Below are 47585 nucleotides of genomic sequence, written 5' to 3'. Positions count from 1 at the left end.
AGCTGGAATATTAGAAATTAGCAATAGCTGAGCAAATAAGTGGATCAATATTAAAACGGTGAATTTTTAAAAAAGTGGATCAGATTTCAACTGGTGTTGACAGATGATAACAAATTTTATTATAAGGATGGAGATTTGCCGTTAATTCGATTGAGTTTATTGGCGTTTTATATAGTTTGTTGATTTAAGTGCTTTAGCTTTAAACAAATTAACAACATGACTAAATAGATAACACTGCCGCCCCAAACGACACTTTGCCATCCACCGTGTTGCCAGCAATAAATAAGATAAAAACCGCCTAAGCTTCCACCCACATAATAATGGACAAGATATAAAGCAGTCGCGCTGGCTTTGGCTATTTGTGCTTTTGAGCTAACCCAAGCATAAGCTAAAGAATGAGTGAAAAATGCACCAGAACTGATGAATAAGAGGGCGATTAGCATGGCGGGTAACGTCGGAATGAGGGCAATCAACATACCAGTCAAACTGATCACGGTGCCTAACACCATTCCTTTAATCGAAGAAAAGTATTGCACCCAGACGCCACTTAATCGCGAGGTGATTGTTCCGGTTAAGTAACACAAGAAAATTAGAGACACTAAACTTACCGGCAAAGAAAAAGGTTCGGCAACTAAGCGAAAGCCCATTACCGTATATAGATTAACGAATAAGGCAAAGTTAAGCCCGCCCAGTAACATGGCGAACCAAAGGATTGGGGTTTTAAAATGATGGAGCGTATCTTTAGTGTGGGTGACTAAACTAGTATTTTTGACTGTGAAATTTCGTTGTGCCGGAACAAGTATGGTTACCACGATGGCAATAATAAGGCTGAGTATCACCATGCCAATTACGGCAGCTTTCCAGCCCCAGTATTCACCGACCATACCGCCGAAAATTCTACCCGTGATCCCGCCTAGCGAATTGGCACTGATGTATGAGCCAACGGCAAGCATGAAAATTTTAGGTGGAAATTCTTCTGCCATGTAGGCTACCGCCACGGCAATGAATCCAGCTAATGCTATACCCATTATGGCTCGGGCGGCGATCAGTACTATAAGTTGATCTGAAAAAAGTAATAGTAAACCGACAGCAGGAGAGGCATATAAGCTGATGAATAGAACTTTACGACGCCCAATTTTTTCAGAGTAGATAGCCCAGGGCACTAATGACAATGCCAAGGTAAAAGTAGCGGCTGCTAACACCCAGTTTACTTGGGCCGCAGAAACAGAATAATGCTCGGCAATTAAAGGTAAGAGTGGCTGGAATAAATACAAGTTACAAAAAGAGATAAAAGAGCCGATAAAGAGCCCGAAGGTTGCTTTTCTAAATGGATTATTATCCTTTGTCGTCATATCAATTGCTTAGTCCAATACATATTAATAAATAGAGTAACAACTGTTGACTTAATACACCAATAGATCTACTCAGCCATACCCAAAGTAATTGAAGTTGCAGTGAGGCGACAAGCAAGTGAAGCCCCGTGAGCTTAGTTCACTAAGTGAGTGGGGTGAGCGAGCGTAGTCAACAAAGCTGCAGCTTTAAGTAATACGGGGATATAATCGTTTTTAGTTTTTTAATACCATATTTATGTGATGTAGTGTTTATGAACACGGCGCGTGATCCCGGTAAACAAGGTATACGCGATCGTATCGCAATGTTCGGCAACTTCAATCGCGAGAAGGTGTTTTCCCCACAACTCTACCGTTGAGCCTATTTTAACATCGGTAACATGAGTTAAATCGACGGTGAGCATATCCATCGATACCCGACCAATAATGCGAGTACGCTGTCCATTCACCATCACTGGAGTGCCATCTTTTGCATGACGCGGATAACCATCGGCATAACCAATTGCGACCGTACCCACTTTGGTTGGGGCTGAGCATACAAAACGTTGACCATAACCAATTGCTTCATTAATCGGTACATCATGTATTGCAATAATTTCAGAATGTAAGGTCATCACTGGCTGTAGCTGATCAGCCAAAGGATGAGATTCACTATAAGGTGACGCGCCATATAGCATAATTCCAGGTCTTAAATATTGTTGCCTTGCTTCGGGGTAACCTAACGTTGCAGCGCTATTGGCAAGGCTAATGTCGGCATCGAGTTGATTAAATATCGACTGGCAAAGTTGTATTTGCTGGTGGGTAATATTATCAGGTGCAAAGGCGGTATCTGCGCTGGAGAAGTGACTCATACAGACGACTTTTTCAACCTGTGGAAGCGCTTTTAATTGTTGATAAGCAAGTTGGTATTGCTCGGGAGGAATACCAAGTCTATGCATCCCACTATCCATTTTTAACCAAGTTGTGATAGGGGACTCTAAATCCGCATGGGCAATGAATTCAATTTGCTCGAAGCTGTGTACCGCGCACCAAAAATTATTGGCAGCAATCAGCGGAAGTTCATCAGTGCTAAAAAAACCTTCGAGCAATAAAATTGGCTGAGTAATGCCGGATTGGCGTAGTTCTAGTGCTTCCTCAATACAAGCGACACCAAAAGCATCTGCGTCATCTTTTAGTGCATGCGCCATTTTTACGGCACCATGCCCATAAGCATCCGCTTTGATGATCGCAACCGCATGTTGTCCATTAGCCAGTGTTTTTGCCAATTGGTAATTATGACAAAATGCAGTCAAATCAATGGTTGCAGTGGTTGGTCTAGCCATAATAACGCTCGATAGACAAACCTTCAGGATCGATGTCAGGTTGTTTCTGATTAATAATATCACTCACAAACTTGGCAGAGCCTAACGACATCGTCCAACCTAAAGTGCCATGACCGGTATTTAAGAACAAATTGGAATACTGAGTCCCACCTAAAATTGGTGTGCTATCTGGCGTCATTGGACGAAGACCAGTCCAAAACTCGGCTTTCGCTACATCAGCAGCACCGGGGAACATATCTTGCACCACAAAATCAATGCTGGCGCGGCGTTTTTCCGGTAACTCAAGATTATAAGAGGCAATTTCTGCCGTACCACCAACGCGAATGCGATCGTCAAAACGGGTGACCGCAACTTTATAGGTTTCATCCATAATGGTGGATTGTGGCGCGCGCGACTCATCTTCAATTGGAAGTGTGAGAGAGTATCCCTTGATTGGATAGATAGGCACTTTAATACCAATAGTGCTCAGGATTTGAGGAGAATAACTTCCTAATGCACACAAATAAGTATCACCAATGATCTCGCCTTTATCTGTCGTGACACTGATGATTTTCCCATTCGATTGATTGAGTTTTTTAATCTGAGTATCCATCATAAAGATGACGCCCATTTGTTCACATTGTTTAGCCAATTCCGTCGTAAACTTGAAGCAATCGCCCGTTTCATCACCAGGCAGATGCAACCCTCCCACAAATTTATCTTTTACATATTGCAAGGCAGGTTCATGTTTAACGCAACCAGCCATATCTAACGCTTGATGCTCAATGCCCAATTGTTTTAATACTTCAATATCTTTTTGCAGAGCATCAATTTGTTTCTGCTTTCTAAACAACTGTAAAGTACCCAATTGGCGTGCATCATAATCAATGTTGAGCTCACGACGTAAATCGACAAAACAATCACGGCTGTATTCCGCAATTCGCAACATACGCGCTTTGTTAACTTGATAACTTTGAGTATTGCAGTTGGCTAACATTTTGGTCATCCAAGATAAGGTATAACCATCGAGTTCTTTCATGTTGATCATAAAAGGTGATAGGTCTTGTAGCATCCAACCAATTGCTTTAAACGGTACGCCGGGCGCAGCCCAAGGAGAGCTATAACCGGGAGAAATCATTCCAGCATTACCGTGGCTAGTTTCCTGAGCAACAGTACTTTGGCGGTCGATAACGGTAACTTGATGGCCGGACTTCGCAAGATACCAAGCACTTGCCACACCGAGTACACCACCACCTAAAACGATTACATGCATACTTCACCTTATTAACAATAATGAAACATTCGATAGTGCTAATCATATTCCAAAATTAAGAGAATGGTGCTTTGTATTTTGCATTTTATTGGTATTAAACACTGTAATTTATAGTGAAATGCAGAATAAAAATTATTAAATAGTAGTGAAAATAAAAGTGAGATCTTGGTCATATTTTTATTTATGGTATTCGAGCTTTACCGTAATATGGCCACAAGTCGTCTAACGTTAAGTGTAGGAAAGATATGAAGCATTGGTTGTTTTTAGGTATTGCAATTGTTTCGGAGGTAATCGCAACCTCGGCAATGAAATCGGCCGAAGGCTTTACTAAGCTAGTACCATCCTTAATTGTCGTTGTGGGTTATCTGATTGCCTTCTACGGTTTATCAATGACGCTGAAAGTCTTACCTGTTGGGATTGCTTATGCGATCTGGGCAGGGCTAGGTATTGTATTAGTCGCTATTGTTTCGTGGTTCTTATACGGGCAGAAGCTCGATTTCCCCGCGATTTTAGGAATGGCTTTGATAATTTTGGGCGTCATTGTGATCAATGTTTTTTCTAAAACTGGTGGACATTAATAAAGATGAAAGAAAATAAATACGACGATAGTGAATTTTTCCAACAATACAAAAGTATGCCTCGTTCTCAACAAGGTTTAGAAGCGGCAGGTGAATGGCATCAACTAAAAGCTTTGTTTCCTGATGTAAGCGGGAAAGCCGTTCTTGATCTGGGCTGTGGCTTTGGCTGGCATTGCCGCTATGCACAAGAGCAAGGTGCTGCACAAGTTATTGGTGTCGATATCTCTCAAAAAATGCTTACCGAAGCAGCTAAGTTTAATACAAGTGATAAAATTAGTTATATCCAATCCGCGATAGAAGATATTGATTTTCCAGAGAAGAGCTTTGATGTGATCATTAGCTCATTGGCATTCCATTATGTGCAAGATTTTGCTGCGTTATGCCACAAGGTATTTGGATTACTTAAACCTAATGGCGTATTTTTATTCTCGGTTGAAAACCCCATTTTTACCGCGAATGAAAAACAATATTGGCAACTAAATGAGCAAGGTGAAATAGCACATTGGCCACTAGATAACTATTTTCATGAAGGCTTAATCAAAACTGAGTTTTTGGGTTGTACGGTTAAAAAATATCATCGAACTTATACCAATTATATTGCATCACTATTAAATGCTGGTTTTCAATTAAAGGCATTAGTAGAACCAACACCTTCGCAACAAATGCTTAATACGATTGATGGAATGCAAGATGAACTAAGACGACCAATGATGCTTATCCTTTCTGCATCAAAAGCATAAAGTAATGAGATGATTTGATCACTGAATTCGAGATAGGAAAAGCCATGACGTACGATGAATTCAATCAATTATGCCGCTCTATGACATCCACTACTTATGTGGTGCAGTGGAATAATGCTCATGTATGGAAAGTGGGTGGAAAAGTTTTCGCGATTGGTGGTTGGGGCGAGAAAAATAAACCGGCGTATGTATTTAAAACATCTGAATTAAATTTCGATTTTTTGAAAGAGCAGGAAGGCTATAAACCCGCGCCTTATTTCGCCTCACGTGGAATGAAATGGATACAGCATTTCGACACCCAAGCAAAAACAGATGAAGAACTGGGCTATTACTTAAAAGAGTCGTATCGAATAGTGTCATTAGGGTTAACCAAGCGTTTGCAAAAAGAGCTTGGATTGAATCAATAATTGTATTCTTTATGCTAGAAACTAGTTAAACATTGTCATTCTGAATAGCGACGAAGGAGTGTAGTTCAGAATCTCCTAAAGCGTGTTACTAACTGTTTTATGCCTAGAAATATAGTCATCCTGAAGAGTGAGGAACTAACGATGTTCAGGATCTCTAATAATGTGTTGGAACTCAATTCGCGGTAGAAGATCTCGTATCTTCTTCGCTTAGGCTCATGTACGAGATGACGTGGTGGAGACTTGATACTTATTTATACCTCGAGGCTAGCCAGAATTTGTCATTCTGGATAGCGACGAAGGAGCGTAGTTCAGAATCTGATAAAGCGTATTATTAACTATTTTTTGCTCCTTTATCATTTAGAGTTACTGTTCATTACAGCTTCATAATTCTATGTTTGACCAAATTCTTAGAATGAATCAATATGTGCCTAATTGATTAATTGCCAAATGAAACCGTATCTACTGATTTGGTGGCTATTCATCAATTTGGGAGCAGGATTGCCCACCATGAGCCCATCTTTGGGATCCTTACTCTTCATCAAATTTACCCGCTAATTATTAAAACAGTGGAATGGCGCTGCAATCACACTAAGCAATAGCTTGACTCAATAGAGTGAGTTACAGAGTTGCTTAGTAAGCCTGTAATATGAGGAGATGCTATAAAATGAATCGTCAATGCCTTTGTTTAACACCCAAAGAAATATAAATAACTACAAAACAAAATATCGGGAGCAATAGCAATACATGTCAGTTAGTTTTTACGATGAACGTATCCTAAACATACGAATCAAAAATAATAGCAAGGGATCTACTTTTTTGTTTGGTGCTGCACTAAGTCAAATAACTGATGGAGTCGGCATTCCAAACGTTGAAAGCGTTCTTGAATTTATTGACGAATATGCAATTGAGCAAGAAGTTTATGACCACTATTTCGAAGAAGCACATAGCTTTTCAGAACAGGATAGATACCAACAAGCTTTTAGCCTAATAGCCGGATTATGTGGTCAAGAGTCGGTAAATGAAATCATTAAGCGGGTAGTAGAAAGTAATATCGACGAGAACGGAAGACATCGAGTACCTAAAGCAATCAAAGACTTCGTTGCTAGTATCAAAAGCGGCAACATCGTAGTAAACAACATCATCACGACCAACTTTGATACGCTACTTGAAGAGGAGTTCAGGAATCAAGAAATTCAGTTCAACTCTTTTAGCGTGGTGGCAGATACTCAGCTCCCCAACGATGTAAACGACAATATCAATATTTATCATTTGCATGGTAGTTGGGAGCGTGGCGATTCAATGCACACGACGAATCAGTTGCAATCAAATAGAGACCGTATTGAAACTTCATTGCAAAACCTCATAGGCAATCAAAGTCTGGTGGTTATGGGGTATGGCGGATGGGATGATAGTTTTACTCGCTCTTTGGCATCTGCAGTTATTAACCCGCAGTTGAGCTACAATATCTTATGGTGTTTTTACGAAGGCAACAGCGCAGTTATAGAGCAAAGAGAAGCCCCGTTATTAAATAGTCTGAACGATGGCATGAGTCGCGGTCGAATACAATTATATAAAGGGATCGATTGCAATAAGGTGTTCGCAACACTGGCACAGGTAAGTGCAATAAAAAAGAGACAAATTGAGCAACGAGACATCGAACAAAAACGTTTAGAAACCATTAACTACTACAACATTCCAGATCGGCATTACAACAGTCAAACCCGTGGGCGAACTAGAAGTAAAGCAATACAAAAGTTGACAAAGCACAACTCATTGTTTGTAAGGTCACCATTAGGTTTCGGTGCATATGACTTCATCTATTCGCTAACGAACGCGGTATCAAGTAAAGACACTCACTGCGTGAGAGTGAACTGCTCAGAGGTTATTTCTCAAGCACAAATTGACCATCAAGTCCTTATGGATTCGGGGCAGCCTTTGTCGCAGCTTTCTTACTTACTTAACTTACGTGAAGATGATGTCCATTTCATTATTTTCGATAAGATTCGTGGTGACATGGATGCGGAAGCTTTGATGTATTTATCTAACCTTCCGAAGAGCCTAAACCTTATACGCAAGAATGTATTTTTCATCTACATGTCAAGTGTTGACATTAAACAATTTGACAAGTTGAAAGTCGAACTAAAAAAACTGGATAGAAACGACACTCAGCTTATTTTAGACAATCGATTTGACAAGCATAGCTTTACACATGCACAAATATCTCAGATATACGAATACTCGGAAGGTGTGGTAGAGAAGCTGGAACTAATAATGGACTACTTAAATGTTAGCTCTGTTGAAGAAGTTCTTTCAGATGCCGAGATGTTCAATGATGCGTTTCACTCAGAACACATTCCTAAAACCACGATGAATCAGATCAACTTATTATTCGATGAACCCTCAAAGGAGCCAGTGTTAAGGTATCTGAAAATTCTTGCCATTCTCAAGAATGGAGAAACATTGACCAATATTCGTAAGGCTGAAATGGGAACAGGTCTACATGCTAGGCATACAATGGAACTCATTAGACTAGAACTTGCCACAACAGTGCAATTAGATCTGGACTCTAAGCTAGTCAAAATTAACCCTATAATCAAAGACTACATGCTGAGTAAAATGACCCGTTCAGAGATATTGCAAATATCCAATGAGTACTTGAATGTTACTCTCATCCGAACGAAAAGGGGTGTAAAGCTCAGCTCTATCAATCGAAAAATCTCACAGTCTGGGTACAATACTGAAGAAGATAATACCTGTACCCTGCTTCGCAACGCGTTCGAAGAGTGTCGAGACAATATTCGTCATGCTGAAGAGACGGGAGAATCAACAGAGCTGTTATTAAGAAGAATGAATAAGCTATGCACTCTAAGCGGAGCGTATGTGTATTTACTTGAAAGTACATCTCGCTTCACGGAAACAATTACAGCTGTAGACAGTTTATTAGGTGTGATTAAAGAAGTCGATAGTGACCAATTGCATCGATATTATGGTCTAATGTCCAGCGCGTATAGAATGAAAGCCAACTACGATGAAGCAAAGGAGTACTTAGATTTATGTGAAGAGTTATGCCCAGAGTCGGATAAACAGACACAGGATATGATCTATAGGGAAAGATTGTACTTGCTTGAAAAAACGAACTGGGATATGGCGATTAAGCTCGCAAAATCACGAAAAAATGACTTCCACAGACATTCTGTTGAGAACATTATAACCGAAGCTCTGCTTGCAGAAAGTAAACCATCTGACCTTCATTTCCAAACCCTAGTTAAATTGGAGAAAAAAGCAAGAAAGCTTGGTCACTTTACAACGGCAAATAACATCTTGTTCACCATTAATCGAGAACGTACACATAGTGAGAAGATTAATAATCTCAATAAAGCAATACAATCAGATCAAAGTGAATATAACATTTGTCGCGCTAAGATATATAAACATCAAGCATATATTGAAATGGGACTTTTTGAACGCATTAAAGATAACGATATAAATGAACTTCTAAATATCTACGATTACCTATTCAGGCAAAAGTTTGACTCACTTTTCAATCAATGTCACCAGTTGCTCTGGGAAATAGCTGAACACAGGCAAATGCACGATGTGATCTTTTTGATATTTTTTAAAGGTACAATTGTGTGGCGTTTAAATTCTGACAATGAAAATGAAATGAAGTACAGAACTAAAATCAAAGAAATCCCGCAACCAAGGCTTCTGGAATTTCAACCATAAAAAGTTATACCATTACTGACAGAAATGACTAAAGAAGAACGTCACCCGCGTCGTTTGATGTTATCGCCGTATGGCATAGCGATGATCTGCTACAAAAGTGGGTTGTTTCTCTGTTAGAGGAAAAATACCTCACATAGGTTGCTTCGGTATCGCTCGCGTAACGCATTTTTGTCCAATTCACGCTTAAAAACACTAAACCTTTATTACAACAAAACAGCCCTGTGAGCAAAACTCACAGGGCTGTTTGAATACATCTAGATATTAATTAAATAATACGAGCTCGGAAGGTTTTACCTTTCATTTTACCATTTGAAATGATTTTAAGGGCTTTCTTGGCAACATCTTTTTGTACTGCTACATAAGCGCGAATATCGGATAAATTAATCTTACCGACTTGGCTACCTTGGATGCTTTGCTCGCCACCGGTTAATGCACCTAAAATATCACCTGCACGAACTTTTTGTTTCTTACCGCCATCAATTTGAATGGTCGCCATTTTAGCCACGAAAGGCGCATCAGATAACACATCAGCAGATGGCAGCGTCGATGGTGAAATCGCGATATCCATGTACTCATCAATTTGTGCGACTTTAAACATTTCTTTAGCAGAGAATAGGCTAAATGCCATGCCTTTGCTGCCTGCGCGGCCAGTACGACCAATACGGTGAACGTGAATCTCTGCATCACGAGCCAGTTCGAAGTTAATCACAGCATCTAAGTTTTCAACATCCAAACCACGAGCTGCAACGTCGGTTGCCACTAAAATTGATGAGCTTTTGTTAGCAAAACGGACTAGAGCTTGGTCACGATCGCGTTGCTCTAAATCACCGTGTAGAGCGATGACATCAAAGCCTTTGTATTCTAATTCATCGGCTAATTGTTGTGTCTCACGCTTGGTATTACAGAAAATTACAGATGACTCAGGCTTATGAGTTAACAGTAAAATTTGAGTGGCGCGTAAACGTTCTTCAAAGCTTCCGGCTTCATAGAAAAACTGGCTGATACTGGTGTTAGTATGTTGGCTTTCTACTTTTACTAGCTCTGGATTGCGCATGATGCGATCAGCAATTTTTTTAATCTCTGGTGGGAAAGTGGCACTAAAGAGTAAGGTCTGACGCTCTTTTGGTGCTTCCGCAATAATGGCATCTAATGAGTCTTGGAAACCCATATCTAACATGCGATCCGCTTCATCAAGAACTAGCGTATTTAGCTCAGACAAGTCAATACGACCTTTATCAAGGTGATCCAAAATACGGCCTGGCGTACCAACAAGGATATGAGCGCCATGTTCAAGCGAACCAATTTGTGGGCCAAATGGCATGCCGCCACATAAGGTCAATACTTTGATGTTATGAATGCCACGAGCCAATTTACGGATCTCAGTCGCGACTTGGTCGGCGAGTTCACGGGTTGGGCATAATACTAAGGTTTGTACACGGAAACGTTTCACATCTAAGTTGGCTAATAAACCCAAACCAAATGCGGCTGTTTTACCTGAGCCAGTTTTACCTTGCCCAATTACATCTTTGCCAGCCAGCATTAATGGTAGGCTGTCGGCTTGAATTGGTGTCATCGATTGATAACCTAAACTGTCTAAATTCTCGATTAATGCGCTATCAAGGTTCAGGCTATTAAATGCTGTGTTAGAGGTCGTTGAAGTCAAAGTTTGTTATTCCTAATAATAAATGCGCTCGTTAACCGAAGTATTACGCTTAACGAGTTATCAAATTGGTTGTGATTTTTGTTTTCTCATCATCACGTCATGTTAGCTGTTATAAATCTTATCAAAGTTGGCGGCGTTCCATCCCGCCATCATGCGATCGCCAATTTTTAGTACGGGAACACCACGCGCGCCCATAGCTTCTAATTCTTTACGGCCGCGTTGCAGTTGAGCATCACACAAACGGTACTTAATGCCCTTTGAATCTAAATACATTTTTGCGGCTTTGCAGTGTGGGCATTTTGCTCCCACGTATAAGACAACTCTTTTCATCGCCATAGTGATCTTTTAATCTTTATTGTTAAATAGGTAAGGGAACAATTTCTGTTTTTCCTGTTCGCTTAACGCCTCGACGCGAGCAATATTGGTATCGGGTATTGCTTCCGGATTAGGGTAATGCTTAACGGCTTTTGCCATGCTGTCTTCACGAATTAAGTGTAGAACAGGATAGGGGGCGCGATTAGTTAAATTTTCCGCATCATCTGGGCTTGCGCCTGCAAAACAATAATCGGGATGAAAAGTCGCCACTTGGAAAATACCTTCCCATTGTTCTTGCTTGAGTAGAGCATCTACCCAATCTAAAAAGAAGTTGTAATTATCGAAATCACTGAGCATTTTCGGGATCACGACTAAGGTGGTTTCTAATTCTTTCACATCGGTTTGTGCTAAACGAGTGAACTCTTGAAACACATCTTCGAGTAACGTTTCTTCTACTTGAGCATCGGATACAAAGATACGAATTTGTTCATTTCGTTGCGGCTTGGCGGCAAAAGGACATAAATTTAATCCAATTACGACATCGATCAGCCATTGTTCTACTTGAGATTCAATCTCTGCAAAAGTAGGAATAGACATGTGAACCTCAAATAATTAATCGCGCCGTATTCTAGCATAGTTAACCTCATCTATTGATCTTAATAATCTGCACCTTGCTAAAAATTACAGGTATAATTGCCGACAGAATATTTTCAATTAAGACTTAGAGAGCACCTGAACTCATTATGGCTAAATTAACTCTTCAAGAACAAATGCTGAAAGCTGGTTTGGTGAACAGCAAAAAATTGGCAAAAGCAAAAAAAACATCTAAAAAATCACGCGTCCAAGCACGTGAAGCGCGCGAAGCGGTTGAAGTGAATAAACAAGCGCAAATTGAGCGTGATAAAGCATTAAGTGCTCAGCAAAAAGAAGCCACACTGTCGAAAGAAATGAAAGCGCAAGTCAAACAGCTTATTGAGATGAACCGAATTACGATTCGTGATGGTGAGATTGGCTATAACTTTACCGATGGTACTACAGTTAAAAAGCTTTACGTTGATAAAGAAACGCAAGCAGAACTCACGAAAGGCCGATTGGCGATTGCACGTTATGTGGCAAAAAGTGGTGAAGAAGAAGAGTACGCGATTATTCCAGCAAGCGTGGCGGATAAAATTGCCCTGCGCGATGAAAATACGATTGTGCTGAACAATGTATTAAGCAAAGAAGAACAAGATGAAGACGACCCATACGCAGATTTCGTCGTACCCGATGATTTGATGTGGTAATTCCTTAAACAGATATATACCCGTCTTACCTGAAGCTGCAGCTTTGTTGGCTACGCTCGTTCACCCCACTCACTTAGTGAACTAAGCTCACGGGGCTTCACTTGCTTGCCGCCTCACTGCAACTTCAATTACTTTGGGTATAAATAAATTACATAAATGAGCCTCAGTTATCTGAGGCTTTTTTGTGACTGATTATTTTTGATTAAACTTATGCACAAACTCAAGCGCCTGAATGATGATCTCATCACTTAAATTTAGAGCATTATCGCCAACATACCATTCAAAATAACAGCTATTTGGTAGCTGCCCGACCTGAAAACCATTACACAACCAAATACCCAGCTCATGAGCTAATTTAGAACGCATTTTTTCTGCTTCATCTACATTCATCGATAAATGAACATGTAGTATATTGGATTGTGGTGCGCTCGGATTGAGCTGCAAGCTTGGACTGTATTTTTGTAGTAATAGGTAAAGCTGTTGAGTCCGGTCAAATAAAGCAGGCATTTGCTCTAATCGTTGCTCAAATTGCATCATTGCTGAAAAAGCATAAGGCGAACGTTTAAAGACATTGCCACCTTCGCGTTTCACTCGAATGCGAGCTTTATCAATCAAAGTCTGCTTACCGAGTAACATTGCGCCAGCAAATGCACCAATGCCTTTATAAAAAGAAACATAAACAGATTGAAATCCATCGGCGATTTCAGCATGAGTTTTGCCATAATAAGCGGCAGCCTCCCACAAACGAGCGCCATCCATGTGTAAATGAATGTCATGTTGCTGGCAATGGTCTTTTATATCTTGAAGTTGCTCCCACTGTGGTAGTTGACCACCAATTTCGCGCATAGGTAATTCATAAACAGCAGCAGTAATATTATCGGCGTGGCTGGCTAAATCTGAAGTTAGCCAAGGTTGATACGCATCACCAGTTGGGAGTGCAGTGAAGCGTCGTAAGAATTGAAAGTTTTGGGCTTCATGTTTATTGATATGACAGCTAGAATGCATTGCCACTACAGGGTTCGAGACTTGCTCACATACCGCATCTAAAACCACCGCTTGTGCCATGGTTCCTGTGATCACAAATAATCCTGCTTCAAAGCCAAGCAGTTGTGCAATTTCTTGTTCGAATGCCTGTAGAGCCTCTCCGCTACCATACACATCATGTTCAATATCATTTTTTTCACACCAACGAGACAGTGCCAAAAAATCTTGAGCCGCGGTTTTGGTTGCATGACCCGCTAGAAAATATTGGCAGCTATTTTTATCGTCGCTCATCTAATAATCCTTATTTTGAATGACTTATATAGGGAGTTTATCCGAATAGCTGTAAATAATCACAAAAACAAAGCATCATGCTAATGACGATTTTATGGATATTCTCATTAACTCGAACTGCATTGTTAACCCTTACATCATTGCAATGTAAACGTTAACATTTAGGTGAGTGTTTGTGATGAACCGCCAAGAAAAAAACGGAAGATAAGATTAAGGTAATGGGATCTCAACAATAACTGGAGCAATCATGTCTTATATCGCAAACCCTGAACGCTATACTTCAATGCAATACAATCGTTGTGGGAAGAGTGGTTTAAAACTTCCGGCGGTATCGCTAGGTCTTTGGCATAATTTTGGGGATATTAATCAGTTTTCAAACAGCCGTGATCTTATTTTACATGCCTTTGATTTAGGTATTACTCACTTTGATTTAGCCAATAACTACGGGCCGCCACCGGGCAGCGCAGAAGAAAATTTTGGTCGTGTTTTGAAAAAAGACTTACGCCCTTACCGTGATGAATTAGTTATTTCTAGCAAAGCGGGTTACACCATGTGGGATGGTCCTTATGGTGATTTTGGCTCAAAAAAATATTTAGTGTCGAGCTTAAATCAGAGTTTGAAACGTATGAATCTCGATTATGTTGATATTTTCTATCATCATCGCCCAGATCTTGATACGCCATTAGAAGAAACTATGAGTGCATTGGATTTAATCGTGCGCCAAGGCAAAGCGCTATATGTTGGTATTTCAAATTACCCTGCGGAATTGGCACAACAAGCAATTGAAATGCTAAAAAAAATGGGAACACCGTGCTTGATTCATCAGCCTAAGTTTTCGATGTTTGAACGTACTCCAGAAAATGGTTTATTGGATGTTCTAGGCGATAATGGAGTGGGTTGTATTCCATTTTCTCCATTAGCGGGTGGACGATTAACCGATCGTTATTTGCAAGGTATTCCAAGCGATTCACGCGCAGCAAGCAGCAGTATTCATTTGAATGTTGAAACTGTTGAAGCGGAGCGAGGTAAAGTTCTTCAGTTAAATGCTATCGCCCAGCAACGTGGTCAAACGATGGCACAAATGGCGTTAGCTTGGGTGCTACATCATAAAAGTGTAACTTCAGTTTTAATTGGCGCAAGTAAGAAGCAGCAAATTACCGATGCGGTCCAGATGCTTGCTAATCAAGAGTTTAGTGTACAAGAACTTTCTCAAATTGAAGGAATTTTACGCGGTTGATTTCTAATTCTGTTATGCTTGGTTGTGAAACATTTCCATTCAAGAAAAGGATGCTATAAGAATGAAATTATACGAGTTTGCACCAAACCCAAGTTCTCGTCGTGTTGGAATATTTTTAAAAGAATTGGGTGTTGAACTGGAAACCGTTCAGCTTGATGTTAGAGCAGGCGAAAACCTCAATGAAGAATATTTAGCCAAAAGTATTACTGGCAAAGTGCCTATGCTGGAGTTGGATGATGGTACTTGTATCAGTTAAACGATCGCGATTTGTCGCTATCTTGCTGAGAAAAAAGGAGATTTAACGCTTTTTGGCAAAACACCTGTTGAAGCCGGTTTAGTTGAAATGTGGCAACGCATTGTGGAGTTGGACGGATTATATGCGGGCTTCCAAGCATTCAGAAATTTATCGGGTGTTTATAGTGACCGTGAACGTTGTGTGAAAGCGTGGGGGGTTGAATCAAAACTTCGTGTACAAGAATTTTTGCCAAAGCTTGATAAGCAGCTATCTTCACACCAATTTATTGCTGGCGATAAGTTAAGTGTTGCAGATATTACGGGGTTCTTATTCGTTGGGATTGTATGTTTGAAAGCTTTAGAAATTGATGCTTTAAGCGATTACCCGAATATCACACGTTGGTTTGAACAAGTATCACAACGTCCGGCTTTTCAATAGAAGTAGCTTTGCAATAGAACCTGTTTTTAAATAAAAAGAGCCGTTGATATTCAATATCTCTTTTCTCGGTAATAATAGATAAACAAAACCACCGTCATTTTGAAGTGACGGTGGTTTTTTATGTCACATACAAACCTGATTATTCAATAAACTACGTATCTATAAATCATGCATCTATAAACTATGTATCATTATGTGCTTTCTTTAATGCTGTTTCTTGATTGGTTTTCCACTGGTGAATCGCGTCTTGCATTTCACGTTCATTTTTTAAAATTTGGCCTAAAGCATCATTTGGCTTTTTCGGCAGTGTGAGACCACATGAAATAAGTGTTGCGGTCAGTTGCTCAACGGCAAGGTGTTCGATATGTTGTAAATCTTCCACTTTTTCAAAGCGCACATAGCCATTTGACAGGTTGATAGCTTGAGGCACAAAAACCACATGATAACCTTCTTCAGGTAATGGGTAACATTTTCCATCATCGGCTAAGAACATGTCGCCATTTTTATTCGGTATGATCCAAGTTGGGCCTAAATCAAACACTATTTCTCGTGAGTTTTCCCCTGACCAAGATCGGCAAAATGCAGGTTTTTTAAATGGTGATTCATCGGAGGTCAATGCTTCCATGATTTGTTTGGTTGAATTATGGATAATGCCAAATCCCGGAATACGATTGATGGTTTTATCTGATAACCATTCATAGAAATTCCGTTGAAGTTTACCGTCAAAGATAATACCAATGATGAGCATTAAAATGAGCGCAGCAATAAAGCCAAAACCCCATACTGTCGTGAATTGATTGCGATATTCATCAGGAAGAAGATAACCAACGGTGCCATCCATAAACTGGACAACAGCGTTCACAACCCAGCTGGCGATAACCAAAGGGATAATAAATAACATTCCAATTTTTATCTTTCGAACGATAAATTTTTTCATAGCGAGAAGCGACTCCTTTATAGTGCCAATACTCTAAACGTTTTAGTCGAGCATACAAGCAATTATATTGACATGATTATCTGCTAACAAAACCTTGCGTGTAGGCAAAAGCTCTGCATTAATAGAGAAAATATATTTAATATGGAAATCACAATGACAGACAACTTTCTGATTGATCAATGGTATTTTGATGATGGCGAATCGCAACAAATTAAACCCGAGAATGTACATGAATCGAAAATTCAGTCGGGCAATTGGTATCATTGTCATCGAGAGGCTGCGTCTTTGCGAAAATGGCTGCAATTTAACCAAATTGAACCGAGTATTATCCATAGTTTATTAAGGGACGACACACGCCCTCGATTTGAGCGCTATGACGATGGCTCTTTTTTGCTGATTTTACGCGGGGTAAACCTAAATGAAGGAGCAAAACCAGACGACATGCTTAGTATTCGCATGTTTTGGAAGGATAACGCTCTTATTAGTACCAATAAAATGTCGTCACGAACCATTAACAGTATTCGTAGCGCGTTACTAAAAAAAGAAGGGCCGAAGCAATTACCTGATCTGCTCATGGGAATTATTGCAGGGTTAAACCTCAATATTGAGAAGTTTTTAAATCAAATAGAAGCCCAGTTATTTGAGTTAGATGACTCTGATTATGATGGCAGTGAATTACAAGTTATCCATAAACGAATTTTGAAGTTGAGACGTTTTTTGAAACCTCAGCAATATGCTATAAACGATTTAGTTGAAGCTGATATACCAGAGATTAGCTCAGTGGAAAGTCACAGTTGGAACGTACTTGATACCAGTACTCGGGTAACGGAATCGATGGACTTTTATTTAGAACAGATTCAAGTTATGAAGTCCGAGCTTGAGCAAGAGCAAGCTGAAAAGATGAACCGTAATACTTATTTATTTACGATTGTTGCGGCAATATTTTTACCGTTAGGATTTTTAACGGGTTTGCTTGGGATAAATATTGGCGGCATGCCGGGAGTCGATAGCCCAACTGCATTCGGTTTCTTTTGTATTGGCTTGGTGATCACTCTGGTCATTGAACTTTGCTTACTCAAGTGGCTGAAATTTTTCTGAGTATTTTTGATAACCTCTTTAAATTTGGTGATTATTAAAGATGGCATCTAACGTAATCTTATAATGCAAAAACAAGTCAGAGATTGGCTTGTTTTTTATGATTGTTAAGTTATGTTGTCTTATTATTTTTAAATCAGAATTCTCATGAAAGCTCAAAATAACAACACATTAGGTGCGATACTTATTTTGATCGCGACGTTATCATTAACGCTGAAAGACAGTGCAGATAAATATCTAATCTTACATGGCTATCACCCGATTCAGATGGTTTTTTTCCGCTTTGCTATTCCATTTCTATGTATGCTGATTTTTATGCCGAAGCAAACTAAAACGGCAATGTTGGCTACCAATAAAAAACTGTTGCTACGTTCAGCACTGTTCTTAGTGTGCGCTATCACATCGGTAATCTCTCTGAAATATATCCCACTAAATGTTTATATTATTATCGCGCAAATGGGCGGTATCGCTTTTATGTTGGGTGGAGCTTTCTTTTTTAAAGAACAATTAACACCGACGAAAATTGTTGCGACCATTCTTGGCTTTATTGGTGTGATTGTAGTGATGAACCCGACCAGTGAGGGTGGGATGCATGTCATTTATCTCTTACCGCTTGTGATTGTTTTTGCCAATACGGCTTATAACTTAGTCACCAAAACCATTGATGCAAAAATCTCTTTTTTGTCTATTTTCATTAATACGTTCTTTATTTTAGGAATGGTCGCGACAGTGTGTTTAGTAGCACAACCACAAATGTGGAAGACTCCTAGCATGGAATCGATTCCATATTTTATTACGATTCCAGTGGTCACTATCGTGTCACAACTTTGTCTGATTAAAGCGATGAAAGTGGCAGATGCTTCTCACGTCGCACCGTTTTTCTATTTTCAAATTCTTTTTGCATGTGTGATTGGATATTGGTTATTTGATGAAGTGCCAACGCGCTATAGCTTAGTTGGTAGTGCATTTATCATGTCGGCAGGTTTACTGATTACTTTTATGAACTATAGAAAAAATCGTGCTGAAAGAATGGAAGTGTTAAAAGATAAAGCTTAAATAATACGCCTTGAGGCTCATTTTTAATTTGTCATTTACGTTTCGTTTTGCACTCGCTTCGCTTGGGGAGTAGAAAGGAAGATAACTAATAAAGGAGTATGTCTGTATGAGTGGTATTTTATATTCATCGATTGAGCTATTAGCCAGCTTAATTCTTATTTTATTGGCAGTTTTTGCTTTAGTTGTAGTCTGTTTTTACGTGCTTGATAAGCGACAACATAAAAATGCGATTCGACATAATTACCCTGTTGTTGGTCGATTACGGACTTTCTTTGAGAAGCAAGGCGAGTTTTTTCGTCAGTATTTCTTTGCTATGGATAGAGAAGAAATGCCATTTAATCGTTCGGAGCGTAATTGGGTAGAGCGAGCAGCCAGAAATGGTGATCATACGGTTGCATTTGGGTCAACGCGTAACCTCGATCCTACTGGCACTATTTTATTCATGAACTGCGCATTTCCTACATTGGACGAAGATGCGGCACAACCAAAAGAAGTAACAATCGGGCCTTTCGCAAAACATCCATACAAAACGGCATCAATTTTTAATATATCTGGCATGAGCTTCGGCGCGATTTCAAAGCCTGCCGTCCGCGCACTTTCACAAGGTGCTAAAAAAGCGGGTTGTTGGATGAATACCGGAGAAGGCGGATTAACACCATATCACTTAGAAAGCGGCGCCGATATTGTGGTTCAAATTGGGACTGCTAAATATGGCGTTCGAGATGAGCAAGGTCATTTAAGCACGGAGAAATTACAACAAGCCGCAGCACATGAACAAGTCAAAATGTTTGAAATTAAAATGAGCCAAGGCGCCAAACCAGGAAAAGGTGGAATGTTGCCTGGGCGAAAAGTTACAGCGGAAATTGCAGCCATTCGCGGGATTCCGGAAGGGCAAGATTCAATTAGTCCTAATGGTCATGTTGATATCAAAAATGTCTCTGAATTGATTGATATGATCGAATTCGTGCGAGAAACGACGGGTAAACCGGTTGGCTTTAAAGCGGTGATTGGTTCTTATGCTTGGATCGATGAGTTACTAGAAGAAGTGTTGCGTCGAGGTGAATCGAGCGCGCCTGATTTTATTACAATAGACAGCGCAGATGGTGGCACAGGGGCAGCACCGCAGCCTTTGATGGATTATGTTGGCATGACACTTAAAGAGAGTTTGCCATTAGTGATTGGATCACTTGAACGACATGGCTTACGTGAGCGAATTAAAGTGGTCGCGTCTGGAAAGCTAATCACACCATCAAAAGTCGCTTGGGCGGTGGCGCTTGGCGCAGATTTCGTGACTTCTGCTCGAGGTTATATGTTTGCATTAGGCTGTATTCAATCACTTAAATGCAATAAAGATACTTGTCCGACAGGCATTGCAACCCAAGATATAAAAAGGCAAGAAGGTTTGGATGTCACGGATAAAACCGAGCGTGTGGCCAGTTATAACAAATACATTAATTATGGTTTAGGTATGTTGGCGCATTCATGTGGTGTGGCAAACGTTCGCGGCTTAACTCATAAGCATGTACGTATTGTCACTGAAAGTGGCTTGTCGGTAGCATTAGATAAGTTTTATGAAGGGCATCAATAGATTCTTATCTACATAAAATAAGCAGGTAAACGGATCTTTATAAAACTCGATTATTATAAAGATCCGTTGTTATAAACGCGAATCGCTATAACGATCAGTATTACCTGAAAATCCTAGCTTAGTTATTTTTCACGAAAGGGCTGAGTCAACATTTTCCATATACTTTGTTCTTTAGACTGTCGAAACAGAGACAATCCTATCTGCATATCGCGATGACCATCCTTCGGTTGTTCTATGTAACTGTTAAACCAGCGATCCCAAATTGATAAACAAAAGCCATAATTGCTGTTGGTTTCTTGCGGATAGACTGAATGATGAACACGGTGCATGTCTGGCGTCACAATCCATTTACGGAATATTGCATCGACTTTCAAGTGCAAATAGGCGTTGCTGTGATTAAACATGGCGCTAGCGTTTAATATGATTTCAAACAACAAAACTACAATGGGAGAAATACCGAAGATTATAATGGCGGCGATTTTAATCCACATCGATAACCATATTTCGATAAAGTGAAAACGTGAACCTGTGGTGATGTCGATATCTTGATCGGCGTGATGTACCCGGTGTAAACGCCACAGCCATGGAACGAGATGAAAAATACGGTGCTGCCAGTAAATGAGGCAATCCAGTAATAGCATGGATAATAGACACTCAATAGGCTCTGGAATATTGAGGAGATTGAATAGCCCCCACTGATGTTGTTGAGCGAGATAAGCACTCGATACGGCTAGAATTGGCAAGGTAAAGGGGAGTAATAGACCATTAAAGATGGTAACGAGAAGGTTGTTTACCCAACGAAACCCTTTGGGTTGAGTAAGCATTTTTCTTGGATGATGGACTTCCCAAATTCCCATAACAAGAATCACAACCAAAAATACAGAAAGTCTGATCAACATTTGGTTCGCTAACATAAATTCAGTCATATATACCTTTCAATTACAGAACCGTTTATTACTTATTAATCAGATTAATAGCGAGTTTGCTATGCTTAACAGTCGTGGTGAGTTTGTTTAACCACTTTAATTTTTATGTTTGGTGTAAGAACAACATAATAGAGAATACATCGAAAGAGGAAAGCGAGTGATAACTTTAACTACCGAACGTTTAATTTTACGCCCTTGGAAAGAAACGGATTTGGATTCGTTGATTAAACTTAATCAAGATCCCGAAGTTATGCGTTTTTTTCCATCTGTATTATCTGAGCATGAAACTCAAGAAATGTTCAACCGCATCGCGTCATTATTTGACATTAATGGTTGGGGTTTTTGGTTGGCTGAGCACAGAGATACACATGAATTTATTGGCCTCATTGGCTTAAATAAAGTTGAATTAGATATTCCTTGTGCTCCCTTTATTGAAGTGGGGTGGCGAGTGGCAAAAGATCATTGGGGAAAGGAATATGCACCAGAAGGGGCAAGAGCTGCGATTAAATTTGCATTTGATGAATTAGACCAAGCAGCCGTTTATGCTTTCACGGCTAAGCAAAATGCGCCTTCGCAACGGGTTATGCAGAAAATTGGAATGGTGAATACACGTAATGATTTTGACCACCCTAAATTGAAAGCAGGGGATATTTTACAAAGACACTGCTTATATAAAATCAGTCGATGATCACAAATATATAGATTCTTTTTATTAACCGCTAGACGACAGGTTTATCGCTTTACATCTTTCAAGTAAGTCTCTACATTAGCAAACGTATTTAGTCGGGGAGCTGAAAGGCTGAGATCACAAAAGTGAGACCCGTTGAACCTGATCCAATTAACATTGGCGTAGGGAACTAATTTCGAACCACCTTTCTGCTTTTCGTTGTCATAGCTTGCCGCTCAAGTTAGTCACACGGTTTTGACCAGTTAGACTCGAATGTTCTCCTACGCATAAGTAGGAAGTATTCGATATGCCTAACGCTTGTAATATGTCTTCATCATCTTTATTTGAAGGTTCAACTTCGACGCAATTAAGTATTGTGAATATTCTCACGATTGCCGGATCCGATTCTGGCGGTGGCGCAGGTATTCAAGCCGATATCAAAGCCATTTCAGCCACGGGCACTTTTGCTTGTTCGGTTATTACGGCATTAACAGCGCAAAATACGCAAGGCGTCACCGGTATTTTACCCATTGACGCGGAGTTTGTTGGCCAGCAATTAGATGCGGTTTTTTCAGACATTGATATTGCAGCCGTTAAGATTGGAATGCTAAATGACGCCAGTGTTATTGCGGTTATCGCTCAAAAATTAAAGCAATATCAACCAAAATATGTGGTGCTTGATCCTGTAATGGTTGCGACCAGTGGTGACGCGCTTATTGAAAACTCAGCCATTCAAACGTTAGTAAATACATTATTTCCATTAGTGACGGTCATAACACCAAACCTTCCAGAAGCCGCATTTCTTATTGGTACTCAGATGCCAACCCATGAATCAGAAATTGAAAGTTTCATTCAACAATTGCAAGCTCATTCAAACTTAAAATCAATGAAGATTTTACTAAAAGGTGGGCACTTTGATGGTGAGGAAAGCTCCGATTGGTTGATTGATGGTGAGCAAATAACGGTGTTTTCACAGCCTAGAATTAAGACATCGAATACACACGGAACAGGTTGCACTTTATCATCTGCTCTAGCGTCTTACTTAGGGCAAGGCTTTGAATTAGAAGCATCAATATCGAAAGCGAAAGCCTATATATCACATGCCATTATGGCTGCTGATAAGCTTAATGTTGGGAGAGGTTCTGGCCCCGTTCATCATTTTTATGCATCGTCTGTTTTTGATGATATCAGCGTGAAAGGCTGAAATCGCGATGATTAGTATTGAGCAATTCACTTTCCAGTTCTCACTTACGAGCCCTCCTATTTTTGACAAGCTAACCGTCCAATTTGAAACTAAGACTTGGACATGCTTACTTGGAAAAAGCGGCTGTGGCAAAACGACCTTATTAAAACGTATTGCGGGTTTTGATGCTGTGGGTGGTATCCAAACCGGCAACATTTATTTAGGACCGAATAACGATCAATATTCAATAAATCACTTTCCTGTTGCGTATATGGGCCAGCAAGATTTGTTGTTTCCGTGGTTAGACGTATTGCATAACGTGTGTTTAGAAGCTTATTTACGTCACGGAAGCATTACCAAGTCTCAGTCTAAGCAAGCGGCTCAATTATTAAATCAATTAGATTTGCCTAATTGCCTTGAGAAATATCCTTATCAGTTATCGGGTGGTATGAGGCAGCGTGTTGCCATTGCGAGAACTTTGATGCAAGACAAACCGATTGTGCTTATGGATGAACCTTTTGCCGCGCTTGACGCAGTAACACATTACGAATTACAAAATCTAGTATGCCGATTATTGAAGAACAAAACGGTGCTCTTTATTACTCATGATCCCCAAGAAGCATTGCGTATTGCTGACCGTATTGTGCTTATGAAAGGGCTGCCCGCTAAATTGTATGAGGTTGAATTTGAGTCCGAACAATGCGCTCCGAGAAATATGGACGCCGATCTTCTAGAAGCACAACAACAATTGATTCAGCAATTAACCGAGACTCGATTGGAGGTTGTTGAATGAAGAGTTTATCGGTGCAACGAAAAGTAGAATCTAGCCATATCAAAGTGTGGCGATTGAGTCTGCTGATTCAAACTGGGATCACTATCGGCGTTTTACTGTGTTTGTGGCAAGGCATTATTACCCTATTTTCGTTGCCAAATTTTATTGTGCCCGCGCCATTATCGGTTGGATATGCTCTAGTTGGCAATGCAGATGTACTCGCGATGAATACTTGGGTGACGTTGCAAGAGATCCTCATGGGGCTGGCGTTTGGATTATCGTTCGGCACTATTTTTGCGTTGATTTTATTACTCAATAACACTGTTAATCGTTGGTTGTTGCCGATCTTGATTATGAGCCAAGCGATCCCTGTTTTTGCGCTGGCCCCTATATTGATGCTGTGGCTTGGCTACGGAATGGCATCTAAAGTGGTGATGGCAGCCGTGATTATCTTTTTTCCTATCACGACTTGCTGTTATGACGGTTTAAAGAACACACCTAAAGGCTATTTAGAGCTCGCTCATACTTTCCAACTGACTAAATGGCAAACCTTAATTCGGGTCAAATTTCCCTCTGCATTACCTGCTCTTGCCTCTGGCTTACGAGTTGCGGTGGTGATTGCACCAATTGGAGCTGTCATTGGCGAATGGGTAGGAGCAAGTGCGGGGCTCGGTTATTACATGCTGCAAAGTAATGCTCGAATGCAAATTGCAGAGATGTTTGCTGGATTATTTATTTTATCGTTACTGACTATTGGTTTGTATTTCATCACAGATCGTTTACTTAATCATTTTATTCATTGGCCGAATCAAGGCTAATTATTTACACAAAAGGAGTTGTTATATGCATTACTCGACACTTTCCAGACTCAAAAAAATTGGCTTACTTAGCCTGTTATTTACAGTGACTTCTCAAGCGTCGGCTTCTGAGAAATTAACCGTTATGCTCGATTGGTTTGTTAATCCGAATCATGGCCCAATTATTGTGGCTCAGCAGCAAGGATTATTTAAGAAGGAAGGTTTGGATGTCACTATTCAAGAGCCTGCCGATCCTACGCTGCCTCCAAAAATGGTGGCGGCAGGGAAAGTGGATATGGCGGTTACTTATGAACCTAACTTCATTATGGATCTCGCCGAAGGTTTACCACTAAAGCGCTCAGCCACTTTGATTGCGACACCGTTGAATACCATTTTAACGCTTGATAATGGCAAGATTAATTCAGTGAAAGAATTAAAAGGCAAAACAGTTGGCATTGCCGTCGCCGGCACGGAAGATGCGATGGTAGGGACTATGCTGCGCCATTCTGGCCTGAAATTAAGTGATATTAAAATGGTGAACGTGGGGTGGAATTTATCAGCATCACTAGCGTCTGGGAAAGTCGATGCAGTGTGGGGAGGCTTGCGTAATTTTGAACCAAATCAATTGGCATTGGAAAACGTAAAAGTGAAAGTGAAAGCGTTTTATCCAGAGGAACATGGTGTACCGAGTTATGAAGAACTCATCTTTGTGGTTAACCAAAACACCAAAAAAGGTGCAGCCATTGCCAAATTTAATCATGCTTTAACGTTGGCGACTCAATTTATTGTTAACCATCCTGAACAAGCTTGGAATAGTTTTAAATCGTATAACCCAAAAACGTTAGATACTGAATTAAATCAACGTGCATGGAGCGATACATTAACTCGTTTTGCATTACGTCCAACCGCAAGTGACTTACAGGGCTACAAAGCGTTTGCCGATTTTATGTATCAAAATAACGTGATAAAAACGGCCGTTGATCCGACACCTTACTTATATTAATCGTACATGCGCAACACACTTATCAATTAGATAATGGGCATGTCTTAATGCCGTTAGTGACTGGGATGGGGTGCACACATACAGCATTGACTGGCGCGTTTACTGCGATTGATTTTGATAGTGCAGGATTATGTTCAACCGCAATATTGGGAGTGGCTGGAGAGCTTGCCGCCCAGCAAAGCCAAGGGCCGGGCAGTTTACAAATACATTTACTTGATAAGCTGCATCAACTTGATGAGTTAGCGTTAATGAATAATTTACAATGTAGACGGTATGAAACACCGCATCATGTGGCATAGATAAAACTGGCTCCCACGGATGCTCAGTAGGCGATGGCAGTATAAATGTGTATCTGCCATTATCCTTTTTTCGATATGTTTTTATTAAAAGTCGTTATGTTGATGGATCTTATGGATTCAACCGCTTACGTTCTAATAGTTTTGCCCCGCCTCGATACACAAATAATGACCATAAGATCAATCCACAGCCAATTATTTTTCCTACTGGCATATCATCGCCATAGAACAGAACGCTAAGTGAACTTGCCCATACTGGCTCTAAAATCATAATGATGGCGGCATTACCAGAAGAGGTCAGTTTCTGGCCGATAGTTTGCATTACATAACGTAAGCTGGTGGCAATAATAGTGCTACACGCTAGCCAAAACCACGTTATATTTCCTATTTGTTCAGGCCATGTTTCAAGAGAGACAGATGCTACGCCTGCAACCACACCAACAACCGATAACTGAATGCAAGCGAGTGTGAGGCTAGGAACACTTTGTGCGTATTTGGCATTAAAATTGAAATGGAATGCTAAAAATATCGCTGAAATTAAAAACCAAATTTGACTAGGTGAATGATGATAACCATTGGATAAAGATAAGAAAGCCAAACCTGCCACGGCAAAAGGTAATGAGATCCAAAACATGCGAATAGGTTTCTGCTTAAAGAGTGCCCAACCAACTAATGGCGCAAACAACATTGCTAAGCTCGAAATAAAAGCTCCTTCAGCTAAAGTATCGGTGACAGAAATAGCTTTTACCCAAGTTAATAACGCGCATGACATGATGATGCCAACAGAAGCTGCATTGCGTATTTGAGTGCTAGAGAGTGTGAATAATTGTTTATAGCAAAAAGGCAGCAAGAAGATGGATGCGGCTAAAAAACGAATGCTAATAAATGCAAAAGGAGGAAGCTCTGCAATGGCTTGTTTTGAAAATATCCAGCCGAGTCCTGCAAATACAGTGGTGAGTACCAAAATAATGGTGGCTTTGGTTTCCTGATTCATCGTGATCACTGCAAAAGACAAGGTGGCTCGCAGAGTATCATGTAACTAAATATATTTCAGTAGCTTGATTTATTTTAATTATTTGGCTTAGTTCAACCGCTTAGTTTATTTTTATCTATCAGTTTATTGCTGTCATTGAGTACAAAAAAAGGCCTTAACAATAAATGCTAAGGCCTTAGTTTACTCAATCGAATTTAAGCATTTCGTTTTAATGCTAATTCAATTTCACCTGCTTTAGGATCGTTGAAAGCATCAATATCGAGCTCATTTTCAGATTTCGCGACAATACAAGTCACCACACTGTCCCCGGTAATATTAACCGCAGTGCGGATCATATCCAGTAAACGGTCGACACCCATAATAAGTGCGATACCTTCTAGTGGTAGGCCGACTTGGTTTAATACCATGGCTAGCATGATGAGACCGACACCAGGAACACCAGCAGTACCGACAGAAGCTAGCGTTGCGGTTAGGATCACGGTCATGTAATCACCAAGACTTAAATCAACATTAAATGCTTGTGCGATAAACGCCGTCGCCACACCTTGCATGATCGCCGTACCATCCATATTGATGGTAGCGCCAAGAGGAATAGTGAACGAAGCTATTTTGTTACTGACCCCTAAACGATGTGTTGCGGTTTCCATCGTAACAGGCAAAGTTGCATTGGAAGAGGCGGTAGAAAACGCGAACATAATGGCGTCTTTCATTTTCTTCCAGAATACGATTGGGTTTAATCCTGATAATACTTTTAGCAATAGGCTGTAAGTGATAAAAGCATGAATTAATAATGCAGAAACCAATACTAAGAAGTATGCAGCTAAATTTGCGATCGCATCTAATCCAAGACCAGTGAATAGTTTGGCCATTAGGAAGAAAATACCGTAAGGCGCGACTTCCATTAAAAGCGTCACTAATTTCATGATGACTTCGTTAATGTCGCCGAAGAAATCAGCAACACGTTGACCTGGCTTACCCGCAAGACTTATTGCTACACCAAATAATACGGCAAAAACGATAACTTGAAGCGTATTACCTTGAGACATCGCCGCCATTGGGTTACTTGGGAACATACCCACAATAACTTGGCTTAGAGAAGGGGCTTCAGTAGAGCTAAATGAAGCGGCAGAAGTTAAATCTGCACCAGAGCCAGGGTGTAAGAAAATCCCCATAACCAGTGCCAAAGATATCGCTAGTGCTGTAGTTCCAATATAGAAGGCTAGGGTTTTACCACCCAAGCGACCTAAAGTAGATAAATCTTTTAAAGAACTGGTACCGCAAACAAGGGAAACAAAGACAAGAGGGATAACTAACATTTTTAAGCTGGCGATAAATATTTTACCACCGACATCAAATAAGCCTTCGACCAAATATTCATTAATAAAAGCATTGCTACTAAAAAAAGATTGGATTAAAAAACCACATAAAATACCAGCAACCATGCCAATAATAATACGGCTCGTGAGTGAGCGTTTATTTTTCTTGTTGTCGTTCGTCATGAACTGATCTCCATTAAGTTACTTTGTACAACTCTCAAAGTGGCGAGCAGATTATCAGAACAATGTTAAAAGACTATTTTTCAACCTGAAATTAGTGCATTCGTTGTGATCCCTATCACATAAATGGTGGTATTTGTAACTATTTATTAAGTGTGCTAGCAGTCGATTATCATAGCTAAACTATAAAATTGTCATTTTATACCGGATATTGTCGATTAAGCAGTACCTATCATTGCAGGTTTAAACCTCTCCAGTATTTAATAATGTAGGTCTTTCTGATTTTTTGTGGGCAATGTTATATATGGTAAGTAGTGATTTTAATTCGAGACATGATTTTATTGCTTTAGAGCACATTTATCCAAAAGTCGAATATCGCTTAATTGATTTAGGACTAAGCTTTATTCGTTGCATTAATGAATGCAGTTTTACTGCAGAGCGGATAATTAAAGGATTAAATCATGTTTAAAATGACGGATAAAACAAAGCTAAAAGCAAAGACAAAATTTAAGATGAGTATGTTGGCATGTGCCGCAGTTATGGCATTTTCTAGTATTGCTCATGCAGCAGATCCGATTGTGATTAAGTTTTCCCATGTGGTGGCTGACAGCACGCCAAAGGGGCAAGGCGCGTTGCTATTTAAAAAGCTGGTGGAAGAAAAGCTAAAAGGGAAAGTAGAAGTTCAAGTGTATTCCAATTCGTCACTTTACGGTGATGGAAAAGAGATGGAAGCCTTGCTATTAGGCGATGTTCAGATGATTGCGCCATCGTTAGCTAAATTTGGCCAATATACGAAAAAATTACAAGTTTTTGATCTGCCATTTTTATTCAATGATATTCACGCAGTGGATCGTTTCCAACATAGTGATACAGGCAAACAGCTACTTAAATCTATGGAAAACAATAACATTACAGGTTTAGGTTATTGGCACAATGGCATGAAACAACTTTCTGCCAATAAAGCTTTACATGTGCCACGTGATGCTCGTGGTTTGAAATTCCGCGTTCAATCTTCAGATGTGTTAGATGAGCAATTTAAAGCACTACGAGCTAACCCACGTAAAATGAGTTTTGCCGAAGTATATCAAGGGCTACAAACTGGTGTCGTCAATGGTGCTGAAAACCCATGGTCTAACATATACTCTCAAAAATTCAATGAAGTTCAGAAATACATTACTGAATCCAATCATGGCGTATTGGACTATATGGTGATCACAAATACTAAATTCTGGAATGGTTTGCCTACTGATATTAGATCCCAATTAACCGATATTTTAGCGCAGGTGACGGATACGGTTAACGCAGAGGCAGGTGAACTGAATCAAAAAGCTAAGCAATCAGTTATTGATTCGGGTACATCAGAAATTATTGAGCTTAAACCAGAAGAGAGAGCTCAATGGGTCAAAGCAATGAAACCTGTTTGGTCTAAATTTGAAGATCAAATTGGTTCAGATGTGATTAAAGCGGCTCTTGCTGCTAATGATGCGAAATAAGTTTTTATTTTTAATTTCAAAAAGGCCCGTTAAATGAGAGCAGTATATCATTTATGGTCAAAGCTAGAGGAAGGCTTGGTTGCCTTCCTCTTAGGCGCTATGACCCTTGTCACTTTTGTTTATGTGGTTCTGAACAACCTCTATACACCCTTCTATGATTTGTCCGATTGGTTTGCTGATCAACAATACTTGGCGGCCAGTGATTTCTTTTTGGATGTCGGTGATTTTTTCATTGGTCTTGCCCAAGAGATGACATGGAGTACCGCATTAACGAAAGCCTTGTTTGCTTGGTTATTGTTTATAGGTATGTCCTATGGTGTCAGAGTCGGTGGTCATATTGGCGTCGATATGGTGGTTAAATTGTGTTCTAAACCGATTCAGAAAATCATTGCGATTATTGCCTGCTTTGCCTGTTTGTTATATGCCGGCATGATGACTTATGCGAGTTATGATTGGGTTAACACGATGTTTAATGCCAACCTATATGCAGAAGATCTTGAGAAGTTAGGCGTTAAACTCTGGTATGTCGGAATCATCATGCCCTTTGGTTTTACCTTAGTCGGTTTACGATTTCTTGAAGTATTAGTTCGAATTTTACGTGGCTTACAAACCGATCTTGGTAACGCAGATGAAGCCAAAGATGCCATGAGACATGCAATGCAAGAAGCGTTACAAGGAGAGATGACTACAGCTAATAGCTCTAATCTTGGGCACGTTCATAAATCGTCAGAGGGGAAACAAAAATGACCATTTTATTTCTCTTCTTTATGCTGTTTTTATTGATGTTTATTGGTGTGCCGATCGCAATTTCATTAGGACTTTCAGGCGCTTTAAGTATTTTATTTTTTAGCCAAGATTCAATTCGATCTTTAGTTATTAAATTGTTTGAAACTTCAGAGCACTATACTTTACTCGCTATTCCATTCTTCTTACTTTCTGGTGCGTTTATGACCAGTGGTGGTGTTGCTAAACGATTGATTGATTTTGCTAACTCCAGCGTTGGGCATATTCGAGGTGGTCTTGCTATTGCTGCTGTAATGGCGTGTATGTTGTTTGCAGCATTATCAGGATCATCGCCTGCAACGGTAGCTGCTGTTGGTTCGATTGCGATTGCCGGGATGGTTCGTTCGGGTTATCCCAAAGAATTTGGCGCTGGAATTGTGTGTAATGCAGGAACATTAGGCATCCTTATTCCTCCCTCTATTGTGATGGTTGTGTATGCAGCCGCCACCGAAACTTCGGTTGGTAAGTTGTTTATGGCAGGGGTGATCCCAGGGGCATTACTTGGTGTCAGTTTAATGGTGGCAATTTACATTATCGCGCGTAAGAAAAACTTGCCAGCCATGCCAAGAGCGACCCTTAAAGAATGGTGTGCCAGTGGGCGTAAAGCCATCTGGGGATTATTATTAATGGTGATCATCTTGGGGGGCATTTATAGTGGTATGTTTACCCCAACTGAAGCGGCGGCGGTGGCGGCGGTTTATGCTGGCTTTGTCGCGTTGTTTGTTTATAAAGATATACGAGTTCGTGATTGCCCTAAAGTGTTGCTTGATGCCGGTAAACTTAGCATCATGCTGATGTTTATTATTGCCAATGCAATGCTGTTTGCCTTTGTTTTAACCACCGAGCAAATCCCACAATCGATAGCTGCATGGATGATAGGTCTGGGATTAACTCCGTGGGTTTTCTTGCTCATTATGAATATAGTATTGTTGCTGGCAGGTAATTTTATGGAGCCATCAGCGATTATATTGATTTTAGCACCGATCCTTTTTCCTATTGGTGTTGAGCTTGGCATTGATCCTATTCATTTAGGCATCATCATGGTGGTTAATATGGAGATAGGAATGATAACGCCACCGGTGGGATTAAATCTATTTGTAACGTCTGCGGTGACGGGGATGTCGTTAGGTGAAACGATTAGAGCCGCGCTACCGTGGTTAATGTTGTTGTTAGGTTTCTTAATGATCATTACCTATATCCCAGCGGTATCATTGTGGTTACCGAATGCTTTAGGCATGCCGTAATAATTGAAACAACTGAAAAGATATAAACAAAAAAATCCTGCTAAATAAATAGCAGGATTTTTTGTTTTAAGCTTCATTTTAGCACTAACTAAGACGTTAATATTAAAAGAAAAGTGGTGCCCGCTACTGGACTCGAACCAGTGACACCTTGCATGTCATGCAAGTACTCTAACCAACTGAGCTAAGCGGGCAAATTGTATTATTGTTGCTTTTCAATAAAGGAAAAACACTTTCAAAATGGTGCCCGCTACTGGACTCGAACCAGTGACACCTTGCATGTCATGCAAGTACTCTAACCAACTGAGCTAAGCGGGCATTTTGTAAAATATTTTCACGTTCTTAAAAGTCACCTTTCCAGAACGAAGCTGATATTAACCATGCTAAATAGACGATGCAAGCAGAAATTATCGCGAATGAGAGAGTTTGACGCGTTTATCATCTAACTGGTGGTTTTTCATTCATTTATTTATCTTTAATGCATTTATTTTGGTTTATGAGAGGTCCGTTCTTTAAATATGAACTTTAATTAAGGTAGGATTTTATTTATTGTACATAAGGACATGATCATGCATAAATTATTTACCCTTTCGACACTTTGTCTTGCCACCTCTTTTTCTTTCTCCTCTTTTGCAGCAGACTCGCCAAGTTGTGGTGCGGTTTCTATTGCCGATATGAATTGGAGTTCAGCCACATTGATGGCGAATGTTGATAAGTTCATTTTAGAAAACGCATATCAATGTGATGTTAGTTTGGTGCCTGGGGACACAGTTCCGACAACAACGTCAATGGTCGAAAAGGGCCAGCCGGATATTGCGCCAGAGTTATGGAGTAATTCAGCTAAAGATCTTTTAGAGAAAGGCGTTAAAGATAAACGTTTACGCTTTGCAGTTCAAAGTCTGTCCGATGGTGGAGAAGAGGGTTTTTGGGTACCTCAATATATGGTGGATAAAGATCCTAGCCTTGCCACTATTGAGGGTGTTATTGCTCACGTAAAAGAATTCCCTAACCCTGAAGATGACGGCAAATCTGCATTTTATACTTGTCCAGCAGGTTGGACATGCCAAATCTCAGCAGGCCATATATTTGATGCTTTAAACCTACAAAAATCTGGCTTTGAGCAAGTTGATCCGGGGTCGGGCGCTGCATTAGCGGCCACTATTGCCAAAGCGTATGAGAGAAAACAACCCTGGTTTGGTTATTATTGGGCACCAACGGCTGTGTTAGGAAAGTATCCAATGGTTAAAGTCGAATTTGGTCATGGCACCGATGCCAAACACTATCAAGACTGTATTACTCAGGTTGAATGTGCCAATCCAAAACCGATAATGTGGCCACCTTCAAAAGTTGATACTGTTGTTACTGAGTCATTTGCAGAGCGAGCACCGGATGCGATGCAATACCTCACTAAACGCTCCTTTACCAATAAACAAATGAACAGCATGTTGGCATGGATGGAAGATAATCAAGCTGATGGTGAAATGGCGATGGAGGAATTCATGCTCGATCATAAAGATATTTGGTCACAGTGGTTAACGCCTGAAGCCATGAAAAAAGTGGATCAAGCGGTTCAAGATTTATAGCTTACGTTTAAGCCAAGTCTAATTAAACTTGGCTTTGTTTTAAAATCTACCAATAGAATGAAAATTAATAAAATGGAACTCAAATGTCTCAACAGTCATGGTTAACTGAATTTCCGGAGTTAGACCGCCATTCTTTATTGTGGTTACGCCGTACCTTGGATGGTGCGTATCGTGACTTTTCTCGGCATTATGGTGATGCAATTGAAGCATTCTTCCACCCTTTATTGTCATTTTTAGTGGGATTTGAAAAGTTATTATTAAGCTCCCCATGGTGGTTAGTGATCGCTGTACTTGCCGGTTTATCGTATATGGCAAGTCGGTCATGGAAGCTAACTTTATGCGTGATAGTGTCATTTTTTATGATTGGTTATCTCGGTATGTGGGAAGACACCATGCAAACCATGAGCATTATTTTAGTTTCAACCTTTGTGGCGATTTTATTTGGCGTGCCAACAGGCATTGCAATGGCGAGCTCTAATCGAGTGCAACGAATCGTGACCCCTTTACTTGATATTATGCAAACCATGCCCGCTTTTGTTTACCTTATACCAATCGTGATGTTGCTTGGGATCGGTAAAGTTCCAGGGTTAATTGCCGTGGTTGTTTATGCGATTCCACCGGTTATTCGGCTAACCAACCTTGGTATTCGTTTAGTGGATAAAGAGGTGTTAGAAGCATCAACCGCTTTTGGTGCAAATTCTTTCCAGCGTTTATTTGGTGTCCAAATTCCATTGGCAATGCCCAATATTATGGCGGGCATCAACCAAACGATTATGATGGCATTAGCGATGGTGGTTATTGCGTCAATGATTGGCGTGAAAGGACTCGGGCAGCCTGTTCTCAAATCAATAACCAATCAATATTTTACGCTTGGGTTATTAAATGGACTGGCCATTGTCGCGCTCGCGATTATTTTTGATCGTATAACTCAAAGTTATGCTAAGCGTACTCAACAACATCTTACTGGGAACAAATCATGAATGAGGTAATGGAAAGCCCGCATATTCGGATTAAAAACCTTTATAAGATATTTGGCGAAAAATCTAAGACCGCAATTAAACAGCTTCAGGATGGAAAATCAAAAGACCAACTTTTACATGAATCTAATTTAAGTGTTGGGCTTAATAACATCAGCTTAGATATTCAGCGTGGGGAAACCTTTGTGGTGATGGGGCTTTCAGGCTCTGGTAAATCAACGTTAATTCGTCATTTTAATCGTTTAATTGAACCGACAAGTGGCGTGATTGAAATTGATGGTATCGATATTTGTTCTTTATCAGATAAAGAGATTCAAGTATTGCGTCGTCATAAAATGTCGATGGTTTTTCAGAGGTTTGGGTTATTTCCTCATAGAACGGTGATTCAAAATATTGCGTACGGTTTAAAAGTGCAGGGTCTTAGTAAGCAAACTTGTTTGGATAAAGCTCAACACTGGATTGATGTGGTTGGACTGAATGGGTATGAGCAACAATACCCAAGTCAACTTTCAGGTGGTCAACAGCAACGCGTGGGATTAGCTCGCGCACTGTGTACAGATGCGGAAATTTTATTAATGGATGAAGCTTTTTCAGCGCTTGATCCTTTAATTAGAAGCGAGATGCAAGGGGAGCTGAAGTCACTGCAACAAAAGCTCAATAAGACCATTATCTTTATCACTCATGATTTAGACGAAGCGCTGAGGTTAGGTGAGAAAATAGCAATATTAAAAGATGGAGAGTTGATTCAGCAAGGATCACCGATTGATATTCTACTCAACCCACAAACCGATTATGTGGCTTCTTTTGTTAAAGATATTAATCGAGCTCGTGCATTAACGGTTAGAGCGGTGATGACGTCACTAGATGAAAAAGTTGATATTGGTGCATTTGAAACGGTAAGAGAGGACCAAACGTTAGAGGAAGTTACGCCATTGGTGCTAAGAAACTCGACACCTATTGTGGTTATAGACCAAAATGGTAATCAAATAGGTCTTTTAAAGGCAGAGAGTTTAGCCTCTATTTTGTAATGAAAAGAATTAAAAAAGACACGCCTCATCAGAGATAAGATGAGGCCTGTCTTTAGAGTAGATTTACAAACGCCCTTCAAGAGGGATGATTTTTATCATCTCGCCTGTTTTCACCATTTCTACATGTGGTGGAACTTCAATAATACAGTTAGCTTCACTCATAGAACGTAGGATACCAGAGCCTTGTTTGCCTGTTGTGCGAACTTGTAACTGTCCGAATTTGTTTAATGTATAAATACCACGAGTAAATTCGGTTCGCCCAAGACGTGAGTGGACGACTTCTGTTGCTTCCGCTGGGATCTTCGTTTGCTCCCAATGGCTTTCACCTTGCATAAAGCGAAGTGAAGGTTCGACAAACATTAAAAATGAAACCATTACCGCAACGGGATTTCCCGGCAAACCAAAGAATGGTGTTTCATTTATATGACCAAATGCCAGTGGGCGACCCGGGCGCATATTGATACGCCAAAAGTTAATCTTTCCAATACGCTCTAATACCGTTTTGATAAAGTCAGCATCCCCAACGGAAACGCCTCCAGATGAGATAATCGCATCGGCTTTGCTGCTGGCTTCTAATAAAGTGGATTCCAAAGCGGCTTCGCAATCTTCAATAATACCAAGGTCGATGACTTGGCAGCCTAAACGTTGTAATTGCGCCATGACTGTGTAGCGGTTTGAATCGTAAATACAATTATTTTTGAGCTCACTACCGGGTGCCTGAACTTCATCTCCGGTTGAGAATACTGCGACTTTCAATTGAGAGAAAAGCGGGTACTGGCTCAAACCTAATGACGCTAGCATGCCAAGTTCAGGGGACTCGATTCGTGTACCCTTACTGAATACTATGCTGTCTTTTGCTAGATCTTCACCGGCTTTTCGTACATTTTGACCAACTTTAAAATCATCCAGTGAAAGTGTAAAACTGACTCGTCCATCTTCAGTAACTTGGCTTTGCTCTCGCATGATCACCGTATCTGCGCCTTTTGGCATTGGTGCGCCGGTCATTATTTTTGCAACTTGACCGACTTGGATTTCGTCATCAAAACTGCTCCCAGCCATGATTTTCGCCACAACTTCAAAACTGTTAATTGTCGTTGTGTTTTTTTGTGAAGCGATAATATCTTGGCTACGAACTGCATAACCATCCATCGCAGAGTTTTGATAAGCCGGAACATTAATTGGTGAATGAATATCGTCACCTAAAATACGTAAACGAGCTTCTAGAAGAGAGGCCGATTCAATGATGGTGGGTGTTTTTAATGTAGCTAATATTTTATTTAACCCTTGATCAACAGATAAAAAGGCTGGAGATAATTGGTCACAGCTATCTATATTTGCATGATTAGAAAGGTTGGCTTGATCAGAAACTAGCGGGCGTCCTTGAGTGAAGTTGATGATCATCGAACTAATCGCATCAAGATCATTAATATCAACATGTGGCAATTGAGTATTGAGTTTTTCACTGTCTGAAGCAATGGCGATGATATTGTCATCATGTGGGTGTAACCACGGTTTGCCGACTTCTTCACGGTGTAATTCAATTTTTGGGAAAGATAAGTTTTTACAGCCTTCGACTAAAATGAAATCTAGTTTGCTAGTATCAAAATGTGAAAGCAAATCAAAAAAGTGAGCTTCTTTTTCTGGCGTTTCCGTCATTAATACGTGGCGATTGCGTGATGAAATCAGCATTTGACCTGCGCCAGCTTTACGTAAACGGTGGCTATCTTTACCCGGTTTATCGACATCAAAATCATGATGAGCGTGCTTAAAAACGCCAATACGTAAACCTTTCTCGGTGAGTTTTGGCAGTAAGGCTTCAAGGAGTGTTGTTTTGCCAGTTCCGCTGTAGGCGGCGAAACCAAGAATAGGGATAGGAAATGAGTTCATAATTAACCTTTGGCCGTTATTGTTTTAAACAGAATGTTTTTCGGAAATAATCTGCTTTGAAAAATCAGCAAGTTGTTCGGGTGTATTAAGATTGATAAAGGTCTCTTTTAACTGAGAAAAATCGACCGTGTAGGTCTTACATTCATCATAGAACAGAGTTATTTTTCTATCACCACGAGCAAGAAAATCATGGAGCTTTTCGGATGCGCGGCGATGAAATAAAGTAAATACGGGTTGATAAAAATCGCCATCATGCGCGACTAAAATGTCCGCATCCGGTTGCCATGCTTGGCAAAAAAGTTCGGCTAAATTTGATGGTACGTTGGGGCTGTCACAAGGAACAAAACCGACCCAATCATGTTTACCTGAATGAATTAATCCTGCATGAATACCACCTAATGGACCGGGATATTGATCGAAAGTATCCGCAATGACGGGGGCGTAACCTTGGTAACTTTTATGGCTACGATTAGCATTGATGGTGATGGAATCAGTTTGAGGTTGAAGTGCTGCAATCACGTATTCAACCAGAGGCTTACCATTTAAGGTGACTAAGCCTTTATCAACACCACCCATTCGAGAGCCTTGCCCTCCGGCTAAAATGACCCAATCGATTTTCTCTGGTGTTAGCATATTCATCTCTATACAAATTCGGTTTGAATGAAGGTTTGTTGTGCTTTGTCTTTATTTGAACAAAGATGTGGTTGAATTTCGTATAATACATTGTTGTGAGCACTACCATCAACTCAGCTATATAGTTTGAGGTGTTTTTTAGCGTACTATGGCAGCTATTCATATTATAAATTGAAGTAATTAATGACGATAAAAGTTAAAAATGTACCCGTTGAAGAAGTTGCTTGTTCGAATTGCCAAGCTTGTTGTTGTCGGTTGGAAGTCATGATCATCACGGATACTGGTGTTCCCGAAGAGCATATTGCATTTGATAAGTGGGGGGGGGAGACAATGCTGCGCTTAGAGGATGGTTGGTGCTCAGCCATGGACCGAGATAATTTCATGTGTACGATTTATGAAAATAGACCGTGGATTTGTCGCGAGTTTGAGATGGGGTCTTATGAATGCTTAAATGAACGAAAATTAATGGATTAGTTGCTAATTATTCTCCTAATTTTCCGATTAGAGCACTTGCTTAAAAATGAGATATGCAGTGTGGTTAAAAATAACATTAACATTTGCTTAAAATATTAGTCATTTTTGATTTGGATTATAGGGTTTTGTGGGTGTAGTGTTTGCAAACCTTAGGTTGGTGATATCAGTGGCCTGGCTTGTTTGTAAAGTACACATGAAATTAAAGAGAAGAAAATGGCAATATTATTGACGGGTGTTACTGGCGCAGTTGGGTACCCACTTTATCAAGCATTAGTAAAAGCAAATCAAAAAGTATTCTGTATTGTGCGTAATGCTCATACACGAACGGATATTGATATTCCCAATGAATATCTATTAGACGGTGATATTACTCTACCAAATTGTGGTTTAACTTCAGAACAAATTACCTATTTAAAAGCGGCTAATATTACTAAAGTCTTGCATCTCGCGGGTTTAGTTAAGTTTGATCATGAACTAAAACAACAAATCTGGGAAGCTAACTATCAAGGTACTGAGCATATTCTTTCTTTGGGGAAACAGATTGAAGCCAATGAATTTCATTATGTCTCAACCGCTTACGCGACCAAGAATCATCGTAATCCTTATGAAGAATCTAAGTTTGCTGCTGAGAAATTAGTGACTGAATCTGGATTGCCGCATTCTATCTATCGCATTGGTATTGTGATTGGTGAGTCTAAGTCAGGCATAACTAATGGCTTTGACGGTTATTATGGTTTTCTTTCTGGTTTACATGAAATCGCGAACGTATTCCGTAAAAAATACAACGTTGCAGACCAAATTGATTTGCCTGTGCATCTTATATGCTCATCTACGTCTACCTTAAATTTGGTCCCTGCAGATTGGTTAGTTGATACACTTATTGATCTCGTTAATGCCGGTTGTACTGGCAAAACTTTTCACGTGGTTAATCCTGAACCTCCTCTAGTTTCGGATGTAATGAAACATGGGTTAGAAATGTTGGGGATTCGTGGGGTCGGTTTTGTAGACTCTAACCAAGAGCTTTTAGCATTAACTCGCCATCAAGATAATTTTATCAATATTATTCAAAAGGGCATGAGTAAAGTACTAAAGCGCTACGAACCTTATGTGACGCATGAAGACAGATTTCCATTGACGGTGACGATTGATGTTTTAGGGAAAGAGATCGTAAAACGGTTCCCAACTACTGACCATGCTTTGCTATCAACCTGCTTTGAATACGCGGCGGAAAGACAGTTCGGTAAGATTGCATAACAATTAATATGTACTGGTGATGCACTTTGTATGCATCACCAAGATCCTAATTAGTGTTAATTGATTAAACGTATTGGCTAACGCACGTAACGCATTTCTAGATGTCGTTTAAAATGCTCGGCATTAAGCACTTCTCCAGTTGCTTGTGTCACTAAATCATCGGTGGTGAACAAGCTTCCTTTACTCCAGATATTTTCTTCAAGCCAATTAAAAATCGGTGTTAGATTACTCGATTGGATTGCGTCGCTTACATCAACGGTTTTCTTCATGCTTGCCATAAATTGCGCTGCGTACATTGCACCCAGTGTGTAACTTGGGAAATAGCCGAAACTCCCATCCGTCCAATGGATATCCTGCATACATCCATTTTGATAATTATCTTTGGTACTGATACCAAGATAGTTCTGCATTTTTTGATCCCATAATTCAGGGATATCTTGATACTGAATTTTTCGGTTGATTAAATCTCTTTCAATTTCATAACGTAAGATCACATGTGCAGGATAGGTGAGCTCATCAGCATCGACACGAATGAAGCCTTTTTCTACTCTCGTATAAAGTTCTTGGAAATTAGCAGGGCTAAATGCTGCATCATTTTGAGCTTGAAAGGTTTGAGAAGCCATGGTTGATAGATGCTGAATAAATTCAGGACTACGGCCTAATTGCATTTCAAAAAACAATGATTGAGATTCATGGATCCCCATTGAGCGCGCTTCACCAACAGGTAAGCCTGAAAGTGTCTTCGGTAAACCTTGTTCATAACGAGCATGACCTGTTTCATGTACAACACCCATTAAAGCTTGCATCAGATCAGCTTCATCGTATCGGGTAGTGATGCGAACATCGGTTGGCACGCCACCACAAAACGGATGCACACTTTCATCTAATCGGCCGTGATTAAAATCGAATTGTAAAAGCTGCATGGTTTTCAAACCGAGCTCTTTTTGTTTCGCGGTTGAAAAAGGACCTTGTGGTTGAATAAAGCTTTGTTGTTTTTGTTGATCGATAACCGTATCAATCAAATTAGGTAACCATGTTTTTACGTTATTAAACACAACATCTAATGATTGCGTTGTAGTGCCAGGCTCATATAAAGAAAGCATAGCATCGTAAGGCGTACAGTTAATGCCTGTGATGTTGAGGGCTTCTGCGCGGATCTGAGCTTCTTGTTGAGAAAGACTAACAACTTCTTGCCAATTTTTAGCATAACCTTGCCAATCATTATTTTTACGCTGAGTGCGCCATGCATGTTCACATTTAGAACCGGCAAGCGATTTTGCTTGAACCAAATCTTGCGGTAGGACAGTAGCCTGCTGCCAACGTTGTTTCATTTCTCGTAAGCTGGCTTGTTCGGTAGTATTTAATGTTTCTTGTTCAGCGCCATTAAACCAATCGGAAAGCTGTGGTTCGGTATTGAGTTGGTGCACTAAGACAGATAGTTCTGCCATTGCATTGGAGCGGGCTTCATTACCACCACTTGGCATAACAGCAGCCTGATCCCAACCAGAAATCGCAGCAAGGTGATTAAAGTTGGCAATTTTGTGTGTGTGGCTCACTAATTTTTGATAATAGCTCATGACATCCCTATTTCTGTTGGGTAAACATATTGGTTCATCTTATAGCGTTATCTCAAAGAAGGAAATATGGGGGTGGGGAAGAAATAGCCTTTACTAAAAACGTTAAGATCCGTTTGATGAAAATGTTATTGCAGATTGATTAAAAAAGATTTCATTCTAGTGAACAGCCTGATATAAAACGGATTCATCAAACGCATTATTTACATCATTAGATAACCGATAGGACGCTGAAATAACATGGATTTGTACATCTTGAATGCTGGTGCTTTTTTAGTCGCCATTATCATATTAACGTTAACTCCGGGGCTGGATACTGCTTTAGTTATCCGTAATACCACACGTAATGGCAGTATGCATGGGTGTATTACTAGCTTAGGTATTTGTTGCGGATTATTTGTGCATGCAACTTTATCGGCAATTGGTATTTCAGCTATTTTATTACAATCGGCGGAACTGTTTCATGTGATGAAATGGATTGGCGCGGCGTACTTGGTTTATTTAGGCGTGATCAGTTTAATTGGTGTCTGGAAGGGTGAAGGCAACCTAGAGATTGGCAATATATCGGTTAAGCAGGCCGCGAGTGTCAAGCGTTCGTTCCGTGAAGGACTACTTTCTAATGTGTTGAATCCCAAGACTGCGGTTTTCTATTTGGCATTTTTACCGCAATTTATTAACCCAGCGTATTCTCCATTGCTACAATCTTTATTAATGGCTTCGATACATTTTGTCATTGCAATGGTATGGCAATGCGGCATGGCGACCATGGTTCATTCGGCCAAAAATTGGGTGCAAAATTCTTCTGCGATGAAATGGATGGAAGGCATCACAGGTGTAGTTTTAGTCTCTCTTGGTCTAAAGTTAGCTTTAGATAGTGATTAAATAACGTTTGTTGCAGATTTCATTTTAATGATCGTTTGAATATCAATTAAAAAACGATTAATTGAAAGGAGTATGTAAAACTTGCGTTGTTCTAAAGTAATTGTACTTTCAAGATGTTATATAAGTACTTGGTATTAATTGAGTAAGAGGAGGGAACATGATTAGATTAATTTTTATTGCTGTTTTTGCTGCTCTTGCGTATTTACTGATCCGCTATAGAGCCAATGCGAAAGTGCAACACTGGATTATTTATAGTCTGTTAGGGTGCTTTGGTGTGTATATTTCGGTTGTGGTGGTCAGTGAACTATTTAGGTAAATTCAAATAAAACAGGATGCGAAAGATTGCCAATGATCAATATAAAACATATCAGTTTGGCTGTTTTGTTGGGAGCAGTAGTCGGTGGTGGTGTGACTTATAATACCGTCGCTCCAACTCATAAAGAGCTGCAGCAACAAAATTCGCAACAACAAGATAAAACAGAAGAATTACAAACATCGCTATCCAAAGAGATTCAAGCGTTTGAAGCATTTAAGTTAGCGAGTAAAAGTGATAAGCAAAAGATACAAGATCTAACGGCTGAAATTGAAAAGTTAAAGCAAACCAAGAAAAGTGTCGAAAATACACTAGCCGTACAAAAGAAGAAGACTGTCACGTTAAAAACAGAAAATAAAGAATTAGCACAAACGACGGAATTGCAATCCGGTTTATACCAGCAATCCCATGAGTTGTTTTCAAAGCAAGAAACGTTACAAAAAGATATTACGAAGATGTCGACAACTCGCGATAAATTGGTTGTCCAAACGAAAAATTTTACTGAGCAATGTAAGCTCTTTAAAGAAGGGACGAGTTGGGATCCTAAATCGGACTCTTGTGATAAAGAAAAATTAGCAATCGATCAAACTAAGAAGCTTAATAATAGTTTGAGTAACAAGCAGAAAGAGCTGAATGAAGTACAAGCGTTAATTAAAAAACTGGGTATTAAACCAGATCCAAAAGAGAGTGCTAAATCTTAGTTATCTTTCTATAATTTGTTTTCATCATTAAAAACACTAGTCTTTTGGCTGGTGTTTTTTTATACATTAAATTCGTGATCCAACTCTATCTGTCGACAATTGTGGGTTGTTGTCGGTATTTTTATCGTCTATAACGATATGTATTGAGTGAATTGTAGACAGTTAACTCCTGCCAATGAATGGAATAGATCTGTTTAATAAATCTAAGCCGAGAATAATAGATGAATGTAGCCATGAGTAACTTACCTATTAAAAATGAGTTGATTGAAAAAGAAGGCACGAAATCTATCAGCTTAACTGAATACCTGATTGAACATATTGTCGATGGCACAATGGCACAAGGCAGTAAAATTTCAGAACCAGAACTGGCACGTCGATTACAAGTGAGTCGAGGGCCATTGCGTGAAGCTATTATGCGAGTTGAAGCATTGGGATTGATTGAACGGATTGCTCATATTGGATCAAAGGTAGTGCAGCTCACGCCAGAAAAACTGATTGAATTATATGAAGTTCGTGAAGCATTAGAAGGCATGGCGGCTCGCTTGGCAGCTCGGTATATGACAGATGAAAAGTGGCAAATGCTAAAACAAGTGTTAGACACGCATGCCGAGCATATTGAACAGGTTGATGGCGCGACCTATTTTCATCAAAACGGTGACTTCGACTTTCATTATCAAATCATTATTGCCAGTGGAAATCAGCAACTCATTCATATGTTATGCGGTGAATTGTACCACCTGATTCGCATGTATCGTTTGCAATCGGCCAATTACAACGCACGCCCAAAACGAGCATTAGATGAGCACTATTTCATTCTACAAGCACTAAAAAATCAAGATGAAGAATTGGCCGAAATATTGATGCGCCGACATATTGCCGCCAGCCGTAAAATCATTGAATCTCAACTCAATTAACTGATATTTATGAAAGACTAAACGTAGTCATAGAACGATAAGGATATGTCATGAGCCAAGGAGCAAAATTTAGAGCTACCGTTCAACAAGCTAAACCATTGCCAATTGTTGGGGCGATTAATGCTTATAGCGCGATGATGGCTGAACAAGCAGGACACCAAGCCCTTTATCTTTCCGGTGCGGGAGTCGCCAATGCTTCTTATGGCTTACCCGATTTAGGCGTGACGACGTTAAATGATATGTTAATTGATGCTGAGCGTATTACCAATGCTTGTGATTTGCCCTTGTTAGTGGATATCGATACTGGGTTTGGAGGAACGTTTTCCATTGCGAGAACCATTAAATCGATGGAAAAAGCAGGAGTCGCCGCCGTACATATTGAAGATCAAGTCGCGCAAAAGCGTTGTGGTCACCGTCCTAATAAAGCGATTGTGTCGCAACAAGAGATGGTGGATCGAATAAAATCAGCCGTTGATGCGCGAGTGGATCCTCAATTTGTGGTGATGGCACGAACCGATGCACTCGCGGTAGAAGGTATGGAGGCTGCAATTGAACGTGCAGTGGCATGTGTAGAAGCAGGCGCGGACATGATTTTCCCAGAGGCGATACTAACACTTGAACAATACCAACAATTTTCAATCGCAGTGAAAGTACCTATTTTGGCAAATATTACGGAATTTGGGCAAACCCCTTTGTTTAACCAAAAAGAGCTATATCAACATGGTGTGGATATGGTGTTGTATCCACTCAGTGCCTTTCGAGCCATGAATAAAGCCGCCGAAAGTATATATGCTTCGATATTGGCAAACGGCGATCAAAAAGCGGTGCTTGAGCAGATGCAAACGCGTAATGAGCTTTATGATTATCTTAATTATCACCATTACGAAGATAAGCTTGATCAACTATTTAAGTCTTAATGCTAAGGAGTTAAGTAAAATAGGTGATGACTAATTAACAAAAAATAAAGCGAAGCAAACAATCCACATAGGTTACAAATAAAAATAATCCATAGATACAGACCGGCTCTAGATAAAGACAAGGAAGATACGACAAGTAAGATAACAACAAATAGAAGGCATTGATCCTCATTCGTTATGTTGCTGCTACAGCATTTAATCCAACATCAATAATGTAAAAGGGAATGTTATGTCTATTAATAAACCTGCAAACCTACATGAGTCCTTTGCGGCTGTTGATCCCATTAAAAGTGCAACATCTACCTCAAATAAAACCTTATCTGGCGCAGGATTACGTGGGCAAAGCGCGGGACAAACGGCGTTATGCACTGTTGGCAAATCGGGCACCGGTTTAACCTATCGCGGATATGATATTACGGATCTGGCTCATCATGCTCAATTTGAAGAAGTAGCACATTTATTGTTACGAGGTCACCTTCCTAATCTTTTAGAACTAGAAAGTTATACCCAACAACTGAAAGAATTACGAGGGTTGCCTGATGAGTTAATCGCCGCTTTAGAGTTAATTCCTGCGGATGCTCATCCAATGGATGTGATGCGTACTGGTTGTTCAATATTAGGTAATCTGGAAACAGAAGATGATTTTTCGCAGCAGCTAAAATCGACTGAGCGTATGTTGGCATTATTTCCAGCCATCATCTGTTACTGGTATCGATTCAGCCATGACGGAATTCGCATCGACACTTTTGATCAAACTGAAGGCAGTATTGGTGGTGACTTCTTAAAAATGCTTACCGATAAACCAAGTACAGATCTACAGCGTCAAGCTATGCACTGCTCTTTAATTTTATATGCTGAGCATGAATTTAATGCCTCGACCTTCACCGCGCGTGTGTGCGCTTCAACGCTGTCAGATATCCATTCTTGTATTACCGGCGCCATTGGTACATTGCGAGGGAAGCTGCATGGTGGGGCAAATGAAGCAGCAATGGATATGATTGGATCGTGGACATCGCCACAACAAGCCGAGGCCGAATTGATGGTAAAGCTTGCAAACAAAGACAAGATCATGGGGTTTGGTCATGCGATTTATCGTGACTGCGACCCGCGTAATGCCCTAATCAAGCATTGGTCTAAAGTGCTATCTGAATCGGTTGGTGATAAGCATTTATATGCGATCTCGGAACGAGTAGAAGCGGTGATGAAACGTGAGAAAAATCTGTTTTGTAATGCCGATTTCTTTCATGCATCGGCCTATCACTTTTTGAATATTCCCACCAAATTATTCACGCCCATTTTTGTGATGAGTCGCTTGACTGGTTGGGCTGCGCATGTATTTGAACAACGTGCGAATAATCGCATTATTCGACCAAGTGCAGATTATGTTGGCCCAGAGCGCCAAGATTGGCTGCCGATTGAGCAAAGAAAATAGTCGATTTACAACACTCTCAGTTTTAATTCACATCGAAGTTGAAAGGAATCCTACATGTCGTCGTTAAGCATCATTAATCATACAAAAACTAACCAAGCAGAAGAGAATCATCGTCCACAACCGGATGCGTTGCTCGTCCAAATTGCTGACTACGTGACTGATAATAAGGAAATTTCAAAGGAAACTTTAAATACCGCCCGTAACTGTTTGATGGATACTTTAGGTTGCGGTTTATTGGCATTAAAGTTTCCCGAATGCACCAAACATTTAGGACCAATTGTTCCAGGTACGACAGTGAGACATGGCGTAAAAGTGCCTGGTACCGCTTATGAGCTTGATCCGGTTGCGGGCGCTTTTAATATTGGCTGTATGATCCGATGGTTGGATTTTAATGATACTTGGCTTGCGGCTGAATGGGGGCATCCTTCTGATAATTTAGGCGGCATTTTATCCACCGCCGATTATTTAAGCCGAGTGGCAATCTCTCAAGGTAAAACTGCATTAAGCATGAAAGATGTGCTGGTGGCGATGATTAAAGCCCATGAAATCCAAGGTGTATTGGCGTTGGAAAATAGTTATAACCGAGTGGGGCTTGATCATGTGTTATTAGTGCGTGTTGCTTCAACGGCGGTGGTAACTAAAATGCTCGGTGGCAATCGCGATCAAATTGTGGATGCGGTATCACAAGCTTGGGTGGACGGCTGCGCGTTGCGTACTTATCGTCACGCGCCAAATGCGGGTTCTCGTAAATCATGGGCTGCAGGAGATGCTACTTCGCGTGCAGTGCGCTTAGCGATGATCACCATGAAAGGCGAAATGGGATTACCATCAGTATTATCTGCGCCAACATGGGGTTTTAATGATGTGTT

The 47585-nt window shown here is 40.2% G+C and carries 43 protein-coding genes, 2 tRNA genes, 3 pseudogenes and 1 riboswitch (1 of these 49 only partly in view); of the genes and pseudogenes, 32 read left to right on the top strand and 16 right to left on the bottom strand.

The genetic code is table 11. The features are described from left to right. Window positions 1–167: 167 nt before the first annotated feature. The 3 genes from HC725_RS12540 to HC725_RS12530 form a co-directional block, all read right to left on the bottom strand. Window positions 168–1352: an MFS transporter gene (locus HC725_RS12540; protein WP_190332158.1), complete on the bottom strand. Its 1185-nt coding sequence runs from the start codon at window positions 1350–1352 to the stop codon at window positions 168–170. A 233-nt stretch (window positions 1353–1585) separates the two neighbouring features. Further along, window positions 1586–2671: an alanine racemase gene (alr, locus tag HC725_RS12535; RefSeq protein WP_190332157.1), complete on the bottom strand. Its 1086-nt coding sequence runs from the start codon at window positions 2669–2671 to the stop codon at window positions 1586–1588. Continuing rightward, window positions 2664–3923 (bottom strand): D-amino acid dehydrogenase, encoded by a 1260-nt coding sequence (locus HC725_RS12530; protein ID WP_190332156.1) that lies wholly within the window; start codon window positions 3921–3923, stop codon window positions 2664–2666. The genes alr and HC725_RS12530 overlap by 8 nt, the downstream gene beginning before the upstream one ends. Window positions 3924–4168: 245 nt before the next feature. Here HC725_RS12530 and HC725_RS12525 point away from each other — a divergent pair, with 245 nt between their 5' ends. The 5 genes and pseudogenes from HC725_RS12525 to HC725_RS16725 form a co-directional block, all read left to right on the top strand. Further along, window positions 4169–4501 carry a DMT family transporter gene (locus HC725_RS12525; protein WP_190332155.1) on the top strand — a complete coding sequence of 111 codons (333 nt, stop codon included), beginning with the start codon at window positions 4169–4171 and terminating at the stop codon, window positions 4499–4501. A gap of 5 nt (window positions 4502–4506) precedes the next feature. Beyond that, the gene (locus HC725_RS12520; RefSeq protein ID WP_190332154.1) at window positions 4507–5241 is read left to right on the top strand and encodes a class I SAM-dependent methyltransferase; all 735 of its coding nucleotides are present in this window, start codon (window positions 4507–4509) and stop codon (window positions 5239–5241) included. Between the two features lie 44 nt (window positions 5242–5285). Next, complete coding sequence (locus HC725_RS12515) at window positions 5286–5648, top strand: MmcQ/YjbR family DNA-binding protein (protein ID WP_190332153.1); 363 nt, start codon at window positions 5286–5288, stop codon at window positions 5646–5648. 744 nt (window positions 5649–6392) lie between these two features. Next, window positions 6393–9374, top strand: a complete 2982-nt coding sequence (locus HC725_RS12510; protein WP_190332152.1) for an SIR2 family protein — start codon at window positions 6393–6395, stop codon at window positions 9372–9374. A 41-nt stretch (window positions 9375–9415) separates the two neighbouring features. Further along, a pseudogene (locus HC725_RS16725) lies at window positions 9416–9511 on the top strand (LysR family transcriptional regulator); the annotation flags it as partial. Window positions 9512–9639: 128 nt separating this feature from the next. Here HC725_RS16725 and dbpA read toward each other — a convergent pair. The 3 genes from dbpA to HC725_RS12495 all read right to left on the bottom strand — a co-directional run bounded on the left by dbpA (window position 9640) and on the right by HC725_RS12495 (window position 11949). Beyond that, window positions 9640–11037 carry an ATP-dependent RNA helicase DbpA gene (gene dbpA, locus HC725_RS12505; RefSeq protein WP_190332151.1) on the bottom strand — a complete coding sequence of 466 codons (1398 nt, stop codon included), beginning with the start codon at window positions 11035–11037 and terminating at the stop codon, window positions 9640–9642. Window positions 11038–11139: 102 nt separating this feature from the next. Further along, entirely contained in the window at window positions 11140–11367 is a 228-nt protein-coding gene (locus tag HC725_RS12500) for a glutaredoxin family protein (protein WP_153447081.1), read from the bottom strand. A gap of 15 nt (window positions 11368–11382) precedes the next feature. Further along, a complete protein-coding gene (locus tag HC725_RS12495) occupies window positions 11383–11949 on the bottom strand; it encodes a DUF1415 domain-containing protein (RefSeq protein ID WP_190332150.1) in 567 nt (188 codons plus the stop codon). A gap of 146 nt (window positions 11950–12095) precedes the next feature. Between HC725_RS12495 and HC725_RS12490 the strand changes: the two genes are divergently transcribed. Then, window positions 12096–12635 carry a DUF2058 domain-containing protein gene (locus HC725_RS12490; RefSeq protein ID WP_190332149.1) on the top strand — a complete coding sequence of 180 codons (540 nt, stop codon included), beginning with the start codon at window positions 12096–12098 and terminating at the stop codon, window positions 12633–12635. 192 nt (window positions 12636–12827) lie between these two features. Here HC725_RS12490 and HC725_RS12485 read toward each other — a convergent pair whose 3' ends face one another. Continuing rightward, a complete protein-coding gene (locus HC725_RS12485) occupies window positions 12828–13910 on the bottom strand; it encodes a threonine aldolase family protein (RefSeq protein WP_190332148.1) in 1083 nt (360 codons plus the stop codon). 247 nt (window positions 13911–14157) lie between these two features. On the opposite strand from HC725_RS12485, the gene HC725_RS12480 reads away from it, so the two are divergent. Both HC725_RS12480 and HC725_RS12475 read left to right on the top strand, forming a co-directional pair. Then, window positions 14158–15147: an aldo/keto reductase gene (locus HC725_RS12480; protein ID WP_190332147.1), complete on the top strand. Its 990-nt coding sequence runs from the start codon at window positions 14158–14160 to the stop codon at window positions 15145–15147. A gap of 61 nt (window positions 15148–15208) precedes the next feature. Next, a pseudogene (locus tag HC725_RS12475) lies at window positions 15209–15820 on the top strand (glutathione S-transferase family protein). 181 nt (window positions 15821–16001) lie between these two features. On the opposite strand, the gene HC725_RS12470 reads toward HC725_RS12475, so the two are convergent. Next, a complete protein-coding gene (locus tag HC725_RS12470; protein WP_190332146.1) occupies window positions 16002–16757 on the bottom strand; it encodes a DUF502 domain-containing protein in 756 nt (251 codons plus the stop codon). Window positions 16758–16910: 153 nt separating this feature from the next. Between HC725_RS12470 and HC725_RS12465 the strand changes: the two genes are divergently transcribed. The 3 genes from HC725_RS12465 (at window position 16911) to HC725_RS12455 (ending at window position 20496) form a co-directional block, all read left to right on the top strand. After that, a complete protein-coding gene (locus HC725_RS12465) occupies window positions 16911–17855 on the top strand; it encodes a CorA family divalent cation transporter (protein WP_190332145.1) in 945 nt (314 codons plus the stop codon). A gap of 144 nt (window positions 17856–17999) precedes the next feature. Then, window positions 18000–18908 carry a DMT family transporter gene (locus HC725_RS12460; RefSeq protein WP_190332144.1) on the top strand — a complete coding sequence of 303 codons (909 nt, stop codon included), beginning with the start codon at window positions 18000–18002 and terminating at the stop codon, window positions 18906–18908. A 106-nt stretch (window positions 18909–19014) separates the two neighbouring features. Further along, window positions 19015–20496: an FMN-binding glutamate synthase family protein gene (locus HC725_RS12455; RefSeq protein WP_190332143.1), complete on the top strand. Its 1482-nt coding sequence runs from the start codon at window positions 19015–19017 to the stop codon at window positions 20494–20496. A 122-nt stretch (window positions 20497–20618) separates the two neighbouring features. Here HC725_RS12455 and HC725_RS12450 read toward each other — a convergent pair whose 3' ends face one another. Next, entirely contained in the window at window positions 20619–21422 is an 804-nt protein-coding gene (locus HC725_RS12450; protein WP_190332142.1) for a sterol desaturase family protein, read from the bottom strand. A gap of 157 nt (window positions 21423–21579) precedes the next feature. Here HC725_RS12450 and HC725_RS12445 point away from each other — a divergent pair, with 157 nt between their 5' ends. From HC725_RS12445 to HC725_RS12420, 6 genes and pseudogenes are all read left to right on the top strand, one after another. Beyond that, window positions 21580–22110, top strand: a complete 531-nt coding sequence (locus HC725_RS12445) for a GNAT family N-acetyltransferase (RefSeq protein ID WP_342365951.1) — start codon at window positions 21580–21582, stop codon at window positions 22108–22110. A gap of 86 nt (window positions 22111–22196) precedes the next feature. Then, a riboswitch (TPP riboswitch) is annotated at window positions 22197–22295 on the top strand. Between the two features lie 119 nt (window positions 22296–22414). Next, window positions 22415–23293 carry a bifunctional hydroxymethylpyrimidine kinase/phosphomethylpyrimidine kinase gene (thiD, locus tag HC725_RS12440; protein ID WP_190332165.1) on the top strand — a complete coding sequence of 293 codons (879 nt, stop codon included), beginning with the start codon at window positions 22415–22417 and terminating at the stop codon, window positions 23291–23293. Between the two features lie 7 nt (window positions 23294–23300). Then, window positions 23301–24065 (top strand): ABC transporter ATP-binding protein, encoded by a 765-nt coding sequence (locus HC725_RS12435; RefSeq protein WP_190332141.1) that lies wholly within the window; start codon window positions 23301–23303, stop codon window positions 24063–24065. Continuing rightward, on the top strand, window positions 24062–24862 hold the full coding sequence (locus HC725_RS12430) for an ABC transporter permease (RefSeq protein ID WP_190332140.1): 801 nt from the start codon (window positions 24062–24064) through the stop codon (window positions 24860–24862). Before HC725_RS12435 ends, HC725_RS12430 begins: the two co-directional genes overlap by 4 nt. Window positions 24863–24887: 25 nt before the next feature. Beyond that, complete coding sequence (locus tag HC725_RS12425) at window positions 24888–25844, top strand: ABC transporter substrate-binding protein (protein WP_190332139.1); 957 nt, start codon at window positions 24888–24890, stop codon at window positions 25842–25844. Then, window positions 25844–26143, top strand: a pseudogene (locus tag HC725_RS12420) (hydroxyethylthiazole kinase); the annotation flags it as partial. The gene HC725_RS12425 and the pseudogene HC725_RS12420, both read left to right, overlap by 1 nt. 109 nt (window positions 26144–26252) lie before the next feature. Here the strand turns inward: HC725_RS12420 and HC725_RS12415 are convergent. Continuing rightward, the gene (locus HC725_RS12415; protein ID WP_190332138.1) at window positions 26253–27134 is read right to left on the bottom strand and encodes a DMT family transporter; all 882 of its coding nucleotides are present in this window, start codon (window positions 27132–27134) and stop codon (window positions 26253–26255) included. Window positions 27135–27328: 194 nt separating this feature from the next. Continuing rightward, the gene (locus HC725_RS12410; RefSeq protein WP_190332137.1) at window positions 27329–28633 is read right to left on the bottom strand and encodes a dicarboxylate/amino acid:cation symporter; all 1305 of its coding nucleotides are present in this window, start codon (window positions 28631–28633) and stop codon (window positions 27329–27331) included. Between the two features lie 509 nt (window positions 28634–29142). Here HC725_RS12410 and HC725_RS12405 point away from each other — a divergent pair. The 3 genes from HC725_RS12405 to dctM are packed head-to-tail and all read left to right on the top strand — an operon-like array spanning window position 29143 to window position 32150. Then, a complete protein-coding gene (locus HC725_RS12405) occupies window positions 29143–30123 on the top strand; it encodes a TRAP transporter substrate-binding protein (RefSeq protein ID WP_190332163.1) in 981 nt (326 codons plus the stop codon). A gap of 33 nt (window positions 30124–30156) precedes the next feature. Next, window positions 30157–30870, top strand: a complete 714-nt coding sequence (locus HC725_RS12400) for a TRAP transporter small permease (RefSeq protein ID WP_190332136.1) — start codon at window positions 30157–30159, stop codon at window positions 30868–30870. Beyond that, the gene (gene dctM / locus HC725_RS12395; protein WP_190332135.1) at window positions 30867–32150 is read left to right on the top strand and encodes a C4-dicarboxylate TRAP transporter large permease protein DctM; all 1284 of its coding nucleotides are present in this window, start codon (window positions 30867–30869) and stop codon (window positions 32148–32150) included. Before HC725_RS12400 ends, dctM begins: the two co-directional genes overlap by 4 nt. A gap of 114 nt (window positions 32151–32264) precedes the next feature. Here the strand turns inward: dctM and HC725_RS12390 are convergent. Together HC725_RS12390 and HC725_RS12385 are read right to left on the bottom strand one after the other, a co-directional pair. Continuing rightward, window positions 32265–32341, bottom strand: a tRNA-Val gene (locus tag HC725_RS12390). A 47-nt stretch (window positions 32342–32388) separates the two neighbouring features. Continuing rightward, window positions 32389–32465: transfer RNA gene (locus HC725_RS12385), tRNA-Val, on the bottom strand. A 251-nt stretch (window positions 32466–32716) separates the two neighbouring features. On the opposite strand from HC725_RS12385, the gene HC725_RS12380 reads away from it, so the two are divergent. The 3 genes from HC725_RS12380 (at window position 32717) to HC725_RS12370 (ending at window position 35735) form a co-directional block, all read left to right on the top strand. Beyond that, window positions 32717–33730: an ABC transporter substrate-binding protein gene (locus HC725_RS12380; RefSeq protein ID WP_190332134.1), complete on the top strand. Its 1014-nt coding sequence runs from the start codon at window positions 32717–32719 to the stop codon at window positions 33728–33730. 83 nt (window positions 33731–33813) lie between these two features. After that, on the top strand, window positions 33814–34710 hold the full coding sequence (locus HC725_RS12375; protein WP_190332133.1) for an ABC transporter permease: 897 nt from the start codon (window positions 33814–33816) through the stop codon (window positions 34708–34710). Further along, on the top strand, window positions 34707–35735 hold the full coding sequence (locus HC725_RS12370) for a quaternary amine ABC transporter ATP-binding protein (protein ID WP_203219078.1): 1029 nt from the start codon (window positions 34707–34709) through the stop codon (window positions 35733–35735). Before HC725_RS12375 ends, HC725_RS12370 begins: the two co-directional genes overlap by 4 nt. Window positions 35736–35798: 63 nt before the next feature. Here the strand turns inward: HC725_RS12370 and HC725_RS12365 are convergent, their stop codons facing one another. Both HC725_RS12365 and mobA read right to left on the bottom strand, forming a co-directional pair. Beyond that, window positions 35799–37625, bottom strand: a complete 1827-nt coding sequence (locus HC725_RS12365; protein ID WP_190332161.1) for a bifunctional molybdopterin-guanine dinucleotide biosynthesis adaptor protein MobB/molybdopterin molybdotransferase MoeA — start codon at window positions 37623–37625, stop codon at window positions 35799–35801. A gap of 21 nt (window positions 37626–37646) precedes the next feature. Then, entirely contained in the window at window positions 37647–38255 is a 609-nt protein-coding gene (gene mobA, locus HC725_RS12360; RefSeq protein ID WP_190332132.1) for a molybdenum cofactor guanylyltransferase MobA, read from the bottom strand. Between the two features lie 183 nt (window positions 38256–38438). Here mobA and HC725_RS12355 point away from each other — a divergent pair, with 183 nt between their 5' ends. Both HC725_RS12355 and HC725_RS12350 read left to right on the top strand, forming a co-directional pair. Beyond that, on the top strand, window positions 38439–38729 hold the full coding sequence (locus tag HC725_RS12355; RefSeq protein WP_190332131.1) for a YkgJ family cysteine cluster protein: 291 nt from the start codon (window positions 38439–38441) through the stop codon (window positions 38727–38729). A gap of 213 nt (window positions 38730–38942) precedes the next feature. Next, window positions 38943–39983, top strand: a complete 1041-nt coding sequence (locus tag HC725_RS12350) for an SDR family oxidoreductase (protein WP_190332130.1) — start codon at window positions 38943–38945, stop codon at window positions 39981–39983. A 77-nt stretch (window positions 39984–40060) separates the two neighbouring features. On the opposite strand, the gene HC725_RS12345 is transcribed toward HC725_RS12350, so the two are convergent. Beyond that, window positions 40061–41560, bottom strand: a complete 1500-nt coding sequence (locus tag HC725_RS12345; RefSeq protein WP_190332129.1) for a carboxypeptidase M32 — start codon at window positions 41558–41560, stop codon at window positions 40061–40063. Window positions 41561–41803: 243 nt separating this feature from the next. Between HC725_RS12345 and HC725_RS12340 the strand changes: the two genes are divergently transcribed. The 7 genes from HC725_RS12340 to HC725_RS12310 all read left to right on the top strand — a co-directional run. After that, window positions 41804–42439, top strand: a complete 636-nt coding sequence (locus HC725_RS12340; protein ID WP_190332160.1) for a LysE family translocator — start codon at window positions 41804–41806, stop codon at window positions 42437–42439. 157 nt (window positions 42440–42596) lie between these two features. Beyond that, complete coding sequence (locus tag HC725_RS12335) at window positions 42597–42755, top strand: hypothetical protein (RefSeq protein ID WP_190332128.1); 159 nt, start codon at window positions 42597–42599, stop codon at window positions 42753–42755. Between the two features lie 32 nt (window positions 42756–42787). After that, a complete protein-coding gene (locus HC725_RS12330; protein ID WP_190332127.1) occupies window positions 42788–43453 on the top strand; it encodes a hypothetical protein in 666 nt (221 codons plus the stop codon). 221 nt (window positions 43454–43674) lie between these two features. Beyond that, window positions 43675–44367, top strand: coding sequence for a GntR family transcriptional regulator (locus HC725_RS12325; RefSeq protein WP_190332126.1), 693 nt, complete (start codon window positions 43675–43677; stop codon window positions 44365–44367). 50 nt (window positions 44368–44417) lie between these two features. Beyond that, window positions 44418–45284: a methylisocitrate lyase gene (prpB, locus tag HC725_RS12320; protein WP_190332125.1), complete on the top strand. Its 867-nt coding sequence runs from the start codon at window positions 44418–44420 to the stop codon at window positions 45282–45284. Window positions 45285–45513: 229 nt separating this feature from the next. Further along, window positions 45514–46716, top strand: coding sequence for a bifunctional 2-methylcitrate synthase/citrate synthase (prpC, locus tag HC725_RS12315; protein WP_190332124.1), 1203 nt, complete (start codon window positions 45514–45516; stop codon window positions 46714–46716). A 54-nt stretch (window positions 46717–46770) separates the two neighbouring features. Next, window positions 46771–47585, top strand: the 5' portion of a protein-coding gene (locus tag HC725_RS12310; protein ID WP_190332123.1) for a bifunctional 2-methylcitrate dehydratase/aconitate hydratase. The gene runs 667 nt beyond the window's last position; 815 of the gene's 1482 nt are visible here — the first part of the coding sequence; the start codon lies at window positions 46771–46773; the stop codon falls past the right edge of the window.

The sequence above is a fragment of the Vibrio sp. S17_S38 genome (assembly GCF_014694375.1).
Lineage (GTDB): Bacteria > Pseudomonadota > Gammaproteobacteria > Enterobacterales > Vibrionaceae > Vibrio.
Note: the sequence above shows the minus strand (reverse complement) of the source record. Positions and strands in the feature narration are given on the sequence as shown.

Bases quoted from the DNA above. Each gene is read 5' to 3' on its own strand.
- HC725_RS12460 (WP_190332144.1), top strand. From the start codon at position 18,000: ATGAAAGCTCAAAATAACAACACATTAGGTGCGATACTTATTTTGATC.
- HC725_RS12370 (WP_203219078.1), top strand. From the start codon at position 34,707: ATGAATGAGGTAATGGAAAGCCCGCATATTCGGATTAAAAACCTTTAT.
- thiD (WP_190332165.1), top strand. From the start codon at position 22,415: ATGTCTTCATCATCTTTATTTGAAGGTTCAACTTCGACGCAATTAAGT.
- HC725_RS12495 (WP_190332150.1), bottom strand. From the start codon at position 11,949: ATGTCTATTCCTACTTTTGCAGAGATTGAATCTCAAGTAGAACAATGG.
- HC725_RS12330 (WP_190332127.1), top strand. From the start codon at position 42,788: ATGATCAATATAAAACATATCAGTTTGGCTGTTTTGTTGGGAGCAGTA.
- HC725_RS12450 (WP_190332142.1), bottom strand. From the start codon at position 21,422: ATGACTGAATTTATGTTAGCGAACCAAATGTTGATCAGACTTTCTGTA.
- HC725_RS12470 (WP_190332146.1), bottom strand. From the start codon at position 16,757: ATGAAAAAATTTATCGTTCGAAAGATAAAAATTGGAATGTTATTTATT.
- HC725_RS12490 (WP_190332149.1), top strand. From the start codon at position 12,096: ATGGCTAAATTAACTCTTCAAGAACAAATGCTGAAAGCTGGTTTGGTG.
- HC725_RS12485 (WP_190332148.1), bottom strand. From the start codon at position 13,910: ATGAGCGACGATAAAAATAGCTGCCAATATTTTCTAGCGGGTCATGCA.
- HC725_RS12455 (WP_190332143.1), top strand. From the start codon at position 19,015: ATGAGTGGTATTTTATATTCATCGATTGAGCTATTAGCCAGCTTAATT.
- HC725_RS12530 (WP_190332156.1), bottom strand. From the start codon at position 3,923: ATGCATGTAATCGTTTTAGGTGGTGGTGTACTCGGTGTGGCAAGTGCT.
- HC725_RS12355 (WP_190332131.1), top strand. From the start codon at position 38,439: ATGACGATAAAAGTTAAAAATGTACCCGTTGAAGAAGTTGCTTGTTCG.
- HC725_RS12405 (WP_190332163.1), top strand. From the start codon at position 29,143: ATGAGTATGTTGGCATGTGCCGCAGTTATGGCATTTTCTAGTATTGCT.
- prpB (WP_190332125.1), top strand. From the start codon at position 44,418: ATGAGCCAAGGAGCAAAATTTAGAGCTACCGTTCAACAAGCTAAACCA.
- HC725_RS12430 (WP_190332140.1), top strand. From the start codon at position 24,062: ATGAAGAGTTTATCGGTGCAACGAAAAGTAGAATCTAGCCATATCAAA.
- HC725_RS12515 (WP_190332153.1), top strand. From the start codon at position 5,286: ATGACGTACGATGAATTCAATCAATTATGCCGCTCTATGACATCCACT.
- prpC (WP_190332124.1), top strand. From the start codon at position 45,514: ATGTCTATTAATAAACCTGCAAACCTACATGAGTCCTTTGCGGCTGTT.
- HC725_RS12400 (WP_190332136.1), top strand. From the start codon at position 30,157: ATGAGAGCAGTATATCATTTATGGTCAAAGCTAGAGGAAGGCTTGGTT.
- HC725_RS12410 (WP_190332137.1), bottom strand. From the start codon at position 28,633: ATGACGAACGACAACAAGAAAAATAAACGCTCACTCACGAGCCGTATT.
- HC725_RS12465 (WP_190332145.1), top strand. From the start codon at position 16,911: ATGACAGACAACTTTCTGATTGATCAATGGTATTTTGATGATGGCGAA.
- HC725_RS12380 (WP_190332134.1), top strand. From the start codon at position 32,717: ATGCATAAATTATTTACCCTTTCGACACTTTGTCTTGCCACCTCTTTT.
- HC725_RS12525 (WP_190332155.1), top strand. From the start codon at position 4,169: ATGAAGCATTGGTTGTTTTTAGGTATTGCAATTGTTTCGGAGGTAATC.
- HC725_RS12335 (WP_190332128.1), top strand. From the start codon at position 42,597: ATGATTAGATTAATTTTTATTGCTGTTTTTGCTGCTCTTGCGTATTTA.
- HC725_RS12500 (WP_153447081.1), bottom strand. From the start codon at position 11,367: ATGAAAAGAGTTGTCTTATACGTGGGAGCAAAATGCCCACACTGCAAA.
- HC725_RS12540 (WP_190332158.1), bottom strand. From the start codon at position 1,352: ATGACGACAAAGGATAATAATCCATTTAGAAAAGCAACCTTCGGGCTC.
- HC725_RS12510 (WP_190332152.1), top strand. From the start codon at position 6,393: ATGTCAGTTAGTTTTTACGATGAACGTATCCTAAACATACGAATCAAA.
- HC725_RS12345 (WP_190332129.1), bottom strand. From the start codon at position 41,560: ATGAGCTATTATCAAAAATTAGTGAGCCACACACACAAAATTGCCAAC.
- HC725_RS12325 (WP_190332126.1), top strand. From the start codon at position 43,675: ATGAATGTAGCCATGAGTAACTTACCTATTAAAAATGAGTTGATTGAA.
- HC725_RS12435 (WP_190332141.1), top strand. From the start codon at position 23,301: ATGATTAGTATTGAGCAATTCACTTTCCAGTTCTCACTTACGAGCCCT.
- HC725_RS12415 (WP_190332138.1), bottom strand. From the start codon at position 27,134: ATGAATCAGGAAACCAAAGCCACCATTATTTTGGTACTCACCACTGTA.
- HC725_RS12375 (WP_190332133.1), top strand. From the start codon at position 33,814: ATGTCTCAACAGTCATGGTTAACTGAATTTCCGGAGTTAGACCGCCAT.
- mobA (WP_190332132.1), bottom strand. From the start codon at position 38,255: ATGCTAACACCAGAGAAAATCGATTGGGTCATTTTAGCCGGAGGGCAA.
- dctM (WP_190332135.1), top strand. From the start codon at position 30,867: ATGACCATTTTATTTCTCTTCTTTATGCTGTTTTTATTGATGTTTATT.
- alr (WP_190332157.1), bottom strand. From the start codon at position 2,671: ATGGCTAGACCAACCACTGCAACCATTGATTTGACTGCATTTTGTCAT.
- HC725_RS12425 (WP_190332139.1), top strand. From the start codon at position 24,888: ATGCATTACTCGACACTTTCCAGACTCAAAAAAATTGGCTTACTTAGC.
- HC725_RS12520 (WP_190332154.1), top strand. From the start codon at position 4,507: ATGAAAGAAAATAAATACGACGATAGTGAATTTTTCCAACAATACAAA.
- HC725_RS12480 (WP_190332147.1), top strand. From the start codon at position 14,158: ATGTCTTATATCGCAAACCCTGAACGCTATACTTCAATGCAATACAAT.
- HC725_RS12350 (WP_190332130.1), top strand. From the start codon at position 38,943: ATGGCAATATTATTGACGGGTGTTACTGGCGCAGTTGGGTACCCACTT.